Origin of the sequence: Aeromonas sp. QDB23, from assembly GCF_027707745.1 — a bacterium.
GTDB lineage: Bacteria > Pseudomonadota > Gammaproteobacteria > Enterobacterales > Aeromonadaceae > Aeromonas > Aeromonas allosaccharophila.
Genome location: NZ_JAPCJA010000011.1, coordinates 1 through 57671 on the forward strand (window position 1 = coordinate 1; position 57671 = coordinate 57671).

The following is a 57671-nucleotide window of genomic DNA, read 5'->3' on the forward strand; positions in this document are numbered from 1 at the left end:
ACTACCTGAAGCAACACCGCTTATATACCCGCACACTTGGAATTATTTGAGTCTCTAAAAATGAGGGGATCTCTGAGGTACCAATCCCCTTATGAAGTCTGCTTATCCAAGATGAAACACCTTTGCGGCTATTCTGTTCTGCAATGTTAATGTTGCCCAATTCACGACTCAAGTTGGTCAACCCAGCCATCCTGTTCCCTTGCCGCTTGAGAATATAGATGTCGGCCTAGCCAACTGATCCGGCAACGTCCCCTCACCCACAATCGCTTTGCGCTCAACCAGAAAGTCAGGTGATGCCTGTTCCGGCTTGAAGTAATCATCCCGGCGATCAGCATGGGCTGTGTATAAAACCTTCAGGTGCTATCAGGAGTTATCGGGAGAGGGTGATATCCCCTCCCCCTGCCTGGACACTGGTGTAATGACAGGGTCTGTTTGAAACAATTCTTCCTGGCGAGCCTTGAGTCAATTCAGGCTCAAGGCCTGCTTGGCGATAGCCATAGTGGGAGGCTGGCAGGCTAAATAGAGGCTGGTATTGAATTGCTGCAAGATGCGTTTGAGCTCGTTCATATCGTCGGGATGGAGGGTCAAGGACCAGAGTGCTCGCGGCTGGCCGTGATGGAGGCCATTGGTATAGATAATGGTGCAATCTTCGATACGCAGCTGCTTGCAGTGGGCTTCCATCTGCAGTCCCACATCCGGAAACCAGATATGCAGCGTACCTGATGAGATAAAGGTGAACTGGGCTATTAGCGAACCTTTTCCGACGATCCTGAATGTCTTTTCCACCACTGCCACTTGCATACCTGCTCCTTGGTATCGGGGTATATTGATATCAATATCACCAATGATGACTGGATATGCAAGGAGCATGTCAGTAATAAATATCAATGTTATTAAAGTGTTACATTCATGGCGGCCAATCCGGATATTGCAGATCCCGCTACTCTGTTCGCTTTTCAACGCTGCGTCATGACGTGAAAAAGGCCGGTATCTTGCGATACCGGCCTTGCTGTTAATCCTTCAGGCGGTCAACCACCGTTTGCGTTTTGGCATGGCTGTTGGTTGGTGCGCGGGTCGGCAATTATTGCACACCTCGATGATCAGTCTCTTCAGTTCACTCATATCGACACCATGGAGCGTCAGCGACCAGAATGCCCTCGCCTGGCTGTAGTGCATCCCATTGGTATAGAGCAGGGTGTCATTTTCAAAGCGAAGCTGACTGCAGGGGGCTTCCAGTTGTAATCCGGTGTCGGGAAACCAGATGTTTAATGTGCCTGAAGGGAGCAGGGTAAATTGCGCCATCAGATCGCCTTGTCCGACAATCTTGTAGGTTTTTTTGATGATATCTAGCGGCATAGGGTGTCTCGGTAGTTCAGCAAGCTATGTAATTGTTTGTTTTCTCTCTGCTGCGGGATAACGGTTTATCCCGCTGATGGCAACGCACTCGTTCCTTACCGCCCCGTGTGAGCCACGAAAGTGTTCCCTGAACCGATTGCCATTTTGGAGAAGTGCAAAGTAACAGCTCCAGCTTGTATGAGACCTTAATGAACCACTTTTTGTGTCAAAAATAACCTGCAGAGAACAGGGGGGCAATGTCACACTGGTCGTTAGTTTTTTTGGTTGTTATCTCTCACTTTTGCTGTTTAAGCGGTCCAGCGGTTTCTGTTGGGCACTCTCATGCCGTTCACTGTTGCTGGTGTGCAGATATTTCGAGGTGGTGTCGATGCTGTCATGTCCAGCATCGGCCTGTACGTGGGAGAGAGGCCGCCCGTGCAGGTTGATGTCATGGGTGATCCCGGTATGGCGAATGGCGTGGGGAGAGAGTTGCCGCATTTCGGCCGCATCCTGGGCAAAGCCATCCTGCTCGGCCAGCTCGGCCCCCTTGCCGATGATCACCATGATCAAATCCCGTAGCTGGCGAATGCCGAGGTTGGCGTTGAGTTCGCCCTGCTCGCGGCCATGTGCTGCCGCTTTATGGCGAACGAATAGCGGCGTCTGCTCGTCCGGTGTCGGCAAGGGGGAGAGACCGAGGAAGTGGCGGTAGCGTTCGAGTGCTGCCAGCAGCGCCTGGGAGACGGCCACGGTACGCCGTTTGCCCCCCTTGCTCTGTGGAATGAAGTAGCCCCAGACGCCGGTTTTGCGATCCCGGCGAAACTGCCCCATCACCGGCGTAAAGCCAGGCCTGGCGGCAACCTCGGAGATCCGCAGATAGCAGGCATACATCAGAATGATGAGAAAGCGGCTGCGTTCGTGCTGTTCAGGGTGGTCGCTGGCCAGGGTATCAGCAGCCTGCATCACGTAGGACCATTGCAACTCGCTAAAGCATTGCACCTGCTCGCCCTCCTCCGGCTGCTGCGGTCGTTTGACCCGTTGCAGCAGCAGGGCGGGATTGCGGTCCATGTACTCCTCCTGGATCAGGAACTGGAAGAAGGCCGACAAGATGGCGAGCTTGGTCTTCATTGCTTGCTCGCTCAGACGATAGGGCAAGGTGCGGCCCAGATCCCGCTTGCCGAGAAATGGTCGCCATTGCGGATTGGGCAATCGCTCTCCCCACTCCTTGTCGAGGACAAACTGCGCCACGTTGCGATAGGCGATCAACTCGTCAGGGGGGGACTGACAGTAGTCGAGATAGCGGATCATGATGCGGCGAGTGAGATCTTTCGGGCTGATGGCAGCCTCGCGAAAACACCAGTGCAAAAAGGTGGTCAGTTCGCTGCGATAGGTTTTGTAGTTGTTTTCGCTGTTGCGCTGCTCCAGCAGCCAGTCGACCGCCAGTTCGTAAACCAGTCCGGCATCGGGCACATCGTTGAGGCTGAGGTTGGCAAGGTACTGATTGACCTGCGGGTTGCCCGCTTCCAGATAGATCAGGCTGTCAAACAGCGGCATGGCGGGCGGCAAAGATAATGGGTGTTGAGTCATGGTGTTGCTTGTTGGTGATGAGATGAATCGATATGAGTCTGTGAGCCGAGACGATAGAAATGGGCTCGTAATGCATGAAGGCGACTTCTGTTGGTGTTTGTACTGTCACTTGTTGCTGCCGATTGAGGCTGTCTGGAGCGAGCAGGACGACGACCTCACTCTTGTTTGCTCGTTATTTTCTCGTTGGTTTGGCTGACGTCGCTCATCGCCACACGCTATTCAGTTATGCATGTGATATGCACGGTTGTTAAAAAATTCTCGGGGTAAATAGCCGTAAAAATGGTTTTAAATGCAAATTAAATGAATGGGATGGGCTATCTACGCCGAGAAATTATGCCGAGAAATAGCAGGCTTGGGCAATCAGGCCACCTGTTTGAGTGGCTTCTCTTTGCGCTTGGCAGCTGGAGCCTCTTCCTCTTTCGCGCCAGCCTGAACCTTGCCGCCACGCAGCAGGGTTTGCAGCACATCACGCTGCTCTGCCAGGTAGAATGCCAGACTCTCTTGCTGCTCTGGTGCCAGCTCGATCGGGGCACCAGCCAACAGGGTCATCAACTCGTCGGCCGTATCCAGCAGCTTGTCATAGGCATCGGCCTCTTTTTTGCTGGCAAAGGTCATTTTTTCCACTCCCCCACGAACAACCACATATTTTATCTCGACAGCCATGATGGCCTCCTCTTGGTGATGATGGGTAGAGTATATGTATGGATATACAGTATTGCAAATAACCTCACCGGAAAAGAGTTCGCCGAGGTTTAGCGGTAAAAGCGGCGCTGGATCAAGCTGTCTCAAAGTGCCATTTGACTTCCACGTCTGACTGGTCGGATCATGGTCTTATGACGATCGTACGACATCTGTTTATCCTGCTGATGGTTGAGGTGCTGCTCCTCGGGAGCATCGCCCACCTGGTCATGGGACTTCCCTGGTTGCTGACCCTGTTGTTTGTGGTGTTTGCCCTGCTGGGTTTGCGCTGTCTGGTGGTGCTCGGCAGCTGGCTGTTTACCCGCTTCTACCCCTCCCCGGCCATTAGCGCCTGGCGTAGGGTGAAGATGATGGCGCAGGAGATGCTGGCCTACCTCTACACCTTCACCTGGTTGCTGCCGTTCGAGCCTTTGCTGATGGCTCCCGATCGGCTGCACCCATGCCCGCGCCCCATATTGCTGGTGCATGGCTACGGTTGCAGTCGCGGGATCTGGCGTACCCAGCGTGCCCGACTGGAAGCTGCAGGCCATGTGGTCGCCACCATTACCCTGATGCCGCCATTTGGTCATATCGACGAGATGGTGCCGCTGCTGGCCACCCGGATTGACGATGTGCTGGCGCAGACCGGCGCCGACCAGCTGGTGCTGGTCGGTCACAGCATGGGCGGGCTGGTCTGCCGCGACTATCTGGCTCTTCATGGCGGTGACAAGGTTGCGTGCCTGATCACCCTGGCCACCCCCCATCAGGGCAGTCAGCTGGCCGCCCTTGGACTGGGGGCCAACGCCCGCGAGATGGAGCCCGGGTCCGGCTGGTTGCAGCGTTTCGCCTCAGTGCCGCTTTGCGTGCCCGGCATCTCGGTGCGCACCAGCCATGACAACGTGGTGATGCCGCAGGAGCGGCAACGGTTGGCGGGGATGGACGATATCGAGTTGCCCGCCATCGGCCATCTTTCTCTGCTTTACTCCCGCCGCACCACCGATCTGCTGCTTGATCTGCTGGCTCGAGCCTGACCTTCCTTAATTGTTTTGCCAAATAAAACAGGGGCCTGATTGCTCAGGCCCCTGCTCATCTCTTTAGCGCATCATCCGGTTAGAAATGGATCCCCTTGATCAGGGTGGAGACGGCAACCTGATCGGCGGTGGCTTTGGATTTGTCGCCATCCTTGGGATCGGCAAAGGTGCGGAAACTGGTGTTCATGATCACCTGCGCGACCCGCGGCGCCAGCGCATGAACCACCTGACCGAACACCCCGAGGCGGGTTGCCAGCCGCACATGCTTGTTGATGATGGTATCGCACACCAAGTCTGCCGCCTCTTCTGGTGTCATCATCGGCACCTGCTCATAGAGCTTGGTCGGGGCGACCATCGGCGTTTTCACCAGCGGCATATTGATGATGGAGAAGCTCACCCCCTTGTCGGCAAACTCGGAAGCCGCAGTTCGCACCCAGGCATCGAGGGCCGACTTGGAGGCAACATAGGCGGAGAAGCGCGGCGCATTGGTCAACACCCCGATGGAGGAGATGTTGATGATGTGCCCTTTCTTCTTCTCGATCATGGTGGGCAGCACCCCCATGATCACCTTGAGCGCCCCGAAGTAGTTGAGCTGCATGGTACGCTCCAGATCGTGGAAGCGCTCGAAGGAGTCCTCAATGGAGCGGCGGATGGATCGGCCGGCGTTGTTGATCAGGATATCCACCCCGCCGTGCTCCTCGACAATCTGCCGGGTGATCGCCTCACCCTGCGCCAGATCGGCGAGATCGCCCTGATAGACCTGCATGGTGAGCCCCAGTTCGGCAAACTCGGCCTGGATTTCGGCAATTTTCTGCTCATCGCGGGCGATGGTCACCACGATGGCCCCCGCCCCCGCCAGCTTGCGTGCGGTGGCGCGGCCTATGCCGGAAGTGGCGCCGGTCACCAGCACCACTTTTCCTTCGACCCGACCGCGCAGGGAGCGATCGATAAAGAGCTCGGGGTCGAGATGGCGCTCCCAGTAATCCCACAGTCGCCAGGCATAGCTGTGCAGCGGCGGCACTTCGATGCCGGTGCCTTTCAGCAGCCGCTGGGTTTCCCGGCTGTCAAAACGGGTCGGGTAGTTGATGAGGCGGAAGATATCCTTGGGTAGCCCCAGATCGGCGATGGCGGCATCGCGAATGCGGCGCACCGGCGTCATGGTCATCAGCATCACCGTCAGGTGGCGGGGAATGAAGCTGAACAGGGAGGCGTTGATGCGAATGGCCGGTTCCGGCGCATGGGCGGCACGGGAGAAGGTGCTGAGCATGTCGCCAACCCGCATCGGATTGGGATCGGTCAGGTGGAAGGTTTTGTTCTCCTCCCCGTCCTGATGGGCGATATGGGCCATGGCATCGACCACAATGTTGACCGGCACGATATTGATGCGGCCCCCTTCCACCCCGATGGCGGGCATCCAGGGCGGCAGCAGACGGCGCAGCTTCTGAATGGTCTTGAAGAAGTAGTAAGGGCCGTCGATCTTGTCCATCTCGCCGGTATTGGCGTCACCGACGACGATGCCCGGCCGGTAGATGCGCTACGCAATGGTGCATTCGTTACGAACGATCCCTTCAGCTTCGTGTTTGGTCTGGAAATAGGGCATGTCGAGGTGTTCGGCCTCGTCGAACATGTCTTCCCGAAACAGACCGTCAAACAGGCCCGCTGCGGCGATGGAGCTGCAGTGGTGGAACTGCCCCGCCCCCAACCGCTCGGCAAGTTGCACCGCCTGGCGGGTTCCTTCGGTATTCACCTGTTGCTGGATGCCTGCCTTGGCGTTGAGATCGTAGATCGCCGCGAGATGGAAAAAGTGATCGATCTGGCCGAGGAGTTGTTCCTGCTCGGCGGCTGATACCCCCAGCAGTGGCAGCGTCATGTCGCCAATGATCGGCACGGCTCTTTGCTCATCCACATTCCAGAATGCAAACAACTCCGGCAATTTATCCTGATGAGAGGCGCGCATCAAAAAATAGACCCGATTATCGGGCGAGCGCTCCAGCAATTTTTTGATCAACCTGCGCCCGATAAAGCCACTTCCGCCTGTGATGAAATAGTTCATGTCATTGTTCCGCTACTGATTTGGCTGTTACTTACCGTTAGATATATCACGCTTCATATGGAAATCTGCAATTCGATTGCCGGTTCGTGAGCCATCCCTTATTTCCACCCATTCACTATTTCGTTATTAGGTAGAACCCTCTATTTTTTGTCCCTAGACTGGAGTTGAAAAATCAGTAATGCCACAACCGGATTGCAGTTGTCGTTGTCGCCATTACGTTTAACTGTCGTTATTCAAGGAGAAGATCATGGCTAAGAAATTGAAAGCACTGGCAGGGTCAGTGACCGACAACCAACTCACCTCCACCATCAAGGAGTCCACCCAGCAGATCTGGTTGGCGGGTCTGGGTGCCTATGCCAAAGCACAGGAAGAGGGTGGCAAGATCTTTGAAGCCCTGGTGCAGGAAGGGGAAGCGCTGCAGGCCAAAACCCGTCAGAGCGCCGATGAGAAGATTGCCGCTGTGACCGACAAGACCGCCAATACCTGGGGCCGTCTGGAGCAGGTGTTTGAAGATCGCGTCGCCCGCGCCGTGGCCAGTCTGGGTATCCCGACCCGCAAAGATATCGACAAGCTCTCCAAGCGCATGGCCGAACTGACCGATGTGGTGCAGCAACTGCTGGATGCCCAGGATGAAGAGGCCCCTGAAGCCGAAGCCAAGCCGGCAGCCGCCAAGAAGCCCGCCGCTCGCAAGCCGCCGGTAAAGAAAGCGCCGGTAGCCAAGGCTAAAGAGGCGGTGGTCGAGCAGGCCGCCGATCTGCTCTCCGCCGCCGAAGATGCGGTGAAAGAGGTGAAGGCCAAAGCGGAAAGCGTCCTGCCCTGATCCCTCACGGTGAAAGAAGGTAGTTGATACCGGCCCATGCCCCTCGCTGGGCCGGTCTTGTCATGGATAGGGAGGCGACGCTATGAGTACCATCGCAATTGCCCTTGCCGGCGGCGGGCCGCTCGGTGGCATCTACGAGATCGGTGCCTGTGCGGCGCTCTCCGACAGCATCAGCGGTCTGCGTCTCGACCATGCCGACATCTATGTTGGCGTGAGCTCGGGGGCCGTGGTGGCATCGGCACTGGCCAACGGTATCTCCCCGGCGAAGCTGGTGCGGATCCTGCTCAGCGATGATGCGGGGGAGATGTTTGACCCGGCGACCTTGCTGCGCCCCGCCTTTCGGGAATACGCCGAACGCCTGACCTCGATCCCGCCGCTGGCGTGGCAGAGTCTGACCTACTATCTGGCGGCTCCCTGGAAGCGCAGCCTGTTTGAGTCGCTGCAGGGGCTCTCCAAGGCTATTCCGACCGGACTGTTTGACAACCGCGGGGTGGATCGCACCCTGACCCAGTTTTTCTCTCGCCCCGGCCGCAGCAACGATTTTCGCCAGCTGCACAGCCGGCTGTTTGTGGTGGCCACCGAACTCGACACCGGTCATCCGGTTGCCTTCGGCAGCCCGGGGCTCGATGACGTGCCCATCTCGGCAGCGGTACAGGCTTCGGCCGCCCTGCCCGGCCTCTTTCCCCCCTCGCTGATCAATGGCCGTTATTATGTGGACGGGGCGCTGATCAAGACCCTGCACGCCTCGGTGGCGCTGCAAGAGGGGGCGGATCTGGTGTTCTGCATCAATCCGCTGGTGCCCTATGATGCGGACATGGCCGCCGGTGCGCCGACCAATCTGGTGGATAGCGGTTTGCCAGTGGTGCTGGCCCAGACTTTTCGCGCCATCATCCACTCCCGCATGCATGTGGGGATGGATCGTTACAAACATCAATATCCCGACGCCGACGCCCTGCTGTTTGAGCCCTCCTCTGCCGATGGCGAGATGTTCTTTACCAATGTGTTCAGCTATCGGGATCGTCGCCGCCTCTGCGAGCACGCCTACCAGCACACCAGCCGCGATCTCTGGCAACGCCGTGACGAGCTGGCGCCGGTGCTGGCCAAGCATGGCCTCGAGCTCAATCTGGCGGCGCTGGCAGATGAACATCGTACCCTGCTGGTCCCCGGCAGTGGCTCGGTCGATGCGCTAGACAAGTCGCTGGAGCAGTTGCAGCACTGGCTTGCCAAACGCTATCGCCACGGCGTGCGCCGTTCACCCTCGAAGGAGTAGCATGGATCGCAAACCCAAACGCCGTACCTGGGAGCGGATCCTGACCACTGCCCTCGCCTGCTTCAACCGGCAGGGCGAACCCGGCGTCACTACCTCGGCCATTGCGGCCGAGATGGAGATAAGCCAGGGCAATCTCTACTACCACTTCCACAACAAGGAGGAGATCGTCAACGCCCTGTTCGGTGAATTCGAGCAGCAGATGGATCGCCTGCTGGATGCGGTCACGACCCCCTCCGATGAGGCGGAAGATATCTGGCTTTTCCTCCATCTGATGTTTGAGGCCATCTGGCAGTACCGTTTCCTCTACTACGATATCGCGACCCTGATGAGTAGTTATCATCAGGTGGAGCAGCGCTTTTCCGCCCTGCTGCGCCGCAAGGAGCAGACCGCCGCCGCCATTTGCAATCACCTGCAAACGGCCGGGCTGATGGAGGGCACGGCGCAACAGATGCGCACCCTGGCGGCCAATGTGGCGCTGGTGGGCACATTCTGGATCTCTTACCAGCGGGCACTGCACCCCAAGGCGGATGCCGATATCGCCCTCGGCGTCGTTCAGGTGATGCAGCTGGTCGCCCCCTATTTGCGGGCCGATGCCCGCGCTCATCTGGGCGCCCTCGCCCACCACTACACCGACAAGGTTTGATTCACATGCGACAGGGAGAATATGCATGACCACTTCACAACTCGAATTTGTCCCCTTCCCCTACGCGGATGCGGCCTATGACTATGCTGGCCAGAAGCTGGCGGACAACTGGGATCGTCTCCATCAGGGGGATGCCGAACCCTGGCCCGAAGATGAACAGGTACAGGATGCCTGGCGGGCCTATCATGCCGGGGATTTTGCCCGAGCCGTCGCTCTTGGTGAAGCGGCCGGTGAGGCGGGCCTCAATGTGGCAAACAAGGCACTGGTGATCCACGCCAGCTACCTGCTGGAGGACAAGTATGCCAAGCGCGCCGCCTTCGAGCGGGCGGCCAGCCATGCCGAGAAGCTGCAAAAACGCCAGCCCAAGAACGCCAACGCCTGGTATTTCCACGCGCTGGCACTCGGTCGCTACAGTCAGCTCATTTCCATCTCCAAGGCCCTCTCGCAAGGCATTGGCGACAAGATCAAGGCAAGCCTTGAGAAGGCGCTGGATCTGGCACCAGATCACGCCGAGGCCCATATCGCCTTTGGTGCCTGGCATGCGGAGATCGTCGACAAGTTGGGGGCCATGATCGGCGGCCTCACCTATGGCGCCAAGAAGGAGGAGTCCGAGCGTCACTTCAAGGAGGCGCTGGCGCTGATCCCCGACTCGGCTATCGCCCGCATGGAGTACGCCAACGCTCAGGTGATGCTGCACGGCAAGAGCCGCCTGAAAGCCGCCGAAGCCCTCTATGCCGAAGCGGCCGAGTGCGAACCCATGGATGCCATGGAGCGCCTCGATGTGGAGGCGGCGCGCGAGGAGCTGGAGGATTAACCGCCATTTCTACCGCTAAGAAAAACAAAAGGCCAACCCGCGGGTTGGCCTCTTTCATGATGGGAGCTGACCGGTTGGCTACGCCGTCACCGGTCGCTCAAGTGCACACTCAACCGAGCAGCGCATCCAGTCCGTTGGGGTCAAACAGTAGCTCCGGCTCCATCAGCACCAGCAACAGCAGTTGCTCGAACTCCACCGCAAACCGCTCGACCACCCGATCCGGGTCCGGTACCAGCTTCTTGTCGGTGATTAGGCCCAGTTGCACCTTGTGATCGTAAGAGAGGATGGAGACGCCGACGCCGATATCCCCCGATTGCGGCACCCAGAACAGCGGCTGACGCAATTTTGCTCCAGCCAGATAGAGGGTCTGCTGCGGGCCGGGCACATTGGTGATCACCGCGCTGGCCTTGGCCGTGAGCAGCTCGACGGCCTGCTGTTGCACCACATTGGGGGCCATGCCAAGGGCATGTAACAAGTTGAGCACCACCACGGGTTGCAGCGAGGTGCGTAGCGCCTGCATCCGGTCACGCACGGTATAGAGCCGCTGCAACGGGTGTTCAACATCCAGTGGCAAGTCCAGGGCCACCAGCCCGAAGCGGTTGCCAAGTGCCCCCTCATCGTCCGGTGCACGCATATTGACTGGCACCAGGGCGCGGATCTTGACCTTGTTGGCATCATCCCCCTTCTCCTGCAGGTAGTGGCGAAACGCCCCTGCGGTGGCGGCGATCAGCAGATCGTTGACCGAGCAGCCCAGTACCTTGCCCACCGCCTTGATATCCGGCAGATCAATTTGCTCCGACCAGGCCACCCGCTTGGTGCTGGTAGTCTTGCCACGCAGGCGGCAGGGTGAATCATCACCGAGGGTGGCGATATTGCACAGCTCGCTCGCCACATCCCGCCCGGTCTTGAGGTAATCCACCGCCTTGGTGGGATGGGTGACCACTTCGACATATTTGGACCAGAGGCTACCGGTCAGCTTGAGACCGGCCCGCACCAGACGGCTGCCCTGGTGGCAATCCTCCTCATCCTCGTCATCGCTGTCATCCAGTGGCTCCGGTGATGGTGGTCGCGGCGCCCCTTCTTGGGTGTTATCCATCATGGTCAGCATGGCCCGCACCAGCGAGAAGCCGTCGCCCATGGCGTGGTGTATGCGCACCACCAGCGCTTGCCCACCCAGCGACGTGTCGGTCAGGTGCATATCCCACAGGGGGCGCTGGTGGTTGAGCGGCGTCGAGGCGAGATCGGCCACCAGCTTCTCCAGCTCCAGCTTGCCTGCTTCACCCGGCAGGATCACTCGCTTGAGGTGCTGATCGAGATCGAAATCGGGATCATGACGCCAGTAGTAGGAGCCCCCTTCCAGCACGGCCCGCTGGTGAAAGCGGGGTTGCACCGAAATGGTATGGCGCAATCCGGCCCGCAGACGCGCTTCATCAAGCTCTCCTTCAAACATCAGGACACCGATGATCTGCATCAGGTTGTTGGGTCTGTCCATGCGTAACCAGGCGGTATCGACGCAGGAGATAAATTCACTCAGTGGCATGGTTGTTTCCCTACAAAATGAATTTATCGAGGCGGCAAATTGCTTCTGCCCTCATATCCGGATGAAGACTTGATGCAATCAGAATGACATTAATGAGTGCCGACTCGAAATATGAAATAAAGATGAAAGATTACTTACAAAATAGAATCGAGACCTCGCCGAATAATAAATCTGACAAACCATATGGCTTGCCAACTTATTTCAAACAGCCATCGTTTACAGCTGGTTTATTTAAAGCCAGTGCAACGAAAAGTTTCAAACACGTTTGGGGCAAGGTAAGCGATTGTCGACATAATCGAGGATCTCTTGCTCCAGTACGCTGCGTACCGGCAACAGCATCAAGCCAAGATGCACTTCCAGTTCCAGGGTATCTTCGTCTAGGGTGAGAGTGCCATGTACCCCTGAGCCGCGAAAGTGTAGCTCGGTCTCCTCTTCATCTGCCCATTCGCAATCGAGTTGATAGCTCTCGCTCATGTCCGCAGCGATGGCTTCGGCCGCGAGCCGGGCGGCGGCCAATCCCAGCGGATGCTGACGGCTGATCTGAATGATAGAGAGTGCGCTGCTGCCAGCGAGCAAGTTGAAGAACATGGTCGTTACTCTGGGTCATAAGTTAGTTATTGATATTAAACACATGTTCACAACAAATGAAAGGATGGTTCACATAAATGGGACTCACTTAACAGAGTCGAGAGGGATGCAGGCCATCAGCGGGGCATGGCATTTATTCCCTCCCCCGTGCGCGCTACACTTGTCACGGAACGGTCAGCAAAAGCTGCTTGTTTTTCATTCACTTGTATCTTCGTATCACCCAATCCCTATCAATGGGCCCAAGGCCAGAGAGCTGTAGATGACGCATCAAGAACATGCCCACGACGACGATAGCACCCTGGGTCGGCTCTACCGCCTGCTCAAGCGGGTTGCAGCCTTGCGCGAGCAGATGCGTGCCCACCCGGAAGATCAGCAGGATCGGGATCGGCTACGCCAGTGGCAGGCCGACCGGTTGGGGCGAACCCATCGAGATCTACTGGAGAGTGACCGCTATGGCCCTGCCGCCGAGTTTTTCCTGACCGATCTCTATGGCCCCGGGGATTGCGCCCGCCGCGATGCGGACGTGATGCGGGTGATGCCGACCGCCGAGCGACTGTTGCCGGAGTCCGGCCTCAAGGTGCTGGCGCAGGCGATCGAGCTTGATGCCCTCTCCGAAGAGCTGGATTACCTGATGGTGGTGGCGCTGCGGCGCATTGATGGCATTGATCCCATCACGCCGGACCACTACACCATCGCCTATCGTGCCGTGGGTGAACAGGCGCGCCGGGAACATCAGATTGCGTTGGTGAGCGAGCTTGGCATGACGCTGGACAGACTGGCGAGAAAACCGCTGGTGGGGGCAACCCTCAAGCTGGTGTCAGGGCCCGCCCATCTGGCGGGGCTGGGCGAGCTCTTCTCCTTTGTCGAGCGCGGCTATCAGGTGTGTCATCAGATGGGGCGTGCCAACGAGTTCCTCGAGACCATCGCCAGTCGTGAGACGGCGATCATGACGGCGCTCTTTAACGGCGACAGCAGTGCGCTTGAGTAAGGCTTATCGAGGGAGCAGCCGCCGGAATAACAAAGCGGGCCGATGAGCCCGCTTTTCGTTTATCACTGTTTGCCGGTAGATATCGGTCAGATCACCAGCAGATCCATAAAGGCGTGTACCGGGGTGGCGGCAAGCCGTGACCCATCCTGACAAAGGGCCAGAATGTCGTTGACCCGTTTGGCCGGGAAGCGGGTGGCCAGATTGTGCTGGAATTTCTCCACCAGCAGCGGGATCCCCTCCTCCCGACGGCGACGATGGCCGACCGGGTACTCCACCTCCACTTTGGCGGTGTGAGTGCCGTCCTTGAAGAAGATCTGGATGGCGTTGGCAATGGAGCGCTTGTCCGCCTCCAGATATTCGCGGCTGTAACGCTTGTCCTCCTGCACCACCATCTTGCCGCGTAGCGCGTCGATGCGGGGATCGGCGGCAACATCGTCCTCGTAATCCTCGGCGATCAGGCGACCGAAGATGAGCGGCACCGCCACCATGTACTGCAGGCAGTGATCCCGATCGGCCGGGTTGTTGAGGGCGCCGACCTTGCTGATGATGCGAATGGCCGACTCATGGGTGGTGAGCTCGATACGGTCTATCTCGTCGATCCGCCCCTTCACCTGACCGTGCAGCTTCATGGCGCACTCTACCGCGGTCTGGGCATGGAACTCGGCGGGATAGGAGATCTTGAACAGCACGTTTTCCATCACATAGCTGCCGTACCCTTGATGCAGGGCGAACTGATTGCCCTTGAACAGCACGTCGTAGAAACCCCACTTGGGCGCGCTCAGTACGCCTGGATAGCCCATCTCGCCGCTCATGGTGATAAGGGCGAGGCGCACCGCGCGAGAGGTTGCATCCCCCGCCGCCCAGCTTTTGCGCGACCCCGCATTGGGGGCATGGCGGTAGGTACGCAGGCTCTGGCCATCGACCCAGGCCTGGGATACCGCATCGATTACCTGATCGCGGGTGCCGCCAAGCATATGAGTCACCACGGCGGTACTGGCGACCTTGACCAGTACCACGTGATCGAGACCGACCCGATTGAAGGAGTTCTCCAGCGCCAGCACCCCCTGAATTTCGTGGGCTTTGACCATGGCCACCAGCACATCAGCCATGGTGAGCGGTGCCTTGCCCTCTGCCACGCGAGTACGGGAGAGCCAATCGGCAGTGGCGAGAATGCCGCCCAGATTGTCGGATGGGTGACCCCACTCGGCGGCTAGCCAAGTGTCGTTGTAATCGAGCCAGCGGATGATGGCGCCGATATCCCAGGCCGCCTTGACCGGATCGAGGCAAAGCTGGGTACCGGGCACCCGGGCACCATGGGGTACCAGTGTACCGGGGACTATGGGGCCAAGGTTTTTGGTGCATTCGGGGAAGCGCAGGGCCAGCAGGCCACAGCCAAGGGTGTCCATCAGGCAGTAGCGGGCAGTGTCGAGGGCAGCCTCGCTGGTAATGGGGTGGTTGCAGACATAATCGGCAATATCGACCAGCACCTGATCGGGGTCTGGTCTGTGGTTGACGTCGACGTTGGCGGACATCGTGACTTCCTTATCGTTGTTGTAGAGAGACAAAGTGACGGGGGGCCGGGCCGACATAATCGGCGCTCGGACGGATGATCCGGTTGTGCTCGCGCTGCTCCATCACGTGGGCGCACCAGCCGGTGACCCGTGAGCAGACGAAGATGGGGGTGAACAGCTTGGTCGGGATCCCCATGTAGTGATAAGCGCTGGCATGGAAGAAGTCGGCATTGGGAAAGAGCTCTTTTTCTTCCCACATCACCTTTTCCGCTTCGCAGGAGACGCGATAGAGGCGATCATCCCCCACCGCCTCGGCGAGCTTGGCCGACCACTCCTTGATGATGACGTTGCGCGGATCAGAAGTGCGGTAGATAGCGTGGCCAAAGCCCATGATCTTCTCCTTGGCCGCCAGCTTGGCCAGCAGTTCGCGCCTTGCCTGCGTTTCATCTTGCCAATGTTCGATCATCGCCATGGCCGCCTCGTTGGCTCCGCCGTGGAGCGGGCCGCGCAGGGTACCGATGGCGGCAGTGATACAGGAGAACATGTCAGAGAGCGTCGAGGCGCAAACCCGCGCCGCAAAGGTGGAGGCGTTGAACTCATGCTCGGCGTAGAGGATGAGGGAGACATGCATCACCCGCCGCTCCAGCTCGCTCGGCGCTTTTTGGTGCAGCAGCGCCAGAAAGTGGCCACCGATGCACTCTTCATCGGTATCGAGGGCGATGCGTACGCCCTCGTGGCTGAACTTGTACCAGTAGATCAGAATGCCCGGGAAGGCGGCCAACAGCCGATCCGCCACTTCATGCTCATGCTCGAAGCCATCTTCCGGCTCCAGATCGCCGAGCATGGAGCAGCCGGTGCGCAGCACATCCATGGGATGGGCATCGGCGGGAATCCGCTCCAGTACCTCCAGCAGCGGCAGGGGCAAGGTGCGCAGGCGACGCAGTTCGCGCTTGTAGGCGTCAAGCTGCTGCTCACCGGGCAACTCCCCCTTGAGCAGCAGATAAGCGACCTCCTCGAACTGGGCGCTATCGGCCAGCTCCTTGATGTCATAGCCGCGATAGGTAAGACCGGTGCCGCTCTTGCCCACGGTGCAGATACTGGTCTCCCCTGCACTCTGCCCACGCAGACCTGCCCCACCCAACGGTTTTTGCTGTCCCATAAGCTGCCTCCTATTCCTTGGCTGTAAACAGACGATCCAGTGTCTGCTCGTAGTGGTGATATCCGAGGAAGTCGTAGAGCGACTCCCGGGTCTGCATGGTCTCCACGACAGCCCTTTGATGGCCATCCTGGCGAATATGTTGATAGACGTTGAGAGCGGCCTGATTGGCGGCTCGGTTGGCACTCAAGGGGTAGAGCACCATGTCGACCCCGTGCGCGGCTAGTTGCTCTTTGTCAAACAGCTCGGTTTTGCCGAACTCGGTCATGTTGGCGAGGATCGGCACTTTGGCCGCTTGCTTGAACTGGTCGTACTGGGCCAGCTCGGTTACCGCCTCGGCGAAGATCATGTCGGCCCCAGCGGCCACATAGGCGGCAGTGCGTTCAAGAGCCGACTCCATCCCCTCCACCGCCAACGCATCGGTGCGGGCCATGATGACGAACTCGCTATTCTCGCGGGCATCCACTGCTGCCTTGATGCGATCACACATCTCCTCAAGCGACACCACAGCCTTGTTGGGACGGTGGCCGCAGCGCTTTTGGGCCACCTGATCTTCCATGTGCACGGCTGCAACTCCGGCCCGCTCGAACGCGCGGATGGTGCGGGCGATATTGAATGCCCCGCCCCAGCCGGTATCGATATCGACCAACAGCGGCACACGGGTTGCGGCGGTGATCCGCTCGGCATCGATCAGCACGTCGTTGAGGGAGGTCATACCGAGATCCGGCAAGCCGTAGGAGGCATTGGCTACCCCGGCGCCGGAGAGATAGAGGGCTTGAAAACCGCTGCGCTCGGCCATCAGCGCCATATAAGCATTGATGGTGCCGACGATCTGCAGGGGATGTTCATTGGCAAGGGCGGTGCGAAAGCGCAGGCCTGCCGAGGGGGACAAACTGGACATCATGACTCCTTTCACCTGTCTAGTTTGGTTATCTAATATCACGTTTACGTTAACGTCAATTATACTTTCGTAACATTCTGGCCGCAGGCAAGACAGGAAACCGGTTTTAGGGTAAATTTCACCAATTCCTTCAACAGGTTGAATTGTATGATGGAGCCCAGTTCCGTGATTGTCTGTCCGGCGTGCGACTTGCTGATCCAGCGCAAAGCACTGCCGCTGCGTCGCCATGCCCACTGCCCGCGTTGTCACCAGCATCTCTATGGCCGTTATGCCTTTCGTCCCTCCCAGTTGATGGCCCTGACCATCACCGGTTTTCTGCTGCTGCCCTCCGCATTTTTTGAGCCGCTGATCTATCTGCGGCTGGCGGGGGTCAACACCGACGCCGACCTGCTGCGCGGTATCCTGGTGCTGTTTGGCGAAGGTGAATGGTGGGTAGCCAGCCTGGTGCTCTGGTGCGCCGTGTTGGCGCCGGTGGGGTTATTGGCAGGGATCTTTGCGCTGGCTTCGGGTCTGGCAAAACGTTGGCACATTCTTCCCGTCACCTTGAAGCTGGTCGAGGTGTTTCGCCACTGGGCCATGCTGGAGGTCTATATCGTCAGCCTGCTGGTTGCCCTGTTCAAACTGATCGATATCGCCGATGTGCGCCTCGGTGGCGGGTTGCTCAGCCTCGGTATTCTGATGCTGCTCAACATGACCCTGCTGATCCTGTTTGACCCCGCCCCCTACTGGGCGCGGATCCCGTTAAAGGAGCCGGAACATGACCAGCGCCCGTGAGATGGGACTCTGTCGCTGCCATACCTGTGGTTTGCTGGTGCGCTATCAAGCCGGGGCAGTCTGCCCCCGTTGCAGCAGCAAATTGCAGGTGCGCATTCCCCGCTCCCTCGCCTGGTCGTGGGGCTTGCTGGCGCTCGCTACCTTCATGTTGTTGCCTGCCAATCTGTTGCCCATTACCCATTTCTACAACAAGGGGTTGCTGCAGTCAGATACCATCTTCAGCGGTATCATGATGCTCTATCGCAGCAAAATGAGCGGGATTGCCACCATAGTTCTCACCGCCAGCATACTGGTGCCGGTGGGCAAAATATTGGGGCTGGGCTGGATCTGCTGGCAGTTGCAGCGAGCCAAGCCGGTGCGGCGCAAGCGCCAGCTGGTGATGTATCGGGTGATCGATTTTATTGGTCGCTGGTCAATGCTGGACTTGTTCGTGATTTCGCTGATGGTGGCACTGGTCGATCGGGGTGTACTGCTGAGTGTCCGCGCTGGCCCGGGGGCTACCGCCTTTGCCGGTGTGGTCGTGCTGACCATGATGTCGGCCCGCATGCTCGATACCCGTTTACTGTGGGACAAGGCGGCCCGTTAATGATTTCTTTGTTTTTGTCTGATGTGCTGTTTAATCCAGCCAATAAGGAGTCACTATGATCGGGGCTGAACCCGTCATTGAAAAGCGTCGCTGGTTATCGCCGGTCTGGCTGTTACCCCTGATAGCCCTGCTGCTGGCAGGTGGCTTTCTCTATCAGCAGGTATTGAGCCGTGGCCAGCTTATCCAGATCAACTTCGCGCAAGGCAACGGCATCTTGCCGGGTAAAACCCAGGTGCGTTATCAGGGGGTGGCCATCGGCGTGGTGCAAGAGCTGGAGCTGGCTGAAGATGGCCGCAAGATTGCGGTGATGGCCAAGATTGACAGCCGTGCCAGACCGCTGATCCGCAAGGGATCCGACTTCTGGCTGGTGAGCCCCAAAGCGTCGCTCACCGAGATCTCCGGTCTCGATACCTTGGTCTCCGGCAACTACATCAACCTGCAACCGGGGCGTGAAAGCAATCCGCTGGAGGAGACCTTCGATGCCCTGGAGGGCCCTCCTCCCGGTTATCAGGCTCAGGGGCGGATGTTGCACCTGACTGCCGATTCGCTGGGTTCTGTGGGGATTGGCGCCAAGCTCTATTTCCGCGGCATCGAGGTGGGCAGCGTCATCAATACCCGTCTGGGTCAGGACAACCAGAACGTCATTCTGGATCTGGTGATCGAGCCGCGTTTTGAACATCTGGTCAAAGCCGATACCCGCTTCTGGAATATCAGCGGTATCAAGGGCTCTTTCAGTCTGGCTGGCGTCAGCGTTGAGGCAGGCAGCCTCACTTCCATTCTGAGCGGCGGTATCGCCTTTGACTCCCCCAAAGCGTCTCCCGAGTCGGAGAAAGGGCAAACCTTCGTTCTCTACAAGGGGCTGGCAGAAGCGGCGCGTGGCGAGCGTATCGACATTGCGGCTGGCGATCTTCCTGTCAAAGAGGGGATGCCCATCCTCTATGAGGGGATCGAGATCGGTCGTATCGACCCCATTCGGCTTACCGATAAAGGCCGGATGGTCACAGCGCTGATCAACCCGGAGCAGGCTTATCGCATTACCGACAAGAGTCAACTGGTGTGGGAGAGCGTCTCCCTCTCCGCGACTGGCGTGCAGCATGCAGATCGCCTGCTCTCCGGCCCGGCCATTCGCCTCGACTATGTGGCGGGCAAACCGGTACAGAAGATGACCCTGACCGATCGCGCCCCCCAGAGCGGCACCAAGGTGGTGCTGCAGGCTGACGATCTGGCGGGGCTCAATCAGGATGCACCTGTCTGGTACAAGGGATTGCAGGTGGGCCGCATCAGCCAGCTCACCCTGGATGCGCGCGGCAATGCCAGCGTTGAGCTGATGATGGCGCCGAACTATGGTCACCTGCTCAATCGTGCCCGCTTCTATCGCGCCGCCCCGCTGCAGATCGATGCCGATCTAAGCGGTATCAAAGTGGAAACCAGTCCGGCCAGTGCATGGTTGGGGGGCGGGATCAAGCTGGTACAAGCCAGCAGTGGCGAGCGGATTAACCGTCTCTACCCGAGTCAAGAGCTGGCACTGCTCGGTACCCGTGATGCCAAGCCCCAGCACTGGTTGCTCAAGGCAGATCAGGCCGATGGCATCGGCATTGGCTCGCCTGTGCTCTATCTGGGGTTGGAAGCGGGCAAGGTGAAACAGCTGCGCGCCGCCAAAGAGGGGGTCGAGATCGAACTCGAGATTGATGGAGTCTATGCTCCCCTCCTCGCCCAGCAACCCCAATTCTGGAAAAAACCGGCCATCGACACCAAGGTGCGGGTCGATGGTGTGCAGGTCAAGGTGGGCAACCTCGCTACCCTGCTGCGTGGCGCCATCGAGTTCGATCGGTTGGCCAATGGCCGCAGCAGCCATCAACTGTTCGATTCCAGGGAGCAAGCCAAGGCCAAGGTGCGCCAACTGTCACTGGTGGCAGAGAGCAATCCGGGGCTAGGGATTGGCAGCTCGATCCGCTATCGCGGGGTCGATATCGGCAAAATTGAAGAGATCGAGCTGGAGCCGTCTCTGGGTCAGGTGATCTTTAAGGCCGAACTCGATGGCCACTATGCCGAGCGTTTCCTGCAGTCCGGCGCCCGCTTTACTCTGGTGCAGGCCAAGCTGGGGCTGGGCGGTGTCGCTCACCTCGATACCCTGATCAAGGGGGCGTTTGTAGAAGCACAACCCGGTAAAGGCGCTGGCAAAGATCGCTTCCCCTTGAGTCAGGTCGGCCCGGTCGGTCTGGCCCTGACCCTCAAGAGCCCCTCCGTCAATGGCCTGAGCGTCGGCAGTCCGCTACTGTTTCGCAAGATGGTAGTGGGCAGTGTCACCCAGGTGGCGCTGGCTCGGGATGGCAGCGAGGTGGTGATCGACGTCAACGTGGAGAAGGAGTATGCCCATCTGGTGCGGGCCAACTCGCGCTTCTGGAATGTCTCCGGGGTCAAAGCAGATATCGGCCTGACCGGCGGCACCATCGAGGTTGAAACCGTGCAGAGCCTGCTGGCTGGCGGCATCGCCTTCAATACCCCGGAGAAGGAGATGGGGCCAACCGTCAAGGCAGGCCACAGCTATCCGCTCTACGGCAAAGCCGAGAAAGAGTGGCAGGAGTGGAGCCCGCGCATCCAGCCCTGATCCCTCCCCTTTGCGTATATCCTCCAAGCCCGGCCTCGCGCCGGGCTTTTTTATATTCCGGAGCCTGTTGAAGGTGTTCAGATTCAGAATATTCCTAGCCTTGTGGTAGGATATCGCCCCTCTTTTTCGGTCAACGAGACGGCACCGTGCACGACAACACCTACCTTCCCGATTATTTTTTACGCCACATTGCGGCCATCATGCCGACCCATCTCTCGATGGATGAGTTTGTGGCCAGTTGTCGACGTCCGCTGCGCCGCAGCATTCGGGTCAATACCTTGAAGATCGCCGTCTCCGACTTCGTCGCGCTGATGCAGCCATTGGGTTGGCAGCTCGACCCGGTACCCTGGTGTGACACCGGCTTCTGGTTGACCCGCAGCGATGAAACCGTCCCCCTTGGCAACACCGCCGAGCATCTGAGCGGGCTGTTCTACATTCAGGAAGCGAGCTCCATGCTGCCGGTGACGGCGCTATTTGCCAGCGACAAGATCAAAGCGGACGGCATGTTGCTGGATGCGGCGGCGGCCCCCGGCTCCAAGACCACCCAGATTGCCGCCCTGATGAACAATCAGGGGATGCTGGTTGCCAACGAGTTTTCCAGCAGCCGGCTCAAGGTGCTGAGCGCCAACATCCAGCGTTGCGGTGTGACCAATGTGGGCATGACCCATTTTGATGCCAAGGTGTTTGGCCAGTGGTTGCCAGAGACCTTCGACGCCATCCTGCTCGACGCCCCCTGCTCCGGCGAAGGGACGGTGCGCAAGGATGAAGATGCCCTGCGCAACTGGAGCATCGAGAGTATCGACGAGATCGCGGCGGTGCAACAAGGGTTGCTGGAGAGCGCCTTCCATGCCTTGAAACCGGGCGGCGTACTGGTCTACTCCACCTGCACCTTGAGTGAGCAGGAGAATCAGGCGGTCTGCCAATCCCTGCTGGACAAGTTTGGCGATGCGTTGAGTTTTGACTCGCTGGCCGACCTGTTCCCCTATGCAGAGCAGGCCTGCACATCCGAAGGATACCTGCACGTTTGGCCCCAGATCTTCGACAGTGAAGGCTTTTTCGTCGCCAGATTGCGCAAGCATCACTCCGTGCCCAACACCATGTTCAAGCCGGGCAAGCTCGGCAAATTCCCCTTTGCGCCGCTACCGGCCAAAGAGGCGGAACCCATGTTGCGCGATATTGAGGCCAACTTTGGCGTGACGCCTCAAGGGCAGCTGTTTGGTCGCAATGACGAGATCTGGCTCTTCCCCAAGCGGTTTGATCAGGTACAGGGCAAGCTGCGTTTCGATCGCATCGGCATCAAGCTGGCCGAGACCTTCAAGAAAGGCTATCGCCTCACCCATGAGTGGGCGCTGGCCTATGGTGATAAAGCGAGCAAGGGCGTGGTCGAACTGGATAGCGCCAACGCGCGGGAATTCATGATGGGGCGGGATGTCTGGCCAGAGCAGGATGCTGGCGCTGGCGAGGTGATCGTCCGCTATCAGGGGCATACCCTGGGCATGGGGAAATGGGTTGGCAGTCGGGTCAAGAATGCCCTCCCCCGCGAGCTGGTACGTGACAACAATCTGTTCAATGCATAGTGGGCTGTTCGTGAACGAGTTTGGATACCCACACTGCGGTTGAACTTTTATCGGGATCTTGAAAAGCCTTGAGCCTTGTCTAAGCTTAAGGCAATCCGAACACCAGTTAGCGCACGGCTCTGCAAGGAGCCAATTCCCCTATGCCAGGTACAAGGAATTCGTACCTGGCTTTTTTTATCTCTTCACGTATCGCTGTTACTTCACTCTTGTGTCTATTCAACGGTCTCTTCGACCTGTGTGGCGACTCTGTTTTCAAACGGAGGTTCTCTACCCAGCTCATGTTGGTAGAGCAGATCGATCGCCTGCTCGATGAGTGATGCCTGACTGTCTTCGAGATGAAGACCCAGTGCGGCCAATCGTTCGGCGTGGCGATTGCTGATCCAGCATTGCAGCCGGGTATGGGTCTCCTGCTTGCGTTTTACATGTTGGCGCTGCCGCTCGGCATTGTTTTGGGGCACCGCCTCTTGCTCTTCACGCACTGTCATTTCTTGGCTCATATGTCCTTGCGATATTACATTTCCGAGTTTGTTATCTCTCATCACATGCCATTATCCATAGGAAGATGGCCCTTCCCCTTTGGGCTGCAGGCTGCACGGCAAATATATCATCAGATCAACAAGATATCATTTAACATAAAAAATGCAGTAGCGCAGTTGTGTCAAAGCAAGCCATCAAGGGCATGATCGGAGAATTTATGGGCGTCATCGAAGTACTCCTGCAGGGTTCGCATATCCTTGTGGCGCGTTACCTCGATGATCTTGTTCATTGGCTTGCCGGCAGTCACCGCCGAGGTGATAAATCCGCGCCGCAGGCTATGGCCACTGACGTAAAGATCGTCGATGGTTTGGCCGGTTCGGCGTTTGATCATCAGATTGATGCCCTGGGGGCCGAGTGGTTCGGCCATCAGTTGACCCCAGCGGTTCATGCGCCGAAACAGCGGCCCCTCGCTGATCCGGCTTTTGTGTAGCCAGTTTTGCAGTGCCGATACGGGGCAATAGTGCTTGCCCGGGATCAGGGCGATCTCGGTTTCATGCAGCTGATGCTTGCTCGGTTTGAGGCGAAGGCGGAGCCCCTGCCCCACAAAATCGAGATCGCTCACCTCAATTCGGGCAGCTTCCGAGCGGCGCAAGGCGCCACTGAACATCAAGAGCAGCAGGGTGTGATCACGCAAGCCTGCCAGATCACCGGTGTCGATGCCATCGAGCACCTGGGTCAAAGGCTGCAGCGTCAGGGCGCCGGTTTTGCGTTTGCGGTTATCCCCCAACCTGACAATACCGCGCATCATCTCCTTGATTTCGGGATGTTCGGTGGGCATGGGATGAATGCCTTTCTGCTTGAAGGCATAACGGATCCCGGCTAGCCTGCGTACCAGAGTTGCCGGTTTACGCGGTTCACCATTACGCAGCTCTCCTCTCCCTTCTTCTTTATTGAGCCATACCCAGTCAGCCAGTACCCCGTCGGCCTGATCTGCCAGAAAGTTCATGATGTCGTGATGAGTGGTTTGTAGCGGATCCAACCCGTGCAATTGGCACCAGAAGACAAAAATACGGGTGTCCGCCTGATAGGCATTGAGGGTGGAATCCGCTTTTGCACTGCGCAAAAAGCGGCGTGCCCGACTATTTAGCTGTGCATCGAAAACAGTCTGTAGTGACTTATGAGCCGGATTGGACAAGGATGGATATGCCACAGAACTCTATGATTCATATGAAGTTTGAGAGGATCTTACAGGATCCTTCTCATACATCAAGTATCGATAATGAATATTATCGATACTTATAGCATGCTGTTTTAATGCTCTTTGGCCACAGTGAACAGACGAAACATCGGAATATCATTCGACCCAGTTTTGTATGGATGAACGAGTTGAATTGGCTGGATGTGTGAGAGATAACGTGGCGCTAACTTTATTTTCAGGTGGGTAATCAGCTTGGTATTTGAAATAAAAGAAGCCCCGAACAACGGGGCTTCTTTGTTATTTTTTCGCCAGTTTGAACAGTTCAAAAAAATTCCGGCTGGTCGCTTCTGCCAATTCGCTAAGCAGGATCTGACGCAGGTCGGCAATAAACTGGGCAACATCACGCACAAAGGCGGGTTCGTTCTCCCTCCCCCGATGCGGAACGGGAGCAAGATAGGGCGAGTCGGTCTCGACCAGCAATCGCTCGAGGGGCAGTGCCTTGACCACGGCTTGCAAGGCGGACGCATTTTTGAAGGTGGCGATCCCTGAGATGGAGATATAGAAGCCCATCGCCATCGCCGCTTGTGCCATCTCGAGGGATTCGGTGAAGCAGTGCAGCACACCGCCAACCTGATCAGCTCCCTCTTCACGCATGATCTGCAAGGTATCTTGCTGGGCATCGCGAGTGTGGATGATCAGCGGCTTGTTCAGGGCGCGGGCAACCCGGATATGCTCGCGGAAAGAGGCTTGCTGCACCTCTTTGTTCTCGGGGGAGTAGAAGTAGTCGAGACCGGTCTCGCCGATGGCGATCACTCTCTCATCTGCCGCCTGGGTCAGCAACAGGGCGGCATCGACGCCGGGTTCCTGATTGAGCGGATGTACCCCGCAAGAGGCAAACACCTGGGGATAGGGGGCGATTGCCTCGAGCATGGTCGGAAATTGTGCCTGAGTGACACTTACACAGAGAAAATATCCCACATCCAGTTTCGCGGCCTTGGCCAGTACATCGGCCATGCTGGTCTGCTTGCTGCCATAGCTGAGGCGATCGAGATGACAGTGGGAATCAACGAGTAACATATAAAACCTTTCTGCTTGTCGGTACTTATAACCAGCGACTGAGCCAGTTCATCAAATGGATGGTGGGATTGGAGAGCTGCCCCGGCTGGCAAGCGGCCTTGAGGGCAACCAACTGCTGCTCCGCTTCCAGCAGTTTTTCGCTGGAGTGCTGCTCCGCCAGCCGCTGACTCAAGGTTGCCAGATCCGGCATTGCCAGTTGATGGTGACCACATCCGGCCTGGGTTTTCAGGGCATCGCACAAGAAGAGCTGCAACCAGTGCAACCTGACCTGCGTCTCCTGACCCAGCTGGCTGCACAGTGCCGTCGCCTTGACCGGACTTTGACTCAGGGCGACAAACAGTTCCAGCAATTCGCGGCGAGTACCGTCCTGTTGCTGCTCGATATAGTCGAGTACCCGCAGCGGGGCCCCCTGACAGATCCGCACCTGAGCCAACGTGGCCTGATGACCCTGCTCGGCCAACCAGCGTACCGTCTCCCCTTCCGCAGGCAACTGACAGACATGTTTGTGACAGCGACTGAGAATAGTGGGAAGCAACCGTGAAACCTGGGAGGCAATCAGCAACAGCAAGCTGTCGCCGGCCGGCTCTTCCAGGGTTTTCAACAGGGCGTTAGCCGCCGATTCGGTCATCCGCTCCGCATCTGGAATGATCACCACCTTGCCACGGCCGAGCTGGGCAGAGCCCTGCAGCCGAGTGCAGATCTCGCGAATAGCTTCGACCCCGATGGTCTTGCTGTCACGAGCGATGGTGCCGAGATCCGGGTGGTTACCCTTGTCAAACAGCTGGCAGGAGTGGCAATGACCGCACGGTTCTCCGCGATCAGGGTGCTGACAAAGGTGCAAGCGTGCCAGTCGCTCGGCCAGCTGCTCCTTGCCAAGACCGGGATCGCCGAGCAACAACCAGGCGTGGCCGAGACGACCGGACTGGGCCGTCTGACTCAGAGCATGCCAGTCGGGGATCAGCCAGGGATACATAGCGGCTCGTTTGACAGGTAATGGTCCAATGCACGCTCGATGGCAGCTTTGACCTGATCCGGTGTTTGCGCCGCATCGATCACCACAATGGAGTCATCCTTGGCGGCCAGTTCGAGATAACGCGCTCGGGTACGCTCGAAGAAGCTCAGTTGCTCCAGTTCGATGCGATCCAGCTCGCCGCGATGGCGAGCGCGCTGCAAGCCAAGGGCGGGATCGATATCGAGATAGAGGGTGAGATCCGGCTTGAAGTTGCCGAGCACCGCCTGCTTGATGGCACCGATGAGCTGGGGATCGATACCGCGACCACCGCCCTGATAGGCCTGGGAGGAGAGATCGTGGCGATCTCCCACCACCCAGACACCATCGGCCAGCGCGGGCTTGATGCGGGTCTCCACCAGTTGTACCCGGGAGGCATACATCAGCAGCAGTTCGGCTTCGATGGTGAGGCGCTCGTCGTGCACCTCTTTGACGATGGTACGCATCCGCTCGGCCAGCGGGGTACCACCCGGCTCGCGGGTGCACTCGATCCGGTCGATGCCGTGGTGGTGCAGATAGTCTGTGACGTAACGTACGGCAGAGCTCTTCCCTGCCCCTTCCAAACCTTCAATAACAATAAATTTAGACATCAGGATTTCTTCAATATGTATTCGCGAACCGCCCGATTGTGTTCATCGAGGGTCTTGGAGAAATAGTGGGCACCGCCCCCCTTGGCGACAAAGTAGAGATAGTCGGTCGATTTGGGGTTGAGCGCTGCTTCGATGGAGGCCTTGCCCGGCATGGCGATAGGCGTGGGCGGCAGACCGTCGATCACATAGGTGTTATAGGGATTCTTGTCGGTCAGATCACTGCGACGAATGTTGCCATCGTAGCGATCTTTCACCCCGTAAATGACGGTGGGATCAGTCTGCAACTTCATGCCCAGACGCAGACGGTTGACGAATACGGAGGCGATCTGCGCCCGCTCGTCCGGCTGGCCGGTCTCTTTCTCGATAATGGAGGCCATGATCAACGCCTCATAGGGTGTTTTGTAAGGCAGGTTGGCCTGACGTTTCTCCCAGCTCTGCTGCAGGAAGGTCTCCATATCCTGATGGGCGCGGCGCAAGATCGAGAGATCGCTGGCATGGGTGGTATAGGCGTAAGTTTCCGGCAGGAACCACCCCTCCAGCTTGCCATTCTCGATGCCGAGCTCCTGCGCCAGATCGGCTTCGGATTGCTCAACGGTCAACCGCTCGAGATAAGGGGCGCTGGCGAGCTGCTTCTGCCAATCCTCGAAACGGGAGCCTTCAACGAAGGTGAGGCTGAAGTGAAACTCCTTGCCCGAAGCAAACAGAGAGAGGGTCTCCTTGAGGGGGGCCCCTTCCTTGATCTCGTAGGTGCCCGATTTGATGGCCACCAGTTCGGGATGGCCGCGCAGCCAGAGCCGCACCGCCCACGGGCTGGTTTCCCCCTCCCCCAGTTCGGCGATCAGGCGTGCCGCATGGGCGCCTTTCTCCACCGTATAGAGCCGGGTCGGCCCCTTGTTGGTGAGCGTCTCCACCTGTTGCCATTTGTGATATACATAGCCCCCGGCGACGGCCACTGTCAGTGCCGCCCCCGCGAGCAGGGTGTAAAGCCGATTAAACTTCAATGACCAAACGCTCCTGTAAACGGCGACTCAATACCGCTGCGGGATAATGAATATCCTCGATGCCGTTGACCGGCACCACCCCCATCAGGGTATTGGTGAGCCACACCTCTTCCGCCTGCCATAGTGACTCCAGCGGAGCCTCTACCACACGCAACTCAATACTCATCTGTTTCAGCATCGCCATCACCTGGCGGCGCATGATGCCATCGACACCACCGCGGGCCAGATCCGGCGTAAACACCGTCTTGCCCCGACGCCAAAACAGATTGGCACTGACCCCTTCGGTCAGAAAACCGCGGCTGTTAAGCACTATCCCTTCGACTGCATCACGGCTGACAAGTTCGCTTTTCAGCAACACCTGCTCCAGACGATTCAAGGTTTTAAGCCCGGCCAGCATGGGCGCATCGCCGATCCTCTGGCGGCACACCACCATCTCGATACCCTGCTGTTGCCACTGGCCATAGTGGGTAGGAAATGGCGCCAGGCTGACAATGCGGGTCGTGTTCCGACATCCGCTGCCATCATAGCCCCTGCCTCCCTCGCCGCGGGTCAGGATCACCTTGGCCACGCATTGTGGCTGGTCGGCCACTATCTCTTCAACCTCCTGGCTCAGCAGATCCCAGTCAGGATCAGCCAATCCCAGCCGATTGTTGGCCTGCTGCAGCCGTGCAAGATGGGCAGGCCACTGCAATACACGACCATCCCTGACCGCCATGGTGGTGAAATGACCGTCACCATAGGCCAGCCCCCGATCATGGGCCGAGATGGTATCAAGCTTCATTCCATTGATAAGCAAAGGGATCCCTCCGATAAAAAAGGCCCGATACCGGCAGTATCGGGCCTGTGTCTTTGCCCTGCGGCAAATTATACGCGTTTGAAGATCAGCGAGCCATTGGTGCCGCCAAATCCAAACGAGTTGGAGAGGGCGTACTCGAAGCTGCCAGACTTGGCCACGTGGGGCACCAGATCCAGATCGCACTCTTCATCCGGGTTGTCCAGGTTGATGGTGGGCGGCGCCACCTGATCACGCAGGGCCAACACTGTGATGATCGCCTCGATGGCACCGGCGGCGCCCAGCAGGTGACCGGTCATGGACTTGGTGGAGCTGATCATCAGGGATTTGGCGTGCTCACCAAACACCGACTTCATGCCACGCAGTTCGGCCACGTCACCCAGCGGGGTAGAGGTGCCGTGGGCGTTGATGTAACCAATCTGCTCGGGAGCAATGCCAGCATCCTTGATGGCATTTTTCATGGCGCGGGCGCCACCGTTGCCATCAGCGGGAGGCGCAGTCATGTGGTAGGCGTCGCCACTCATGCCAAAACCGACCAGCTCGGCGTAAATCTTGGCGCCACGGGCCTTGGCATGTTCGTACTCTTCCAGCACCAGTACACCGGCACCGTCACCCAGCACAAAACCGTCGCGATCCTTGTCCCACGGACGGCTCGCCTTTTGCGGCTCGTCATTGCGGTTGGAGAGCGCCTTGGCCGCGGCGAAACCGCCCATCCCCATCGGGGTGGAGGCTTTCTCAGTGCCGCCAGCCACCATCACGTCCGCATCACCATAGGCGATCATCCGACCCGCCATACCGATGGCATGGGTACCGGTAGTACAGGCGGTAGTCACGGCGATGTTCGGCCCTTGCAGACCTTTCATGATGGAGAGATGACCGGACACCATATTGATGATGGTGGACGGTACGAAGAAGGGGCTCAGCTTGCGTGGGCCACCGTTGATCAGGCTGCTGTGGTTCTGTTCAATCAGACCCAGACCGCCGATACCGGAGCCAATCGCCACGCCGACACGCTCGGCATTCTCTTCATTGATGGTCAGGCCGGAATCATCCAGCGCCTGGATCCCCGCCGCCACGCCGTACTGGATAAAGAGATCCATCTTGCGGGCTTCTTTGCGGTTGATGCCGTATTGCTCGGGATCGAAATCTTTGACCAGACCTGCGAAGCGGGTTGCGAACTCGCTGGCATCAAAGTGATCGATAAGGGAAATGCCGCTCTGCCCGTTGAGCAGTGCTTGCCAGCTGGATTCGGCAGTGTTACCCACCGGGGAAAGCATCCCCAAGCCGGTCACCACGACTCTGCGTTTTGACACTGAGGTAGTCTCCGAGAGGTGATTTGAAAGGAAACAAATACAAAAGAAGCGGCCCTTGGGCCGCTTCTTTCAGAACAGGAACTTATTCCTGATTAGCGGTGATGTAATCGATAGCCGCTTGAACAGTGGTGATCTTCTCGGCTTCTTCATCAGGAATTTCGGTATCGAATTCTTCTTCCAGCGCCATTACCAGTTCAACGGTATCCAAAGAGTCAGCGCCCAGGTCGTCGACGAAGGAGGCAGCGTTCTTGACGTCTTCTTCTTTAACACCCAGTTGTTCGATGATGATTTTCTTTACGCGTTCTTCGATGTTGCTCATGACCTGAATTTTCCTTTAAAAATACGCTATTTGCGTCTGGTTGGGGTAGTTTATTCAATTGACGTGAGTTTGCAAGTAGCTTGCCGCTGGTCAAACCACGAAATGTGCCAAACTTCGGCGTACTATCGCAAATTTGAACAGATCTCACGACAAATTGATTACACCATGTACATCCCGCCATTAACATGCAGGGTTTCGCCGGTGATATAGGCTGCTTCATCAGAAGCCAAGAATACCACAGCTGCGGCAATTTCTTTTGGATCACCCAAACGGGCGGCAGGCACCTGACTCATGATGCCGGCACGTTGATCGTCATTCAGGGCACGGGTCATGTCGGTTTCGATGAAACCGGGGGCAACCGCGTTCACTGTGATACCACGGGATGCCACTTCCCGCGCCAACGATTTGGTAAAACCAACCAGACCCGCCTTGGCGGCAGCATAGTTGACCTGACCCGCATTGCCCATGGTGCCTACCACGGAGCCAATGCTGATGATGCGACCGTGACGTTTCTTCATCATGGCACGCAACACCGGTTTGCTCAGACGGTAGAGCGAGGTCAGATTGGTATCGATGATCTCGTTCCACTCATCATCTTTCATCCGCATCAACAGATTGTCACGGGTGATCCCCGCGTTGTTGATCAGAATGTCGATGTCGCCAAAGCGCGCCTTGATGGCGGCAAAGACGGCTTCGATGGACTCCTGGCTGGTCACGTTCAGCGCCATGCCGCAACCATGGTCGCCCAGATAGGCGCTGATCGCCTCGGCACCGCTCTCGCTGGTCGCCGTACCGACCACTTTCGCGCCACGGGCCGCAAATGTTTCGGCAATTGCACGGCCGATGCCACGACTGGCACCGGTCACCAACACAACCTTATCGGTAAAACTCATCACTTGCTCCTGTTTACTTGATCTGGGCCAGCGCCTGCTCGAAAGAGGCGGCATCGTTGGCGTGAATACCTTCCACGCGCTTGTCGATGCGCTTGGCGAGCCCGGTCAGCACTTTGCCCGGTCCCATCTCGATCTCGAGGGTAACGCCCTCATTGGCCATCCGCTCGACAGTCTCGGTCCAACGAACCGGGCTGAACAGCTGACGCACCAGCGCTTGCTTGATGGCGGCCGGATCCTGTTCACAGGATACGTCGACATTATTGATGACCGCGATGGTTGGAACCTTGATCTCGATCCCGTCCAGCGCAGCTGCCAGTTTTTCTGCGGCAGGTTTCATCAGCGCGCAGTGAGACGGCACGGAGACCGGCAGCGGCAATGCACGCTTGGCGCCCGACTCTTTCATCAGCACGTTGGCACGTTCAACGGCCTCTTTGTGACCGGCGATAACCACCTGGCCCGGAGAGTTGAAGTTGACCGGAGAGACCACCTGCCCTTGCGCTGCTTTTTCGCAGTTGGCGGCGATGGATTCGTTGTCCAGACCGATGATGGCAGCCATGGCGCCGGTGCCTTCCGGGACTGCTTCCTGCATGGCCAGGCCACGCAGCTCGACTAGTTTGACCGCATCGGCAAAATCGAGTGCGCCACTGCAAACCAGCGCGGAGTATTCACCCAGGCTGTGGCCCGCCATCAGAGAAGGCGTTGCCCCACCCTGCTGTTGCCACAGACGCCACAGGGCGACAGAGGCGGTCAGCAGCGCAGGCTGGGTGCGCCAGGTTTTGTTCAGATCTTCAACCGGACCATCCATCACCAGGGCAAACAGGTCATAACCCAGCACCTGGCTCGCCTCGGCGAAGGTCTCCTTGATCACGGCATGTTGCTCGGCCAGCTCGGCCAGCATGCCAACGGACTGGGAACCTTGTCCCGGGAAGGCAATGGCAAATTGGGTCATCATTGATTCCTTTTAGATAAGACAAAAATGAAATCGGTGACGGGATGATGGGTACACCATCCCGCCGAAGATCAGAGGCGAACCAACGCCGAGCCCCAGGCAAAACCGCCGCCAAAGGCTTCCAGCAGTACCAGCTGACCCGGTTTGATCCGGCCATCCCGTACCCCTTCGTCGAAGGCGACAGGGACGGAAGCGGCAGAGGTATTGCCGTGCTTGTCGAGGGTCAGCACCACTTTATCGAGGCTCATACCGAGCTTCTTGGCGGTGGCGCTGATGATGCGGAAGTTGGCCTGATGAGGCACCAGCCAGTCCAGCTCGCTCGGTTCGATACCGGCAGCGGCCAACGTTTCGGTGACGATCTCGCTCAGACGGGTGACCGCGACCTTGAAGACATCGTTGCCCTTCATATACATGTAGGCTTCGAGCTCGGCACCCGGCATGCCGCGACGGGGGTGAGGCAGCTTGAGCAGCTCGCCATAACGGCCATCGGCATGGAGATGGGTAGAGAGGATGCCCGGCGTCTCGCTGGCACCGACAATCACAGCCCCAGCCCCGTCACCAAACAGGATGATGGTGCCGCGATCTTGCGGATCGCACATGCGGGAGAGCACATCGGCCCCGACGACCAGCACATGGCGGGCGGCGCCGGATTTGACGAACTGATCGGCAATGGAGAGTGCGTAGGTGAAACCGGCGCAGGCTGCAGCCACGTCAAAGGCAGGAATGCCCGGTACGCCGAGCAGCCCCTGCAGCTCGCAGGCAGCAGCCGGGAAGGCATTTTCAGCACTGGTGGTAGCCAGCACTATCATATCGAGATCGGCAGCGGTCAGACCGGCTGCTTCCAGGGCGCGCAGGGCGGCCTGGTAAGAGAGGGTGGCAACGGTTTCGTCAGCCCCGGCAATACGGCGCTCACGGATACCGGTGCGTTCCACGATCCACTCATCACTGGTCTCAACCATCTGCTCGAGATCGGCGTTGGTACGCACTGAACTCGGCAGGTAGCTGCCAGTACCCAGAATTTTGCTATGCATAGAGTTCTTATAGATCCCTGTCAGAGAAGACAGCTTCAAGGCGATCTGCTATTTGCAGTGGAAGTTGATGTTTGGCCTCTTGTGCGGCCAGCAGGATCGCATTACACAGGGCGCGCCGTTCGGCCCGCCCATGACTTTTTACCACAATGCCGCGCAATCCTAACAGACTTGCCCCGTTATACTGGTCGGGGTTCAGGTAAGAAAAACGCCGTTTGAACATAAAACCGGCGATCCGACCAAGAAAACTGCGTTTCTTGCGGGGATATCCGGCCAGCTGGGCCATCATCCGCACCACACCCTCCGCCGTCTTGAGGGCCACATTGCCGACAAAACCGTCACAGACAATCACATCGCTGTCACCGCTGAAGATGCGATCCCCTTCGACGAACCCGACATAATTGAGCGCGTGGCACTGGCGCAACAATTCGGCGCTGTGACGCACCAGATCGTTGCCCTTGATCTCCTCCTCGCCGATGTTGAGCAAGGCAACACGAGGTGACGCAATGCCTTCGACCTTTTCGGCCACGACGGAGCCCATCACTGCAAACTGCAGCAAGGTATCCGCATCGCAACTGACATTGGCGCCAAGATCCAGCATCACGGTGCGTTTGCCGCTCAATGTCGGTAACGCCTTGATGAGGGCGGGTCTGTCTACCCCGGGCAGGGATTTGAGCACGCATTTGGCCATCGCCATCAGCGCGCCGGTATTGCCGGCACTGACGCAGGCATCGGCCTCACCGGCTTTCACCAGATTGAGCACCACCCGCATGGAGGAGTCTTTCAGAGTACGCAACGCCACGATCGGTTTATCGCCCATGCCAACCACCTGGGATGCATGTACGAAACGAACGCGGGGATGATTCAGCAAGCCATGTTGCTGCAGCAAAGAAGAGGTCTGGTGCTGGTCGCCGACCAGGATCAGTTTTAGCTGGGGTAAAAGAGACAGTGCCTGCACGGCGGCAGGCACTGTTTCCGAGGGGCCAATATCTCCCCCCATGATGTCTAGCGCGACAGTTTGCGTAGACAAAGGCAATCCTTAAGCGATTACCTTTTTACCGCGGTAGAAACCATCGGCAGTCACGTGGTGACGACGATGAATTTCGCCACTGGTCTGATCAACAGTCAGGGCAGCGGTGGTCAGCGCATCGTGGGAACGACGCATGCCACGCTTGGCACGGGTTTTACGGTTCTGTTGTACGGCCATTGTAGGCTAACTCCTAAATTCACTTACGTTTAAGCTCTTCAAGAACTGCAAAGGGATTCGGCCGCTCATCAGCAGGTTCGATTTCACCCCAGGTCATCTCCATGTTTCCTCTCGGGCAGGCATCCATCGGATGCATTGCGACTTGAGGCAACGAGAGGATAAGTTCATCCTCCAGGATTTTATGAAGATCTATCTCGCCGTTTTCGTCCAACTCAATGGGCTCATAAGCTTCCGGCAGTTCTTCCTCGTTTGTTCTTTCGAACAGCGGAGTGTATATAAATTCAGCTTCACAGAGGTGTTCGAATGTCTCTCCGCAACGTTGGCAAACCAGGTCAACCTTGGCATGGGCAGTGCCTTTCATAACGGTCAACTTCTGGACATCTTTGCCAAAGTGCAGTGATACATCGATATCACTCTGCAAGCCAGCGGTTGATTCCTCCAGCCTGGGCATCTGCGACTTTTCCACTATCCCGATGTAATCGAGCAGCTTCAAGGCACTACGGACTGGATCAACCTTAACGGGCAACTTCACCTTTTGCATAGGGCGCGAATAATATAGGTCCAACAACTGATAGTCAAAGGAAAAAGTCCTTACCGCCGATGATTTTAACGTCACAAGTCCCTAGAATGCCGGTACTCGCTTTCATCGGTATTCGGATTATGCCACAGAATCTTATCCTCGCCTCAACTTCTCGCTATCGCAAAGCCCTGCTGGAGAAGCTTGGCCTCCCCTTTGAATGTGCCGCCCCAGACGTTGATGAGCGCCCGCTGGCTGGCGAATCCGCCAACGCGCTGGTAGCCAGACTGGCCCGCGCCAAGGCTGATGCCATCGCCGGGCAACGTGATCACGGCTTGATCATCGGATCTGATCAGGTGTGTGTCTGCGATGATCACATCCTTGGCAAACCGGGCACCATCGACAATGCCATCGCCCAGCTGATGGCGGCCCAGGGTCGCAGTGTTACCTTCTATACCGGCCTGTGCGTGGTGAATGCCGCAACCGGTGAGGCTCATCAACTGGTGGAACCCTTCACCGTCCATTTTCGCAACCTCGATGAAGCCGCCATTCGCCGCTATGTAGAAGCAGAATTGCCCCTCGATTGTGCCGGCAGCTTCAAATGTGAAGGGATGGGGATCGTGCTGTTCAAAGGGCTGGAGGGGCGCGACCCCAATGCCTTGATCGGTCTGCCACTGATCGGCCTGATCGAGCTGCTGGATCGCCACGGCATCGCCCTGCCCTGATGTCCGGTGTGCCGACAACCCGCCGTCTCGCGGAGATGCCTGCTGGACAAGTGCTTATGACGGGTGGCGCACTGGTGCGCCGCTTCAACCCTATCAACCAGGATCCGGATTGTGCGTATAGATGATTTGAGGCTTTTTCTCTCTGTGGTCGAACTGGGCAACTTTGCCGCCGTGGCACACTCCCTCGATGTGCCACGGGCCCAGGTCAGCCGACGCATTGGCGATCTGGAACATGCGCTGGGCTGCAAGCTGTTTACCCGCACCACCCGCAAGCTAACCCTGACGCCGGCCGGCACCGACTATTTTATGCAGTTGCAGGAGATCATTCCGCGACTAGAGACTCTTAACCAGAGCATCAAGAACCAGAGTTCGGCCCCTACCGGTTCGGTCAAGCTGGGCCTGATCGGGGATGCCGACATACTGGCCCACGACTTGCTGGTCAATTTTCTCGACAAGTATCCCCTCATCACCCTGGAGACCCACGTCAGCAACCTCGGTTATCACGACATCATGAACTACGGGCTCGATGCCTGCGTCCATATTGGCGAGATGAAAGAGAGCTCGTTTGTCGCACGTCCCCTGACCACGGTCTCACGCAAACTCTACGCCAGCCCGGCCTATGTGGCCGCTCACGGCATGCCGCAACAACTTGACGATCTTCATCAACACGCCCTGCTGATCCATCGCCTGGCCAGCGGCGAGCTGGAGGATTGCTGGAACTTCAATACCGGCCCGCTCAAGGTCAGCAGCCGGCTCATCTCCAACAGCAGCCACTATATCCGCTACGCGGTGCTCAAGGGGGCCGGGATCAGCCTGCTGCCCGAGCTGAGTGTCAAGGCACAGGTCGCCAGTGGCGAATTGCTGGAGATCCTGCCGACCCACAAGGTCTATCTCGATGATGCCTGGCTGGTGTATCCCAGCCGCAAGGGAATGACCCATGCCGCCCGTTTGCTGATAGAGAGTCTGTTGGCTGAGTCGGCGTTGTTACTCGGCTGATTGTCACAAATTACGAGACATAGAAGCATGGATAGACGGGATTAATCACAAGGAGTGATTCAATTAGACTGGCGCCATTTGATGACACTTGTCTAAAGGAATCCTCTCATGACACCTCCCCGCTTCAAAACAACACTGCTCGGCAGCGCTATCCTGCTGTTGTTGAGCGGTTGTGGCGCCGACGCCACCACGCCAGCTGCGCCGCAACCACCGCAACTGCGCACCGTCCAGGTCATGACCCTGAAAGCCCCCGTCGCCACCCGCCAGCACACCTTCAGCGGCGTGCTGAAATCGGCCCGCACCACCGATCTGTCGTTCCGGGTACATGGGATGTTGCAGGAGCTGGTGGTGACCGAGGGGACACGGGTCAACAAGGGGGATCTGCTTGCCCGCCTCGATCCCCACGATTTCCAGGTCACTGTCACTCAGGGAGAGGCCCAGCTGGCCGAAGCCCGTGCCGCCCATCGGCTGGCGCGCAATGAGCTGCAACGGATCAGGCAGGCCACCGCCGACAACGCCATCGCCGATGTCAATCTTGATCGGGCCATCAGTGCCGAAGCCCGCGCCGGCGCGGCGGTCGAGATGGCCAGCCAGGGACTGCAAAAAGCCCGCGATGCGCTGGCCTACAGCGAGCTGCGCGCCCCCTTTGACGGGGTGATCGGCAAGCGACACATCGACAACCACGAATTTGTGCTGCCCGGCGTCAAGGTGCTTACCCTGCACCAGCCGGAGCGGCTCAATGTGGTGATCGACGTACCGGAGCGCCAGGTTGCCAGGATCACGCCCGGCCTGCCTGGCCACCTCGCCTGGGGCCAGCGCCAGCAAGATATCGCGGTGACGGTGACCGATATCGCCTCCATCCCCGCCCCGCTCAAACGTACCTACGAGGTGACGCTCTCCCTGCCGCGGGATCAGAACAATCTGGTGGCGGGCAAGTCGGTCAATGTCACCCTCGACCTGCCGCAGCAAGCGGACACCCGCCTCTTCTGTCTGCCCGCCATGGCGGTCAACAGTCAGGATCGCCAGTGGCATGTCTGGCGGGTGGATGCGGATCGGGTGGTCCGGGTGCCGGTGTCGCTTCATGGCCAGCAGCGGGATGCCCTCTGTGTCAGCGGTGAGCTAGCAACGGGCGATCAGCTGGTAGTGGCAGGCAGCGCCTTTGTCAGCGAGGGTGAACAGGTCGCCATCATGGCAGACCTGTCGCTGGAACGGGTGGCCAAATCATGAATCTCTCAACCTTTGTACTGCGCCAGAAGACCTTCGTGATCTTCTTCACCCTGCTCTGCACCCTGGTCGGGCTGGTCTCCTACTTCCAGCTCGGCAAGCTGGAAGATCCCGCCTTCACGGTCAAGAGTGCGGTGATCGTGACCCTCTATCCCGGCGCCGATGCCGGTGAGGTGGAGCGGCTGGTCACCGATCCCATCGAAACCAAGTTGCAGGAGATGGAGCATCTGTGGAAGCTGCGCTCTCTCTCCCGTCCCGGCAGTTCGATGATCTTTGTCGATCTGCAGGAGCAGGTGAACTCGGCCGAACTGCCCCAGCAGTGGGATCTGCTGCGCCGCAAAGTCAATGACGTCAAGCTCTCGCTGCCTCCCCAGGCCCAACTCACCATAGTGCAGGACGAATTTTCCGAAGTGTATGGCATGCTCTTCTCCCTCTATGGTGACAGTGTCGCCATGGCCGAGCTCAAGGATCACGCCCGCGAGCTGCAACGCCGGCTCAAGGCCATCGAGGGAGTGAAAAAGATACAACTGCACGGTATTCAGGAGCAGGTGATCAACATCGATGTCGATGATGAGCGACTGGCGCAGGCCACCCTGACCACCCTGCAGTTGTTCGAACAGCTGGGTAGCCAGAACCTGCCGCTGCACAGCGGCGATTTCGCCATGGGCATCGAGCAGATCCGCGTCGAACAGGCCGGGGCGTTCGGCAGTGTGGAAGATATCCAGAACCTCAGCATCAAAACCGGCATCAATGGTCTGGAAAGCGCTACCGTGCGGCTGGGTGATATCGCCAACGTCTACCTCGACTATCAGGATCCCGCCATGACTCTGAGCCGTTTCAACGGCCAGCAGGCGATCACCCTGGCAGTCAGCCCGGTCAACGGCATCAACGTGGTCAGCATTGGCGATACCCTCCGCCAGGAGTTGGCACAATTCGAAGCCACTCTCCCGGAAGGGGTTCATGTCGGCGTCGTCGCCTATCAACCGGAAGAGGTAGCCAAGTCCGTCAACAACTTCATCATCAACCTGGCCGAGAGCGTGATCATCGTGGTGATCGTGCTGCTGATCTTCATGGGTTGGCGCAGTGCCGCCATCGTCGGGGTCAGCCTGTTGCTGACCATCCTCTTTACCCTGATCTACCTCAACCTGACCCAGGTTGATCTGCAGCGGGTCTCGCTCGGTTCATTTATCCTGGCGCTGGGTATGCTGGTGGATAACGCCATCGTCATCGTCGATCTCGTTGAGGCCAAGTTGCGTCAGGGGATTGCCCGCAATCAGGCGGTGAGCGACAGCATCCGCGAAATGGCACTGCCGCTGTTGGCGGCGACCCTGATCGCCGCGCTGGGTACGGCGCCCGTGCTCTTCTCCCAGACCGATGCGGCCGAATTCGCCCTCTCGATTGTGCAGGTGCTGTGCAGCTCGCTGCTGCTCTCCTGGCTCATCGCCATGACGGTCACCCCGCTGCTCTGCTGGTATTTCATTCCCGCACCGACCCAAACCGATGAGCCGATCCCGCCTTCACGGCTGGCAGCGCTCTACCAAAAAGCGGTGTGCTGGTCGGTGGATAACCCGGTCAAACTGCTGCTCGGGGTCGCCCCGGTACTGCTGCTGACCCTGGCGATCATTCCATTGCTGCAGGTCAACTTCATGCCCTCCTCCGATCGCCCCATGCTGTTTCTCGACTACTGGCTGCCCAACGGCGGGCGGATTGCCCAGACCTCGGCCGACATGCACAAGATTGAGCAGTGGTTGCTGCGCCAGCCACAGGTGACCAGCCTCTCCAGCCATATCGGCGAGAGTGCCCCCCGTTTCTCGGTCACGGTAGAGCCGGAGCCCTTCGACAGCAGTTATGGCCAGATCCTGATCAACACCCGCAGCTATGAGGATATTGCCACCCTGACGGCGGCAGGCGATGCCTGGTTGCAGGCCGAATTTCCCTACGCCGAGCCCAGATTCCGCCCGCTCAAGCTGGCCACCAAGGACAAATTTGCCATCGAGGCACGCTTCGTCGGACCAGATCCGCAACAGCTGCATCGGCTCGCCAATGAGGCCAAACGGCGGCTGGCCGCCAACCCTCACCTCATCTATATCAGGGATAACTGGCGCCAGGAGAGCAAGGTGCTGGTGCCCCTCATCAATCAGGATGCGGCGAGGATCGCCGGCATCAATCGCGCCGACATCGCCAACGCCATTACCCGGGCAACCGATGGCAGCCTGATTGGCCAGATGCGCCGTGATGATGATCTCATCCCCATCAAGCTGCGCAGCAGCAATGCCAACCTGGCCCAGTTTGACAATATTCCGGTGCGCTCCCTGCTCGGCAGCCACAGCGTGCCGATGGGACAGGTGGTCGATGGCATCGAGTTCAAGGGAGAAGAGAGCATGCGTTGGCGCTACAACCGCCAGCCTGCCATCACGGTGCAGGCAGACGTGAGGGGCGATACCCCCTCCAATGTGCGCAAGGCGATTGCCCGCGAACTGGAGGCGATTCCCCTGCCCCCCGGCTACACCATGGCGTGGGGCGGTGAATATTATGACGAGAAGCGCTCGGTCGATGATCTGATGACCCAGACCCCCAAGGCGATGGTGCTGATGACCATCATTCTGATCGCCATGTTCAGTGCCTACCGTCAGCCGTTTATCATTCTGGTGACGCTGCCGCTGGCCTCTATCGGCATTGTCTGGAGCCTGTTGCTGCTGGACAAACCGTTCGGCTTTATGGCGATTGTCGGCATGATCTGCCTCAGTGGCATGATCATCAAAAACGGCATAGTGCTGATCGACCAGATCGAACTGGAACGCAAAGGGGGCCGGGCTCTGGCTGACGCGGTCAAGAGAGCGACCCTCAACCGTACCATGGCCATCTCGATGGCGGCGCTCACGACAGTGCTCGGGATGATCCCGCTGCTGACCGACCGGCTGTTTGATCAGATGGCCGCGACCATTGTTGGCGGGCTCTCGGCCGCCTCCTTCCTCTCCCTTTTCGTGATGCCGGCGCTCTATCAGCTGCTCTATCGGCACGAAGCGCAAGGCGCACTCATCCCTTCCCGCAGCAAGGAGCCATGCCATGACTGATCTTCGACTCACCCTGGTGGCCACGGCTCTGCTGCTGGCCGGTTGCAGCATGACCCCTGACTATGAGGTGCCACAGGTGGCCGTGGGGAGTGTCTATCTCAACGCCAGCCTTGCCGAGGGGATCAGTGAGGCCAAACCGGAGCCCGGACGACTCTGGTGGCAACAGTTCAATGATCCGCAGCTCGATCGGCTGGTCATGGCGGCCCAGCAGCAGAATATCCCCATTAGGATGGCCAGCGAGCGCATCAAAGCAGCGCAATCCTACCAGACCGCGGTCTCCTCGCTGAAGGTGCCTACCATCGCCCTCAACGCGGGTTATGTCGATATGCGGTTGAGCGAAAATGGCCCGCTAAGCGGCCCCGCCGTTGCCGAGTTCACCCTGCCGCCCCAACTGGGGGGGAGCAGTCTCAGTGTGCTGGATCGTGATAACCAAACCCATCTGGCCAGTGCCACCATCGGCTGGGAGGCAGATCTGTTTGGCCGGATCGATGCCCTGAGTCAGGCGGCCAGCATCCGGGTAGAGCAAGCCGAACTGCTGCAGCGCAATCTCACTACCCTGATGACCGCCGAGGTGATCAACAACTATCTGCAATACCGCGCCGCCGGGGAGCGCGTCGCCATCACCAGACAGCTCATCGCCGAGCAGCAACAGGTGTTGACGCTGGTGCAGTCGCTGCATCGTCATGGCTATGGCTCCGAGCTGGATCTGGCCAATGCCCGCGCCGCCCAGGCCGCGACAGAGGCCATGCTGCCGATGCTCGACAGTGCGCGCGCCGCCCATCTCGGTCGGCTGGCCATCCTGCTCGGAGAGACCACGACGCAGACCCGCAACCGGCTCGACGAGGGCGCGTTGCCACAGATGTCGGGCCTGATCCCGGTGGGGTTGCCCTCCGAACTGCTGAACCGGCGCTTTGATATCGCGTTGGCCGAGCGGGAGATGGCGGCACGCAACCAGCAACTGGGCGCCGCCATCGCCAACCGCTATCCGAAACTGGTATTGACTGGCACCCCCGGCGTGTCGGCCAGCGATCTCGACGATCTGCTCTCCTCCGGTTCAGTGGGCTGGTCCCTCGGCGCAGGCATAAGCTGGAACCTGTTCGATGGTGGGCGGGGAGCCGCCATGGTGGATCTGCAGCAAGCGGGGTTCAGGGAGTCTGCCCTCGCCTACCAGCAGGTGGTGAATGGCGCCTTCAACGAGGTCGATACGGTGTTGAGGGCCTATGCAAACAGCCAGCAGTATCAGCAGTTAATCGCCCGGGCCGACGATCAGGCTCAGATAGCCGTCAACAAGGCGACCAGCCTCTACCGGGCGGGGCTCGAAAACCACCTCAGCGTGCTCAATGCCCAGCGTGTCAGCAACAACCTGCAGGATGCCCGGGTACAGGCCCGCCTCAATACCGCCACCACAGTGGTACTGCTGCACAAGGCGCTGGGTGGCGAGTGGCGAGTGCCACAGGACGCCCCTCCAGAAGATGAGGCGTTAACCGGAGAGGCAACATAGCAATGAGCCCGGCCAATTGGCCGGGCTCATTTTGTATCGATCAGCTCCCTGTAGCTCGCAAGGAGTGGGTCACAACAGCGCCCTGAGCGCCGCCATGGAGTCCACCACCGCCACAGGCCCGTGACGACCGAGGGCATCACGGCTATCCACCCCCCAGGAGACGCCAATGCGCGGCATGGCGATCGCCTCGGCCATCGCCATATCGTGCACTGAGTCACCGATCATCACCGCCTGTCGGGGTGACAGCCCCAGCTCGGCCAGGATCTGCTCAAGCATCAACGGATCGGGTTTGGAGTTGGCCTCATCGGCGCCGCGACTGGTAACAAACAGCGGGCGCAGTCCGGTCTCATCCAATACCCGATCCAGCCCTCGGCGTGATTTACCGGTGGCGACCGCCAGTTGCAGCCCCTGTGACTGCCAGTCATGCAGCAACTCCCCTGCCCCGGCGAACAGCGGGCTGGGGGTGGCATCGTGCAGATAGTGATGACGATAGCGATCGATGAGTGCGGCAATCTGGCGCTCATCGCTGGTAGCTCCACTGTCACTGCATAAGGGGAACAGACGGGACATGGCGACATCGAGGCTCAATCCGATGATCTGCCGGATCTGGGTTGGCGTAGGCACCGCCAGCTCACAATCTCTGGCGGCCCCTTGCACACAGGCAACAATCCGGCCCACTGAATCCATCAGGGTACCGTCCCAATCGAAAATGGCGAGCCGGATATCTTGCATTAGTGCGCCAGCTTTTCCAGGAAACCGTCAAGCTCGGGTGCAAGGGGGGCTTCCACCTGCATCTCGCGCCCATCGGCCGGATGGGTGAAGCTCAACTTCCAGGCATGCAAAAAGAGCCGTTTCAGTCCTTGGCTGCGCATTTTCTCGTCAAACGCCGCTTCACCGTACTTATCGTCACAGGCGATCGGGTGACCGGCATGCAGGGTATGCACGCGGATCTGGTGGGTACGGCCGGTGATGGGGCTGCACTCGACCAGGGTCGCTTCGGCAAATTGACGCACGATGCGGAACCGGGTTTCGGAGGGCTTGCCATCGGCACTGACCCGCACAACCCGTTCACCGGATTGCAGATCGTTCTTGCGCAGCGGGGCGTTGACTACCTTGACGTGGGCTTGCCACTTGCCACGTACCAGCGCCAGATACTGCTTGCGCATGGTCTTGACGCGCAGCTGCTCATGCAGGCTGCGCAGGGCGCTGCGCTTCTTGGCAACCAGTAGCACGCCGGAGGTGTCGCGGTCGAGCCGGTGCACCAGTTCGAGGAAGCGGGCTTCCGGACGCAGGGCGCGCAGCCCTTCGATGACGCCAAAGCTCAGCCCGCTGCCACCGTGCACGGCCATGCCGGAGGGCTTGTTCAGCACGATCATGGCATCGTCTTCGAACAGGATCTGACTCTCCAGACGCTGGATAACACCGAGGTTGGCCGATGGCAGCTCATTCTTCTCGGCAACGCGTACGGGGGGGACCCGCACCTCGTCACCCGCGCAGAGTTTGTACTCCGGTTTGATGCGCTTTTTGTTTACCCGCACTTCGCCTTTGCGAAGGATGCGATAGATCAGGCTCTTGGGGACGCCCTTTAGCTGAGTCTTGAGAAAATTGTCGATGCGCTGCCCTTCATGCTCAGCTTCGATGGTGAGCAGCTGCACTTGTTGTTGTATCTGTGTCATGGCGCGGATTTTAACACTGCCAGCGCCCCTTGGCTGCATGGTTTGTTGAAAAATGGCGCCTTGCTATAAAAGAGGTTTAAATGGGATAATAAACAAGGTTTTGTCATTGTGTTCAAGCCTTGTACTAAGTGGCCAAAAAGTATGCCACCCAATCCCGAAACACCGTGTATACAAGAACATGACGGTTCCCGGGTGCGAGGTACAACGCATGGAGAACACAAACATTACCGTTTATTTGTCTCCATTTCGGCATCCTTATTCATCCCTTCTCGAGAAGTGATGACCAGAGCGCCCTTAGTTTGCGCCTCATGCATACCCCAACCGGGAGGTTGCCCCAGTATGCTGAAGACCCGAGGCCGGCGCCGGCAGGACCCCAGATGGAGGAAATCAAAATGACACAATAATGAGAACTCAATGAAAAGAATGCTTATCAACGCAACTCAAGAAGAGGAGTTGCGCGTAGCGCTGGTTGACGGACAACAGCTCTACGATTTGGATATTGAAAGTCCGGGACACGAGCAGAAGAAAGCGAACATTTACAAGGGTAAGATCACCCGCGTAGAACCCAGCCTTGAAGCTGCTTTTGTTGACTATGGCGCCGAGCGCCACGGTTTCCTGCCGTTGAAGGAGATCGCCCGCAATTACTTCCCCTCCGGTTACTCCTATCAGGGTCGTCCCAACATCAAAGAAGTGGTCCGTGAAGGTCAGGAAGTTATCGTCCAGATCGACAAGGAAGAGCGTGGCACCAAGGGTGCAGCCCTCACCACCTTTATCAGCTTGGCCGGTAGCTACTTGGTGCTGATGCCCAACAACCCCCGTGCCGGTGGTATCTCCCGCCGCATCGAGGGTGATGAGCGGACCGAACTGAAAGAAGCCCTGAGCGGATTGACCGTGCCGGAAGGCATGGGCCTGATCGTGCGTACAGCCGGTGTGGGCAAGTCTCCGGAAGAGCTGGAGTGGGATCTGAACGTTCTGCTCAACCACTGGGACTCCATCCACAAGGCGTCACAAGAGCGTACAGCTCCCGTGCTGATCCACCAGGAAAGCAACGTGATCGTGCGCGCCATCCGTGACTATCTGCGTCGCGATGTGGGCGAGATCCTGATCGACGATCCGGTGATTTTCGAACGTGCCAGAGCCCATATCGAACTGGTTCGCCCCGATTTCCTCAACCGTGTGAAGCTGTACAAGGGTGAAGTTGCCCTGTTCAACCACTTCCAGATTGAGAGCCAGATCGAATCAGCCTTCCAGCGTGAAGTGCGCCTCCCCTCCGGCGGCAGCATCGTTATCGATCCGACCGAAGCCCTGACATCCATCGATATCAACTCCTCCCGCGCCACCAAGGGCGGCGATATCGAAGAGACTGCGCTGCAAACCAACCTGGAAGCGGCCGACGAAATTGCCCGTCAATTGCGTCTGCGCGACCTGGGTGGCCTGATCGTTATCGACTTCATCGACATGACCCCGGTTCGCCATCAACGCGAAGTGGAAAACCGTCTGCGTGAAGCGGTGCATCAGGACAGGGCCCGCATCCAGCTGGGCCGGATCTCCCGTTTCGGTCTGCTGGAGATGTCTCGCCAGCGTCTGCGCCCCTCCCTCAACGAGTCCAGCAGCCATATCTGCCCCCGTTGCCAGGGTCAAGGGGTCATCCGTGACAACGAATCCCTCGCCCTGTCCATCCTGCGTCTCATCGAAGAAGAGGCAATGAAGGACAACACCGAGCAGGTTCACGGCCAGGTGCCGGTGGATGTTGCCGCCTATCTGCTTAACGAGAAGCGTGCCGCCATCGCCAGTCTGGAGCAGCGCAATGATGTGCGTGTTTACATCATTCCGAACCAGCATCTGGAAACCCCGCACTACGAAGTAACCCGCATTCGTCAGAACGAGATCCCGGAAGCGGCCAGCTACGAGCTGAAAACCGAAATTGCCAAGCCGACCTACCAGCCGAAACAGGCCCAGGTGATCGAGCGTGAGCAACCGCTGTTGCAAGGCTTTGCCCAACCGGCACAACCGGCTCCTGTTGCACCGCAACAGCCTGTGGCGCCCGTTGCTGCGGCCCCTGCCGAAGCCGGTTTCTTCAGCAAGCTGATCAAAGGCATTACCGGCCTGTTCAGCAGCGATGCAGCCCCTGCCGAAGTGAAAGCGTCAGCCGAGAAACCGGCCGCGCGTGAAGCTCGCAAAGAGGAAGGTCATCGTCACCAGCGTGATGAGACCCGCGCCCGTGGCCAGCGTCCCCGTCGTGACGACAATCGCAACAACCGCAACAATGCGGAAGCTGGCGAGAAGCGTGAAGGTGGCAACCGCGAAGCGGGTGAAAACCGCAATCGCCGTCCCCGTAAAGAGCGTGAGCCTCGTCAGGAACGTGAAGCCCGTAACGAGACCCGTGGTGAAGTGCGCAGCGAACAGCGCATGGAACGTGAACCCCGTCAGGAACGCGAGCCTCGCGAACCTCGTCAAGAGCGTGCGCCACGTCCGGCCCGTGAACCGCGTGCTCCCCGTGAGCCGCGCGCCGAGGTCGTTGTTGAAGCGGTAGAAGCCGTTGATGCAGTCGCCATCGAGCCACGTCAGGAAAAAGAGCAGAAAGTGGCCGAGCGCCGCGAACGTCGCCAACTGCGCAAGCAGATCCGCGTCGATGTCGCCGCTGCTGACACCCCTGCCCGGCCGGTTGACGATGCAGCAGTGCAAGCTGAGGTAATCGATGCAGTGGGTAACGAGCAGGAAGAGCAGAGTGAAGGGCAACGCCGTTCACGTCGCACTCCGCGTACCCAGCGTATCGAAGGCCAGCGTCGCAAGCGCATCAACGAAGATGCCCGCAGCCAGCGTGATGAAGAGCAACCCGCGACAGAAGGCCAGCTCACTACCGCTGCTCAGGCTGATGCTGCCAAGGTAAAAGCCGAAGAGCCGGTAGTACCCGTGGTCACCATCCCGAGCGCGGAAGCCATTGCTGCCGCCCTTCAGGCCTCTTCCGCGCTGACCGAGCACGTCGTTGCTGAAGCCATTGCCGAAGAAGCTGCCGAGCAGGCCACTGCCCTGGTTGCAGCAACTCAAGCCGATGTTGCTACCAGCCCGGTTGTTGAAGCTGTCGCTGAGGTTGTAGTTGCCGCAGAGCCAGAAGTAGCCGTTGTTGCTGCGCCGGTTGCCGAAGTGGTCACCGCCACCGTGGTTGAAACCGCACACGTTGTTGAAACGGCCCCGGTTGTTGAAGAAGCACCGGCCGTAACAGCCCCTGTTGTGGAAGCCACACCTGTCGCCGCTGTTGTTGAAACACCAGCTCCTGCTGCTGTCATCGAAACCCCGGCTGCCGTGGCTGCGGTTGTGGTGGAAGAGGCGCCGGTTGTCACCAAACAGGTAGTACACGGTGCTGGCTTGCTGGCTCGTGCTCGCAAGGCATCAGCGCCGATGGCAACTCCTGCCGAAGCCCCTGCCCTGCCTGCTCGTGAGCCGGTTAACCACCCGCCGCTGGTACGCAACGAGGTGAGCACATCCGGTCGTCATGGTGGTAGCACAGCTGCCGTCAACGTGGCTACCAGCCCTGCTGGTCGTCCGTAACCGATCCGGGTTAGCCCGTTAATCAAAGCCACACCAATCGGTGTGGCTTTTTTATTACTCTCTTCCCTATCCTCTTATAGCTCCAACGAGCCCCTCGTTGAGACTCACGCCCTCCCTTTGTTATTTCTCTTTCACCGCCCCCAGCTTCCACGCATATTTGCGCCTTGGATATCCCCGAGAGCGCCTATTCAAAGCGCTCATGTTCAGCATCATGCCAATTGATATAGTTAGAGCAGACTTTTGTTTGTTGGCATACGGCAATCATTCGGATGACCGTTTTAAAGATTGAATTCAATGAAACCACGCATGACGGCAGACTTGGTGGTGGTTGCTGTTTGGTCTAATCATCCCGGACACCATTTTAGGTGGTACAGTCGCCACCAGACCAATTAAGAGAGCAAGCTCCCATCACCCTGGTCTGCTGTGCTTTCGGTGTTCCAACATCCTGTTTTTACGACTATCTGGCTCGCAAGCGGACGATTAACCGTGAGCGGATACAGCAACGCAGCGAGTTGCGCCGGTCATACTTGGCGGGTCGCCGGCTGGGCGATGTCTGACAAACCTGATGCAGAGTTGGCAATCAAAGCACTGGAGATGGCCTATCAGGCGTGCTGTTTTACTCCGAGTAGGGTAGCCAATACGGCAGTCGGGCATTTCGGCAACGACTGTGGCGCTATCTGAGTCGCCGTGGTAACTGTTGGGATAACGCCCCGATGGAGCGGTTGTTCAGAAGCCTGAAGTCAGAGTAGCTCCGGCAACGGGATACATGGGTCTGTGGGAAGCAATGAGGGATATCAGTTATTACCTGATGGATTACTACAACTGGCGGCGTCCATATCAACACAATGACGGGATCCCGCCAGCAAAAGCCGAGGTTCGGCCTAGCCAAGTGTCCGGATTTAGTTGACCACTACAGCCGCCGGTAGAGATTGAAAGGCGGTTTATTTTTCAGCAAAAGAGTGTCTAGAAAACCAGAGGTGATTCAATCGCAGATATGAAAAAAGGGCCCGCAGGCCCTTTAAAAAAAAGTAACGATGTTATCCACCAAACAGATGGTGGCTGACGATGAACAGGCCGCCGGAGAGCAGCATGGTCAGCGGCAGGGTCAACACCCAGGCCATCAGTATGGTCTTGATGGTCTGGCTCTGCAGGCCGGATTTGTTGGCAATCATGGTACCCGCCACCGCAGAGGAGAGGATGTGGGTGGTGGACACCGGCATACCGGTCAGACTGGCGACCCCGATGGAGGTTGCAGCCGTGATCTGGGCCGCGATGCCCTGGCTGTAGGTCATGCCGGTGGTACCGATCTTCTCGCCCACGGTATGGACGATACGACGCCAGCCCACCATGGTGCCGCAACCCAGCGCCAGCGCGATGGAGACGATCACCCAGGTCGGTGCATATTCAGCGGTCGCGGTCAGATCCTTGCGCCATTTGGCCAGATCGGTCAGCTCCTTGGCGGGCAGCGGCAGCTTGGCAGCCTTGCGGGCGGTGTCATCGATACAGAGCAGCAGACGACGCACTTCACGGCGATCAGTCAGGCTCATCTGATCATAAGTACGCACCGCAGCCAGACGGGCATCCAGGGTAGCCATCGCCTGCAACACGCCATCGGCGGAGCAGTGGGTCATCAGCTCTTCCTGAGCCGTTACCGGTGCAGAGAAGTTGATGACGCCAGAGAGGGCGGGCTGGTTGCGCTGGTAGATCTCCATGATGCGCTGGTTGGCATCCTGGGTCCGGTCCAGATCATAGGAGCGGCTGCTCATGTCCAGTGCAAAATAGGCGGGCGCCATGCAGATCAGCACCAGCATCACCAGACCGATGCCCTTCTGGCCATCGTTGGAGCCGTGCACGAAGCTGACGCCCATGGCAGAGGCCACCAGGGTCAGACGCGCCCAGAACGGCGGGTGTTTCTTGCCATCCACCAGCTGACGCTCTTCCGGCGTCTTGTGGATCTTGTTGCTGGTCCAGATGCGCTTCATCGCCAGCAGCAGCAGCGCCGCGATGATGAAACCGATGGTGGGAGAGATAATGAGGGAAAGCATGATGTCGATCGCTTTGCCCACGTTGATCCCCTCTGTCACCGGTTTATGGGTGATCCAGGCATAGGCGCCGCCTACCCCCAGAATGGAACCGATCAAGGTATGTGAACTGGAGGCCGGGATCCCGAAGAACCAGGTACCCAGGTTCCACACGATGGCGGAAAACAGCAAGGAGAAGACCATGATCAACCCTTGGGTGGAATCCATCCCAAGCAGCAGGTCGATGGGCAGCAGATGGACAATGGCATAGGCCACACCCAAACCGCCGAACATGACGCCGAAAAAGTTGAAGATCCCCGATGCGACCACCGCCAGGTGAGCCGGCATCGCCTTGGTATAGATAACCGTTGCTACCGCGTTGGCGGTATCGTGAAAGCCGTTGATAAATTCATAGGCAAGCACAAAAAAAACGGCCAATACCAAACCGATTGACCACCACAAACCCAAACCACTAAACATTTCAAACATAAAAAAAAGCCTGTTTATGAGTTGCGGCGGATTATGCCAGATGGCGGCCAACACCATAGCCACCATTGAAATATTTCAGCCATAAAAAAAAAGAGCTTTTTGGTAAAAAATATCCTAGAGCCAGTCTTTATGCGGCTTGCCACCGATTAATTAAAGCCATCGATGATTGCGGGAAAGGACAAAAATAGCTGATATTTAAGCCAATAATTTCATTTTTATGACGTTTTTATGACAGAAAATGGGTAAAAATGGTGATAAAACACCCCTTCCCCGCCAATCTCATCCGACCAGCACCTCAAACCCCATACCCGTTTGATTCCAGATGCAAAAAGGGAGCACCTTGTGCTCCCTTGAATCGTTGTAGTAAGACCTGTTATCAGTCCTGATTTATGCGGCTGGCAACAGCGCCCTGCTGGCTCTTGTACTTGGCATTTTCCCGCTTGTTGTACGGACGGGCGGCGGCGCCGGAGAGCATCTCGAAGTTCAAGGCGCCGATCTTCATCTTCGGGCGCAGCGCCAGCGGCAGTTTGCCGCCGTTGTAGAACTCCAGCACGATGCGACCGGACCAACCCGGATCGATGCGGTGCGCGGTCACATGCACCATCAGACCCAGGCGCGCCAATGACGAGCGGCCATCCAGCCAGCCGACGATATCGGCAGGCAGGGTGACGGATTCATAGGTCACCGCCAGCGCCAACTGTCCCGGATGCAGATAGAAGGCTTCACCATCGGGGACGTGGATTTCGTCACTCATCACCCGATCGATGGCATCGGCCATCTCGCTGCTCGGACCGCTCAGATCAATATAGGGAGCGGTATGATCGCGAAACACCCGAAACTCGTTACCCAGCAGCACATCGACACTGACACCACTGATCCGCTCTACCCCGGGCCGTGGCTCAATGACGATCTTGCCTTCATCCAGATGGCGTTCAATATCGGTATCACACAGACGCATTGGGCGACTCTCCTGACAAATTGTGCTTTTAAAAAAGCCGGGCATCACCCGGCTTGTTTCATCTTAACCAATCAACATGTGGCGAATACGCGCCTTGAGCATGTCGATGGCGATGCGGTTCTTGCCCCCACGGGGCACGATCACATCGGCATACTGTTTGGACGGCTCGATAAACTGCAGGAACATCGGACGCACCGTCTTCTGATACTGCTTGAGCACGGAGTCCATGGTACGGCCACGCTCCTGCACGTCACGCACCAGACGGCGCAGCAGGCAGATGTCGAGCGGGGTATCCATGAAGATGGAGGCATCCATCAGATCCCGCAGACGGCTGTCGGTCAGCAGCAGGATCCCTTCCAGAATGATCACCCGGCGCGGCGCAAACGGGGTCACTTCGCTCATCCGGGTATGTTCGGTGTAGGAGTACTGGGGAATGGCGACCGCATCACCTTTGACCAGCTGGCTCAGGTGCTGTACCAGCAGGTCGTGGTCCAGCGCATTGGGGTGGTCATAGTTGGTCTTGACCCGTTCTTCCATGGTCAGGTGGGTCTGATCACGGTAGTAGCAATCTTCGGTGATCACACCAATCTGACCTGCGCCCAGTTCGGCCACCAGCTCTTCATAAATGGTCTGGGCGATAAGACTTTTGCCAGACGCAGATGCGCCCGCAATACCGATGATCACACACGAATGTTGAGTATCAGACATGACAAATACCTAAAAGAGAAGAGCAGTGGGGATGGTTTAAACCGATCCATTATATAAAAAAGGGTGGGTCATGCCCACCCTCAATTCCCTTTCAAGTGACCGATAGCCGATTATTCATCCAGTGCCATGGCATAGAGGGGGGTCGCAATCGGTTTTGCGCTGAAAAAGAGTTCAGCCCCTACCCTGCGCGCCAGTTTCAAATAGGCCTGAGCCAGGCTTCCTTCCGGTGCGCCGAACACCGTCGGGCAGCCATCATCCATGTGCTGGCGGATATCGATGTGCAGCGGCAGCTGGCCAAGCAGCGCCACTTGATACTGCTCTGCCATCTTCTGGCCACCACCGGTACCGAACAGCGGTTCATGGTGACCGCAGGCGCTGCAGACGTGGTAACTCATGTTCTCGATGATGCCGAGCACCGGCACATTGACCTTGTTGAACATGGCGATCCCCTTGCGGGCATCGGCCAGCGCCACATCTTGCGGGGTTGTGACGATCACTGCCGCCGAAGTGGGCACCTGCTGGGCCATGGTGAGCTGGATGTCGCCAGTACCCGGCGGCATGTCCACCACCAGATAATCCACTTCACCCCAACGGGTCTCATGGAGGATCTGCGCCAGCGCCTTGCTCGCCATCGGGCCACGCCAGATGGTGGCATCCTGCTCGGAGACCAGATAGCCGATACTGTTGCTCTTGAGGCCACAGGCCATCACCGGCTCCATCAGCTTGCCGTCATGACTGACCGGGCGCTCCTTGAGGGTGCCCATCATGGTGGGAATGGAGGGGCCATAGATATCGGCATCGAGAATGGCGACCCGCGCCCCCTCTTTTTGCAGGGCCAGCGCCAGGTTGACCGCGGTGGTGGATTTGCCCACCCCCCCCTTGCCGGAGGCAACCACGATGATGTTGCGGATCCCTTGCACGGCATTGAGCCCTTGCGCCCGCGGCATGCTGGCGACATCAATCTCCAGTGCCCAGTCGATACGGGCGGCACCCGTGGCGCTGCGCAGCCTGGCATCGTAGTTTTCTTTGAGCTGATCGAGCAGCGAGAGACCGGCAAACGGCAATACCAGCCGGATAGTAAGCCCCTGACCCTGATTGATGATCTCGCGAACGAATCCGGCATCCACCAGATCCTTGTGCCAGCCTGCTGGCTTAAATTCGGCGAGGATCTGTTTTACTGAATCAATCACCATTAACTCCTCATTATCTTGTCTTTATCTTGAGGTGAACGGTTACCGCACACAAATCAGTGGCTTGCCTGCCATCGTCACGGCAGGTTCTGCCAAGGTCGGCACAGCCACAACCCTAGGCAGGCTACCCCCAATTCGGGTAACATGCACGGCACTCTATCATCCCAACAAGCACATCAAGAACGTAATATGGCAACTGATCCTCGTAAAATGCTGGTAACCTGCGCCCTCCCCTATGCCAATGGCTCCATCCATCTTGGCCACATGCTGGAACACATCCAGGCCGATATCTGGGTTCGTTATCAGCGAATGCGCGGTCATCAGGTGCACTTCATCTGTGCCGATGATGCCCACGGCACCCCGATCATGCTCAAAGCGCAACAGATGGGGATCACCCCGGAAGAGATGATTGCGGCCGTCTCCAAAGAGCACCAGACCGATTTCGCCGGTTTCAACATCAGCTTTGACAACTATCACTCCACCCACAGCGACGAAAACCGCGAGCTGGCGGAACTGATCTACGGTCGTCTGAAAGACGGTGGCTTTATCAAGGGCCGCACCATTACCCAGCTGTTCGATCCGGAAAAATCGATGTTCCTGCCGGACCGTTTCGTCAAGGGTACCTGCCCCAAGTGCAAATCCCCGGAACAGTACGGTGACAACTGCGATAGCTGCGGCGCCACCTACAGCCCGACCGAGCTGATTGATCCGAAATCCGCCGTCTCCGGCGCGACTCCGGTGATGAAGGACTCCGAGCACTTCTTCTTCGACCTGCCGCAGTTTGAAAAATGGCTCTCTGAGTGGGTACGCGGCTCCGGCGCCATTCAGGAAGAGATGGCCAACAAGATGCAGGAGTGGTTCGAGAGCGGCCTGCAGCAGTGGGACATCACCCGTGACGCTCCCTATTTCGGTTTCGAAATCCCCGGCGCACCGGGCAAGTTCTTCTACGTCTGGCTCGATGCCCCCATCGGCTACATGGCCTCTTTCAAGAACCTGTGCAACAAGCGCGGCGACATCGACTTTGACAGCTACTGGAGCAAAGACTCCAGCGCCGAGCTCTACCACTTCATCGGTAAAGATATCGCCTACTTCCACTGCCTGTTCTGGCCATCCATGCTGGAAGGTGCCAACTTCCGCAAGCCGACCAAGGTCAACGTGCACGGCTATGTGACCGTCAACGGCGCCAAGATGTCCAAATCCAAGGGCACCTTCATCAAGGCATCCACCTACCTGAACCACCTGGATCCGGAGTGCCTGCGCTACTACTACGCTGCCAAGCTCAACAGCCGCATCGACGATCTGGACCTGAACCTCGATGACTTCGTCGCTCGCGTCAACGCTGACGTGGTCAACAAGCTGGTCAACCTCGCCTCCCGCAACGCCGGTTTCATCGCCAAGCGTTTCGACGGCAAGCTGGCGGCCACCTGCGCCGAGCCCGAGCTCTACGCCGAGTTTGCCAACGCCCGTACTACCATCGCCGAGGCCTATGAGGCACGCGAATTCAGCCGCGCCATCCGCGAAATCATGGCGCTGGCCGACAAAGCCAACCGCTACGTGGATGACAAGGCTCCCTGGGTCATCGCCAAGCAGGAAGGGGCTGACGCCCAGCTGCAGGAAGTCTGCTCCGTCGGTATCAACCTGTTCCGCGTGCTGATGGCTTACCTCAAGCCGGTGATGCCGCTGCTCGCCGAGCGTGCCGAAGCCTTCCTGGGTGAAACCCTCTCCTGGGATGGCGTGGCCCAGCCATTGACCAACCATCAGCTGACCCCGTTCAAGGCGCTCTTCTCCCGCATCGAGCCAGCCAAGGTAGAAGCCATGGTAGAAGCCTCCAAGGAAGATCTGGCCAAAGAGCAGGCACCGAAAGTGACCGGCCCGCTGGCAGACGACCCCATCAGCGAAACCATCAGCTATGACGACTTTGCCAAGATTGACCTGCGCGTCGCACTGATCAAGAAGGCCGAAGCGGTACCGGAAGCCGAGAAACTGCTCAAGCTGCAACTGGATATCGGTGGTGAGACCCGTCAGGTGTTTGCCGGCATCAAATCCGCTTACAACCCGGAAGATCTGGAAGGCAAGCTGACCGTGATGGTGGCCAACCTGGCGCCGCGCAAAATGCGTTTCGGCATGTCCGAAGGCATGGTGCTGGCCGCAGGCCCTGGCGGCAAGGATCTCTGGATCCTGGAGCCGCAGGAAGGCGCCCAGCCTGGCATGCGCGTCAAGTAAGCGTATCGCTGACTGCGACCACAGCGAGATAGAGAAGAGAGGCCAAACGGCCTCTCTTTTTTTGTCTCACATCTTTGGCTTGGATAGTTTTTGTGGATGCTGGTCGCGGATGGCTTTCTGCCACTCAGCTTGGCAGGATCTGCGCTTTGGTCCGAATACCTGACCACCCGACTTGGCATCTTATCCGTGTTGTAAGCCTGCCAGCATCGCCAGTTTGAGCGCCACCAGCTCCGCCTGCTGGCACTCCAGTAGACGCAAACGGGCGGTGACCTTCCCCTTCAACTGCTGCTGCAGTTTCGTCTGCTGGTGGGGGCGTCCCTGCTCTGCTCGCAACGCCCGCCGCCATTGACGCCAATCCTGCAACTGGCCGAGTCGCTCCTGCCAATGAGTCAGGGTGGTCAGCCAGCCCGGATCCCCTCCCCCCAGCGCCTGCAGCAGCTCAACGCCATAACGGACCTGCTTGATCTCGAGGCGCAGCCGATGCCAGCGGCGCAACTGTTGACGACGGGTGTGGGCCGATTTTCCGGCAGAGAGAGGATGTTCATCGAGGGCGCACTGCGCCTCATCAAGCCGCAGGGCCAGATGTTGCTGATAGAGCGGCACCAATACCCGCGCATCCGGCACCAGCGCCACCGCTGTCAGCCAGCGGGCCAGTCGCCGCGACAACAGGGGCACGCGGCAGGTCGATTTGTGGGTATCAACAGTGCTGGCAGGCGGCTTGCCAAAACGCTCGGTGTAGACCTGCGCATCCCGCAGCGCCGAGAGCCGCCCGAGCGAGCGCAACAAGCGCCGCTCCAGTTCGGAGTGATAGAGCAGTGGCCACCACAGGGCGAGCAGCGCCAGCAGGCGGCGCGCCGCGATACGGTAGCCATGCACGGTCGGCTCGCTGGCCTCTTCACGCACCGCCCGCGCCGCCTCCTGATAACGGGTGACCCAGACTTTTGCCTGAGTCAGCAACAGACCTTCCTTGTCAGCGTCCATCTCGTCCCTGCCGCTTCAGTTGGTGTGAAAGCCCTGACCGGTGGGTGGCAGCGCCTCTTCATACTCCATCCGGGTCACTCTGGCGGTGCGCGGGCCATGCTCCAGCCACCCCAGCATCATCTGCACCCCCTGCGCGGGGCCGCTGATCAGGATCTCCACCGAGCCATCCTCCAGGTTGTAGGCATGGCCCCGCAAACCCAGTTGCAGCGCCCGCTCACGGGTGAAGTAACGAAATCCCACCCCCTGCACCTACCCCCACACCCGAATGACAAACGATTGCTCTCCCATTTCTCACACCTTCCGCTTAAGAAAAAAATTCCCGAGACGATAATGTGCCCGACACTCTATCTCTGCAGGATGCAGCTCCATTATGAAAGAAGTTAAATTCCGGTGGGTTGACCGCTATCTCATTCACCTCACCATCAGTGAAAAATTCCATATCGCGTTCTGGTTACCGCTCTTTATCATCGCCTTTCTCAGCTGGTACATGCTGGCGACCAGCCATCAGCAGGAGATCTCCCTGCGGGTAGCGCAGTTGCAGCAACGGGTCGAGACCACGGCGCAGCTTATCAGCCAGCAGCCCACCCTGGTGTTGCCTTCGGATCTGCGTCTGACTCAGCAAGGCAGCAGCGGGTTGCAGCAGCAAGGGGCTCACTACCTCTTTAGCGCGCCAGCGGGTCAGGCGGGCTACGTCACCGGCGATCTCGATACCGGCAACCTCTCCATGTGGGACGGCCAAGGCTCGACCCTGACCCTGATCGGCGCACTGGCCGCCCTGATGGCGCTGGTGATCCACTACATGATGACCTTTGTCTCTGGTGCGCTCTACTCCACCAACAAGGCGCTGCAAACCGTGGCGGACGGGGATCTCACCTTCCGTCTCAACTTCTTCCCGGTGCGCGACGAGTTCTCCACCCTGGCGGGCAGCATCGACCGCTTTACCGACCGCCAGCACCAGATCGTAAAACTGGTGGAGGAGTCTGCCGAAGCGCTGACCATGGCCGCCGACGAGTTTCGTGACCATGCCCGCGAAGGCGAGACCCTGGCACGCTCCCAGCGCCAGCACATGGATTCACTGGCCACCGCCATGGAGCAGATGTCGGCGGCGATCCGCGAAGTGGCGCGCAATGCCAACGACACCCTGCAGCAGACCCGCCAATCGAGTGAAGAGGCGGCCAATGGCGCCAACCGGGTAGCTCGTACCATCGAGGCGATCCGCACCCTGGCCGACGAGATTGGCAACGCCTCCGGCGCGGTCGAGCGGCTCACCCACAATGCCAACCGGATCAACGAAGTGGTCAACGTCATCAACGCCATCTCCCAGCAGACCAACCTGTTGGCCCTCAACGCCGCCATCGAAGCGGCCCGTGCCGGTGAGCAGGGTCGCGGCTTTGCGGTGGTGGCCGACGAGGTGCGTACCCTCGCCAGCCGTACCCAGCAGGCGACGGTGGAGATCCAGCAGATGATCGAGGAGCTGCAGACCGGTACCGGCGCCCTCAACGAGATCATGGAGAAGACAGTTGGCCGC

50 protein-coding genes and 2 pseudogenes (1 of these 52 running past the window's edge) are annotated in these 57671 nt (G+C 58.5%); 19 read left to right on the forward strand and 33 right to left on the reverse strand.

Features of this window, described 5'->3' with window-relative positions; genetic code table 11:
• Positions 1–462: 462 nt before the first annotated feature.
• The 4 genes from PG888_RS07070 to PG888_RS07085 form a co-directional block, all read right to left on the reverse strand.
• On the reverse strand, positions 463–801 hold the full coding sequence (locus PG888_RS07070; protein ID WP_270693094.1) for a hypothetical protein: 339 nt from the start codon (positions 799–801) through the stop codon (positions 463–465).
• 219 nt (positions 802–1020) lie between these two features.
• Entirely contained in the window at positions 1021–1356 is a 336-nt protein-coding gene (locus PG888_RS07075; RefSeq protein ID WP_270693092.1) for a hypothetical protein, read from the reverse strand.
• Between the two features lie 267 nt (positions 1357–1623).
• On the reverse strand, positions 1624–2886 hold the full coding sequence (locus PG888_RS07080) for a tyrosine-type recombinase/integrase (RefSeq protein ID WP_333563454.1): 1263 nt from the start codon (positions 2884–2886) through the stop codon (positions 1624–1626).
• Between the two features lie 393 nt (positions 2887–3279).
• Positions 3280–3582, reverse strand: a complete 303-nt coding sequence (locus PG888_RS07085) for a YebG family protein (protein WP_042655806.1) — start codon at positions 3580–3582, stop codon at positions 3280–3282.
• Between the two features lie 170 nt (positions 3583–3752).
• Here PG888_RS07085 and PG888_RS07090 point away from each other — a divergent pair, with 170 nt between their 5' ends.
• Positions 3753–4628: an esterase/lipase family protein gene (locus PG888_RS07090; protein WP_270693088.1), complete on the forward strand. Its 876-nt coding sequence runs from the start codon at positions 3753–3755 to the stop codon at positions 4626–4628.
• Between the two features lie 79 nt (positions 4629–4707).
• On the opposite strand, the pseudogene PG888_RS07095 reads toward PG888_RS07090, so the two are convergent.
• Positions 4708–6681: pseudogene (locus PG888_RS07095) on the reverse strand (SDR family oxidoreductase).
• Positions 6682–6928: 247 nt separating this feature from the next.
• Here PG888_RS07095 and PG888_RS07100 point away from each other — a divergent pair.
• From PG888_RS07100 to PG888_RS07115, 4 genes are all read left to right on the forward strand, one after another.
• Positions 6929–7501 carry a phasin family protein gene (locus PG888_RS07100; RefSeq protein ID WP_042655803.1) on the forward strand — a complete coding sequence of 191 codons (573 nt, stop codon included), beginning with the start codon at positions 6929–6931 and terminating at the stop codon, positions 7499–7501.
• 82 nt (positions 7502–7583) lie between these two features.
• Positions 7584–8771 (forward strand): patatin-like phospholipase family protein, encoded by a 1188-nt coding sequence (locus PG888_RS07105; RefSeq protein WP_270693087.1) that lies wholly within the window; start codon positions 7584–7586, stop codon positions 8769–8771.
• Position 8772: 1 nt separating this feature from the next.
• The gene (locus tag PG888_RS07110) at positions 8773–9414 is read left to right on the forward strand and encodes a TetR/AcrR family transcriptional regulator (protein WP_270693086.1); all 642 of its coding nucleotides are present in this window, start codon (positions 8773–8775) and stop codon (positions 9412–9414) included.
• A 25-nt stretch (positions 9415–9439) separates the two neighbouring features.
• Positions 9440–10228, forward strand: a complete 789-nt coding sequence (locus PG888_RS07115) for a hypothetical protein (RefSeq protein WP_236267343.1) — start codon at positions 9440–9442, stop codon at positions 10226–10228.
• Between the two features lie 109 nt (positions 10229–10337).
• On the opposite strand, the gene PG888_RS07120 is transcribed toward PG888_RS07115, so the two are convergent.
• Positions 10338–11768, reverse strand: coding sequence for a wax ester/triacylglycerol synthase family O-acyltransferase (locus tag PG888_RS07120; RefSeq protein WP_270693085.1), 1431 nt, complete (start codon positions 11766–11768; stop codon positions 10338–10340).
• Positions 11769–12023: 255 nt separating this feature from the next.
• On the reverse strand, positions 12024–12356 hold the full coding sequence (locus PG888_RS07125; RefSeq protein ID WP_270693084.1) for a polyhydroxyalkanoic acid system family protein: 333 nt from the start codon (positions 12354–12356) through the stop codon (positions 12024–12026).
• A 259-nt stretch (positions 12357–12615) separates the two neighbouring features.
• Between PG888_RS07125 and PG888_RS07130 the strand changes: the two genes are divergently transcribed.
• A complete protein-coding gene (locus tag PG888_RS07130) occupies positions 12616–13344 on the forward strand; it encodes an FFLEELY motif protein (RefSeq protein ID WP_236267346.1) in 729 nt (242 codons plus the stop codon).
• An 86-nt stretch (positions 13345–13430) separates the two neighbouring features.
• On the opposite strand, the gene PG888_RS07135 is transcribed toward PG888_RS07130, so the two are convergent.
• From PG888_RS07135 to prpB, 3 genes are read right to left on the reverse strand one after another with little or no spacing between them, the layout of a single operon-like run.
• On the reverse strand, positions 13431–14876 hold the full coding sequence (locus PG888_RS07135; protein WP_270693083.1) for a bifunctional 2-methylcitrate dehydratase/aconitate hydratase: 1446 nt from the start codon (positions 14874–14876) through the stop codon (positions 13431–13433).
• A gap of 10 nt (positions 14877–14886) precedes the next feature.
• On the reverse strand, positions 14887–16014 hold the full coding sequence (gene prpC / locus PG888_RS07140; RefSeq protein ID WP_100653765.1) for a bifunctional 2-methylcitrate synthase/citrate synthase: 1128 nt from the start codon (positions 16012–16014) through the stop codon (positions 14887–14889).
• A gap of 10 nt (positions 16015–16024) precedes the next feature.
• Positions 16025–16912 (reverse strand): methylisocitrate lyase, encoded by an 888-nt coding sequence (prpB, locus tag PG888_RS07145; RefSeq protein WP_139462753.1) that lies wholly within the window; start codon positions 16910–16912, stop codon positions 16025–16027.
• A 147-nt stretch (positions 16913–17059) separates the two neighbouring features.
• On the opposite strand from prpB, the gene PG888_RS07150 reads away from it, so the two are divergent.
• The 4 genes from PG888_RS07150 to rsmF all read left to right on the forward strand — a co-directional run bounded on the left by PG888_RS07150 (position 17060) and on the right by rsmF (position 22457).
• Entirely contained in the window at positions 17060–17686 is a 627-nt protein-coding gene (locus tag PG888_RS07150) for a paraquat-inducible protein A (protein ID WP_270693081.1), read from the forward strand.
• Positions 17670–18272, forward strand: coding sequence for a paraquat-inducible protein A (locus PG888_RS07155; RefSeq protein ID WP_005333132.1), 603 nt, complete (start codon positions 17670–17672; stop codon positions 18270–18272). The genes PG888_RS07150 and PG888_RS07155 overlap by 17 nt, the downstream gene beginning before the upstream one ends.
• Before the next feature lie 55 nt (positions 18273–18327).
• Positions 18328–20880, forward strand: a complete 2553-nt coding sequence (locus PG888_RS07160; protein ID WP_270693079.1) for an MlaD family protein — start codon at positions 18328–18330, stop codon at positions 20878–20880.
• A 146-nt stretch (positions 20881–21026) separates the two neighbouring features.
• Positions 21027–22457, forward strand: coding sequence for a 16S rRNA (cytosine(1407)-C(5))-methyltransferase RsmF (gene rsmF, locus PG888_RS07165; RefSeq protein ID WP_270693078.1), 1431 nt, complete (start codon positions 21027–21029; stop codon positions 22455–22457).
• Between the two features lie 212 nt (positions 22458–22669).
• On the opposite strand, the gene PG888_RS07170 is transcribed toward rsmF, so the two are convergent.
• The 15 genes from PG888_RS07170 to yceD form a co-directional block, all read right to left on the reverse strand.
• Positions 22670–22954, reverse strand: a complete 285-nt coding sequence (locus tag PG888_RS07170; RefSeq protein WP_100653771.1) for a RepB family protein — start codon at positions 22952–22954, stop codon at positions 22670–22672.
• A gap of 161 nt (positions 22955–23115) precedes the next feature.
• Complete coding sequence (locus PG888_RS07175; RefSeq protein ID WP_270693077.1) at positions 23116–24057, reverse strand: tyrosine-type recombinase/integrase; 942 nt, start codon at positions 24055–24057, stop codon at positions 23116–23118.
• A gap of 372 nt (positions 24058–24429) precedes the next feature.
• The gene (locus tag PG888_RS07180) at positions 24430–25209 is read right to left on the reverse strand and encodes a TatD family hydrolase (protein ID WP_182939679.1); all 780 of its coding nucleotides are present in this window, start codon (positions 25207–25209) and stop codon (positions 24430–24432) included.
• A 25-nt stretch (positions 25210–25234) separates the two neighbouring features.
• A complete protein-coding gene (gene holB, locus PG888_RS07185) occupies positions 25235–26182 on the reverse strand; it encodes a DNA polymerase III subunit delta' (protein ID WP_182939678.1) in 948 nt (315 codons plus the stop codon).
• Positions 26167–26808 carry a dTMP kinase gene (gene tmk / locus PG888_RS07190; RefSeq protein ID WP_182939677.1) on the reverse strand — a complete coding sequence of 214 codons (642 nt, stop codon included), beginning with the start codon at positions 26806–26808 and terminating at the stop codon, positions 26167–26169. Before tmk ends, holB begins: the two co-directional genes overlap by 16 nt.
• Complete coding sequence (gene mltG / locus PG888_RS07195) at positions 26808–27809, reverse strand: endolytic transglycosylase MltG (RefSeq protein WP_042062905.1); 1002 nt, start codon at positions 27807–27809, stop codon at positions 26808–26810. Before mltG ends, tmk begins: the two co-directional genes overlap by 1 nt.
• Positions 27799–28605: an aminodeoxychorismate lyase gene (gene pabC / locus PG888_RS07200; protein WP_182939676.1), complete on the reverse strand. Its 807-nt coding sequence runs from the start codon at positions 28603–28605 to the stop codon at positions 27799–27801. Before pabC ends, mltG begins: the two co-directional genes overlap by 11 nt.
• A 68-nt stretch (positions 28606–28673) precedes the next feature.
• Complete coding sequence (fabF, locus tag PG888_RS07205; RefSeq protein WP_075113635.1) at positions 28674–29915, reverse strand: beta-ketoacyl-ACP synthase II; 1242 nt, start codon at positions 29913–29915, stop codon at positions 28674–28676.
• Positions 29916–29997: 82 nt separating this feature from the next.
• Complete coding sequence (acpP, locus tag PG888_RS07210; RefSeq protein WP_005300909.1) at positions 29998–30234, reverse strand: acyl carrier protein; 237 nt, start codon at positions 30232–30234, stop codon at positions 29998–30000.
• A gap of 158 nt (positions 30235–30392) precedes the next feature.
• Positions 30393–31127 carry a 3-oxoacyl-ACP reductase FabG gene (fabG, locus tag PG888_RS07215; protein ID WP_042062908.1) on the reverse strand — a complete coding sequence of 245 codons (735 nt, stop codon included), beginning with the start codon at positions 31125–31127 and terminating at the stop codon, positions 30393–30395.
• A 13-nt stretch (positions 31128–31140) separates the two neighbouring features.
• A complete protein-coding gene (gene fabD, locus PG888_RS07220; RefSeq protein WP_042062909.1) occupies positions 31141–32076 on the reverse strand; it encodes an ACP S-malonyltransferase in 936 nt (311 codons plus the stop codon).
• A 71-nt stretch (positions 32077–32147) separates the two neighbouring features.
• Positions 32148–33107 carry a beta-ketoacyl-ACP synthase III gene (locus PG888_RS07225; RefSeq protein ID WP_042655782.1) on the reverse strand — a complete coding sequence of 320 codons (960 nt, stop codon included), beginning with the start codon at positions 33105–33107 and terminating at the stop codon, positions 32148–32150.
• A 7-nt stretch (positions 33108–33114) separates the two neighbouring features.
• Positions 33115–34134 carry a phosphate acyltransferase PlsX gene (gene plsX, locus PG888_RS07230; RefSeq protein ID WP_042062911.1) on the reverse strand — a complete coding sequence of 340 codons (1020 nt, stop codon included), beginning with the start codon at positions 34132–34134 and terminating at the stop codon, positions 33115–33117.
• Between the two features lie 9 nt (positions 34135–34143).
• Positions 34144–34311: a 50S ribosomal protein L32 gene (rpmF, locus tag PG888_RS07235; RefSeq protein ID WP_005300935.1), complete on the reverse strand. Its 168-nt coding sequence runs from the start codon at positions 34309–34311 to the stop codon at positions 34144–34146.
• A 19-nt stretch (positions 34312–34330) separates the two neighbouring features.
• On the reverse strand, positions 34331–34852 hold the full coding sequence (yceD, locus tag PG888_RS07240; protein WP_042655813.1) for a 23S rRNA accumulation protein YceD: 522 nt from the start codon (positions 34850–34852) through the stop codon (positions 34331–34333).
• 119 nt (positions 34853–34971) lie between these two features.
• Between yceD and PG888_RS07245 the strand changes: the two genes are divergently transcribed.
• The 5 genes from PG888_RS07245 (at position 34972) to PG888_RS07265 (ending at position 42348) form a co-directional block, all read left to right on the forward strand.
• Positions 34972–35553 carry a Maf family protein gene (locus tag PG888_RS07245; RefSeq protein WP_111809317.1) on the forward strand — a complete coding sequence of 194 codons (582 nt, stop codon included), beginning with the start codon at positions 34972–34974 and terminating at the stop codon, positions 35551–35553.
• Between the two features lie 111 nt (positions 35554–35664).
• Positions 35665–36549, forward strand: a complete 885-nt coding sequence (locus PG888_RS07250) for a LysR family transcriptional regulator (RefSeq protein ID WP_058051949.1) — start codon at positions 35665–35667, stop codon at positions 36547–36549.
• A 108-nt stretch (positions 36550–36657) separates the two neighbouring features.
• Positions 36658–37776, forward strand: coding sequence for an efflux RND transporter periplasmic adaptor subunit (locus PG888_RS07255; RefSeq protein ID WP_182939675.1), 1119 nt, complete (start codon positions 36658–36660; stop codon positions 37774–37776).
• A complete protein-coding gene (locus PG888_RS07260; protein ID WP_182939674.1) occupies positions 37773–40847 on the forward strand; it encodes an efflux RND transporter permease subunit in 3075 nt (1024 codons plus the stop codon). The genes PG888_RS07255 and PG888_RS07260 overlap by 4 nt, the downstream gene beginning before the upstream one ends.
• Positions 40840–42348, forward strand: a complete 1509-nt coding sequence (locus PG888_RS07265) for an efflux transporter outer membrane subunit (RefSeq protein ID WP_182939673.1) — start codon at positions 40840–40842, stop codon at positions 42346–42348. Before PG888_RS07260 ends, PG888_RS07265 begins: the two co-directional genes overlap by 8 nt.
• Before the next feature lie 69 nt (positions 42349–42417).
• Here the strand turns inward: PG888_RS07265 and PG888_RS07270 are convergent, their stop codons facing one another.
• Together PG888_RS07270 and rluC are read right to left on the reverse strand one after the other, a co-directional pair.
• Positions 42418–43080 carry an HAD family hydrolase gene (locus PG888_RS07270; RefSeq protein WP_182939672.1) on the reverse strand — a complete coding sequence of 221 codons (663 nt, stop codon included), beginning with the start codon at positions 43078–43080 and terminating at the stop codon, positions 42418–42420.
• Complete coding sequence (rluC, locus tag PG888_RS07275; RefSeq protein ID WP_204356693.1) at positions 43080–44024, reverse strand: 23S rRNA pseudouridine(955/2504/2580) synthase RluC; 945 nt, start codon at positions 44022–44024, stop codon at positions 43080–43082. Before rluC ends, PG888_RS07270 begins: the two co-directional genes overlap by 1 nt.
• A 414-nt stretch (positions 44025–44438) precedes the next feature.
• Between rluC and rne the strand changes: the two genes are divergently transcribed.
• Both rne and PG888_RS07285 read left to right on the forward strand, forming a co-directional pair.
• Entirely contained in the window at positions 44439–47573 is a 3135-nt protein-coding gene (rne, locus tag PG888_RS07280; RefSeq protein ID WP_182939671.1) for a ribonuclease E, read from the forward strand.
• 383 nt (positions 47574–47956) lie between these two features.
• A pseudogene (locus PG888_RS07285) lies at positions 47957–48480 on the forward strand (IS3 family transposase); the annotation flags it as partial.
• 130 nt (positions 48481–48610) lie between these two features.
• On the opposite strand, the gene PG888_RS07290 reads toward PG888_RS07285, so the two are convergent.
• The 4 genes from PG888_RS07290 to apbC all read right to left on the reverse strand — a co-directional run bounded on the left by PG888_RS07290 (position 48611) and on the right by apbC (position 52942).
• Complete coding sequence (locus tag PG888_RS07290; protein WP_139409088.1) at positions 48611–50083, reverse strand: inorganic phosphate transporter; 1473 nt, start codon at positions 50081–50083, stop codon at positions 48611–48613.
• A gap of 376 nt (positions 50084–50459) precedes the next feature.
• On the reverse strand, positions 50460–51041 hold the full coding sequence (gene dcd, locus PG888_RS07295) for a dCTP deaminase (RefSeq protein WP_042061717.1): 582 nt from the start codon (positions 51039–51041) through the stop codon (positions 50460–50462).
• Positions 51042–51104: 63 nt separating this feature from the next.
• Positions 51105–51749 carry a uridine kinase gene (gene udk / locus PG888_RS07300; RefSeq protein ID WP_005345570.1) on the reverse strand — a complete coding sequence of 215 codons (645 nt, stop codon included), beginning with the start codon at positions 51747–51749 and terminating at the stop codon, positions 51105–51107.
• Positions 51750–51859: 110 nt separating this feature from the next.
• Positions 51860–52942 (reverse strand): iron-sulfur cluster carrier protein ApbC, encoded by a 1083-nt coding sequence (gene apbC, locus PG888_RS07305; RefSeq protein WP_005345574.1) that lies wholly within the window; start codon positions 52940–52942, stop codon positions 51860–51862.
• 186 nt (positions 52943–53128) lie between these two features.
• Between apbC and metG the strand changes: the two genes are divergently transcribed.
• On the forward strand, positions 53129–55162 hold the full coding sequence (gene metG / locus PG888_RS07310) for a methionine--tRNA ligase (protein WP_182939670.1): 2034 nt from the start codon (positions 53129–53131) through the stop codon (positions 55160–55162).
• 180 nt (positions 55163–55342) lie between these two features.
• Here the strand turns inward: metG and PG888_RS07315 are convergent, their stop codons facing one another.
• Entirely contained in the window at positions 55343–56143 is an 801-nt protein-coding gene (locus PG888_RS07315; RefSeq protein ID WP_270693072.1) for a CHAD domain-containing protein, read from the reverse strand.
• A 15-nt stretch (positions 56144–56158) separates the two neighbouring features.
• Positions 56159–56392: an acylphosphatase gene (locus tag PG888_RS07320; protein WP_270693071.1), complete on the reverse strand. Its 234-nt coding sequence runs from the start codon at positions 56390–56392 to the stop codon at positions 56159–56161.
• 121 nt (positions 56393–56513) lie between these two features.
• On the opposite strand from PG888_RS07320, the gene PG888_RS07325 reads away from it, so the two are divergent.
• Positions 56514–57671: the 5' portion of a methyl-accepting chemotaxis protein gene (locus PG888_RS07325; RefSeq protein WP_182939668.1), read on the forward strand. The gene runs 273 nt beyond the window's last position; 1158 of the gene's 1431 nt are visible here — the first part of the coding sequence; its start codon is at positions 56514–56516; its stop codon lies beyond the right edge, outside the window.

Excerpts from the sequence above, each read along its gene's own strand:
- rpmF (WP_005300935.1), bottom strand. The coding sequence starts at position 34,311 with ATGGCCGTACAACAGAACCGTAAAACCCGTGCCAAGCGTGGCATGCGT.
- PG888_RS07105 (WP_270693087.1), top strand. The coding sequence starts at position 7,584 with ATGAGTACCATCGCAATTGCCCTTGCCGGCGGCGGGCCGCTCGGTGGC.
- PG888_RS07225 (WP_042655782.1), bottom strand. The coding sequence starts at position 33,107 with ATGCATAGCAAAATTCTGGGTACTGGCAGCTACCTGCCGAGTTCAGTG.
- PG888_RS07155 (WP_005333132.1), top strand. The coding sequence starts at position 17,670 with ATGACCAGCGCCCGTGAGATGGGACTCTGTCGCTGCCATACCTGTGGT.
- prpC (WP_100653765.1), bottom strand. The coding sequence starts at position 16,014 with ATGGGACAGCAAAAACCGTTGGGTGGGGCAGGTCTGCGTGGGCAGAGT.
- udk (WP_005345570.1), bottom strand. The coding sequence starts at position 51,749 with ATGTCTGATACTCAACATTCGTGTGTGATCATCGGTATTGCGGGCGCA.
- PG888_RS07120 (WP_270693085.1), bottom strand. The coding sequence starts at position 11,768 with ATGCCACTGAGTGAATTTATCTCCTGCGTCGATACCGCCTGGTTACGC.
- tmk (WP_182939677.1), bottom strand. The coding sequence starts at position 26,808 with ATGTCTAAATTTATTGTTATTGAAGGTTTGGAAGGGGCAGGGAAGAGC.
- PG888_RS07090 (WP_270693088.1), top strand. The coding sequence starts at position 3,753 with ATGACGATCGTACGACATCTGTTTATCCTGCTGATGGTTGAGGTGCTG.
- fabD (WP_042062909.1), bottom strand. The coding sequence starts at position 32,076 with ATGACCCAATTTGCCATTGCCTTCCCGGGACAAGGTTCCCAGTCCGTT.
- PG888_RS07130 (WP_236267346.1), top strand. The coding sequence starts at position 12,616 with ATGACGCATCAAGAACATGCCCACGACGACGATAGCACCCTGGGTCGG.
- PG888_RS07255 (WP_182939675.1), top strand. The coding sequence starts at position 36,658 with ATGACACCTCCCCGCTTCAAAACAACACTGCTCGGCAGCGCTATCCTG.
- fabG (WP_042062908.1), bottom strand. The coding sequence starts at position 31,127 with ATGAGTTTTACCGATAAGGTTGTGTTGGTGACCGGTGCCAGTCGTGGC.
- PG888_RS07070 (WP_270693094.1), bottom strand. The coding sequence starts at position 801 with ATGCAAGTGGCAGTGGTGGAAAAGACATTCAGGATCGTCGGAAAAGGT.
- PG888_RS07160 (WP_270693079.1), top strand. The coding sequence starts at position 18,328 with ATGATCGGGGCTGAACCCGTCATTGAAAAGCGTCGCTGGTTATCGCCG.
- PG888_RS07245 (WP_111809317.1), top strand. The coding sequence starts at position 34,972 with ATGCCACAGAATCTTATCCTCGCCTCAACTTCTCGCTATCGCAAAGCC.
- PG888_RS07110 (WP_270693086.1), top strand. The coding sequence starts at position 8,773 with ATGGATCGCAAACCCAAACGCCGTACCTGGGAGCGGATCCTGACCACT.
- PG888_RS07085 (WP_042655806.1), bottom strand. The coding sequence starts at position 3,582 with ATGGCTGTCGAGATAAAATATGTGGTTGTTCGTGGGGGAGTGGAAAAA.
- PG888_RS07150 (WP_270693081.1), top strand. The coding sequence starts at position 17,060 with ATGATGGAGCCCAGTTCCGTGATTGTCTGTCCGGCGTGCGACTTGCTG.
- rluC (WP_204356693.1), bottom strand. The coding sequence starts at position 44,024 with ATGACACAGATACAACAACAAGTGCAGCTGCTCACCATCGAAGCTGAG.
- PG888_RS07080 (WP_333563454.1), bottom strand. The coding sequence starts at position 2,886 with ATGCCGCTGTTTGACAGCCTGATCTATCTGGAAGCGGGCAACCCGCAG.
- holB (WP_182939678.1), bottom strand. The coding sequence starts at position 26,182 with ATGTATCCCTGGCTGATCCCCGACTGGCATGCTCTGAGTCAGACGGCC.
- PG888_RS07100 (WP_042655803.1), top strand. The coding sequence starts at position 6,929 with ATGGCTAAGAAATTGAAAGCACTGGCAGGGTCAGTGACCGACAACCAA.
- PG888_RS07135 (WP_270693083.1), bottom strand. The coding sequence starts at position 14,876 with ATGTCCGCCAACGTCGACGTCAACCACAGACCAGACCCCGATCAGGTG.
- acpP (WP_005300909.1), bottom strand. The coding sequence starts at position 30,234 with ATGAGCAACATCGAAGAACGCGTAAAGAAAATCATCATCGAACAACTG.
- PG888_RS07260 (WP_182939674.1), top strand. The coding sequence starts at position 37,773 with ATGAATCTCTCAACCTTTGTACTGCGCCAGAAGACCTTCGTGATCTTC.
- rne (WP_182939671.1), top strand. The coding sequence starts at position 44,439 with ATGAAAAGAATGCTTATCAACGCAACTCAAGAAGAGGAGTTGCGCGTA.
- PG888_RS07290 (WP_139409088.1), bottom strand. The coding sequence starts at position 50,083 with ATGTTTGAAATGTTTAGTGGTTTGGGTTTGTGGTGGTCAATCGGTTTG.
- PG888_RS07125 (WP_270693084.1), bottom strand. The coding sequence starts at position 12,356 with ATGTTCTTCAACTTGCTCGCTGGCAGCAGCGCACTCTCTATCATTCAG.
- PG888_RS07265 (WP_182939673.1), top strand. The coding sequence starts at position 40,840 with ATGACTGATCTTCGACTCACCCTGGTGGCCACGGCTCTGCTGCTGGCC.
- PG888_RS07270 (WP_182939672.1), bottom strand. The coding sequence starts at position 43,080 with ATGCAAGATATCCGGCTCGCCATTTTCGATTGGGACGGTACCCTGATG.
- PG888_RS07075 (WP_270693092.1), bottom strand. The coding sequence starts at position 1,356 with ATGCCGCTAGATATCATCAAAAAAACCTACAAGATTGTCGGACAAGGC.
- yceD (WP_042655813.1), bottom strand. The coding sequence starts at position 34,852 with ATGCAAAAGGTGAAGTTGCCCGTTAAGGTTGATCCAGTCCGTAGTGCC.
- apbC (WP_005345574.1), bottom strand. The coding sequence starts at position 52,942 with ATGGTGATTGATTCAGTAAAACAGATCCTCGCCGAATTTAAGCCAGCA.
- PG888_RS07180 (WP_182939679.1), bottom strand. The coding sequence starts at position 25,209 with ATGTTACTCGTTGATTCCCACTGTCATCTCGATCGCCTCAGCTATGGC.
- PG888_RS07115 (WP_236267343.1), top strand. The coding sequence starts at position 9,440 with ATGACCACTTCACAACTCGAATTTGTCCCCTTCCCCTACGCGGATGCG.
- metG (WP_182939670.1), top strand. The coding sequence starts at position 53,129 with ATGGCAACTGATCCTCGTAAAATGCTGGTAACCTGCGCCCTCCCCTAT.
- PG888_RS07170 (WP_100653771.1), bottom strand. The coding sequence starts at position 22,954 with ATGAGCCAAGAAATGACAGTGCGTGAAGAGCAAGAGGCGGTGCCCCAA.
- PG888_RS07315 (WP_270693072.1), bottom strand. The coding sequence starts at position 56,143 with ATGGACGCTGACAAGGAAGGTCTGTTGCTGACTCAGGCAAAAGTCTGG.
- prpB (WP_139462753.1), bottom strand. The coding sequence starts at position 16,912 with ATGTCCAGTTTGTCCCCCTCGGCAGGCCTGCGCTTTCGCACCGCCCTT.
- dcd (WP_042061717.1), bottom strand. The coding sequence starts at position 51,041 with ATGCGTCTGTGTGATACCGATATTGAACGCCATCTGGATGAAGGCAAG.